General features: G+C 42.9%; 46 protein-coding genes and 2 pseudogenes (1 of these 48 running past the window's edge). 20 read left to right on the forward strand and 28 right to left on the reverse strand.

Annotated features, from left to right (window positions below; genetic code table 11):
• The first annotated feature begins 326 nt into the window (after positions 1-326).
• Positions 327-749, forward strand: a complete 423-nt coding sequence (locus AB6D93_RS14550; RefSeq protein WP_102333346.1) for a phage protein — start codon at positions 327-329, stop codon at positions 747-749.
• Positions 750-829: 80 nt separating this feature from the next.
• On the opposite strand, the gene AB6D93_RS14555 is transcribed toward AB6D93_RS14550, so the two are convergent.
• From AB6D93_RS14555 to AB6D93_RS14570, 4 genes and pseudogenes are all read right to left on the reverse strand, one after another.
• Positions 830-1,129: a hypothetical protein gene (locus AB6D93_RS14555; RefSeq protein ID WP_102333347.1), complete on the reverse strand. Its 300-nt coding sequence runs from the start codon at positions 1,127-1,129 to the stop codon at positions 830-832.
• A gap of 2 nt (positions 1,130-1,131) precedes the next feature.
• The gene (locus AB6D93_RS14560; RefSeq protein WP_324295270.1) at positions 1,132-1,767 is read right to left on the reverse strand and encodes a nucleotidyltransferase domain-containing protein; all 636 of its coding nucleotides are present in this window, start codon (positions 1,765-1,767) and stop codon (positions 1,132-1,134) included.
• 39 nt (positions 1,768-1,806) lie between these two features.
• Positions 1,807-2,216: pseudogene (locus AB6D93_RS14565) on the reverse strand (hypothetical protein).
• A pseudogene (locus AB6D93_RS14570) lies at positions 2,213-2,461 on the reverse strand (M15 family metallopeptidase); the annotation flags it as partial. The pseudogenes AB6D93_RS14570 and AB6D93_RS14565, both read right to left, overlap by 4 nt.
• A gap of 244 nt (positions 2,462-2,705) precedes the next feature.
• On the opposite strand from AB6D93_RS14570, the gene AB6D93_RS14575 reads away from it, so the two are divergent.
• Together AB6D93_RS14575 and AB6D93_RS14580 are read left to right on the forward strand one after the other, a co-directional pair.
• Positions 2,706-3,380 (forward strand): hypothetical protein, encoded by a 675-nt coding sequence (locus tag AB6D93_RS14575; RefSeq protein ID WP_102333349.1) that lies wholly within the window; start codon positions 2,706-2,708, stop codon positions 3,378-3,380.
• 449 nt (positions 3,381-3,829) lie between these two features.
• Positions 3,830-4,432, forward strand: coding sequence for a DUF2971 domain-containing protein (locus AB6D93_RS14580; RefSeq protein ID WP_102333350.1), 603 nt, complete (start codon positions 3,830-3,832; stop codon positions 4,430-4,432).
• A 100-nt stretch (positions 4,433-4,532) separates the two neighbouring features.
• On the opposite strand, the gene AB6D93_RS14585 is transcribed toward AB6D93_RS14580, so the two are convergent.
• From AB6D93_RS14585 to matP, 4 genes are all read right to left on the reverse strand, one after another.
• A complete protein-coding gene (locus tag AB6D93_RS14585; protein WP_017066879.1) occupies positions 4,533-5,753 on the reverse strand; it encodes a hypothetical protein in 1,221 nt (406 codons plus the stop codon).
• A gap of 144 nt (positions 5,754-5,897) precedes the next feature.
• Positions 5,898-6,209, reverse strand: coding sequence for a hypothetical protein (locus AB6D93_RS14590; RefSeq protein ID WP_017059671.1), 312 nt, complete (start codon positions 6,207-6,209; stop codon positions 5,898-5,900).
• Positions 6,210-6,314: 105 nt separating this feature from the next.
• The gene (locus tag AB6D93_RS14595; protein WP_017059672.1) at positions 6,315-6,623 is read right to left on the reverse strand and encodes a DUF3634 family protein; all 309 of its coding nucleotides are present in this window, start codon (positions 6,621-6,623) and stop codon (positions 6,315-6,317) included.
• 23 nt (positions 6,624-6,646) lie between these two features.
• Positions 6,647-7,102, reverse strand: a complete 456-nt coding sequence (gene matP / locus AB6D93_RS14600) for a macrodomain Ter protein MatP (protein WP_017059673.1) — start codon at positions 7,100-7,102, stop codon at positions 6,647-6,649.
• Between the two features lie 189 nt (positions 7,103-7,291).
• Here matP and AB6D93_RS14605 point away from each other — a divergent pair, with 189 nt between their 5' ends.
• Positions 7,292-8,944, forward strand: a complete 1,653-nt coding sequence (locus AB6D93_RS14605; protein ID WP_048615970.1) for a Lon protease family protein — start codon at positions 7,292-7,294, stop codon at positions 8,942-8,944.
• Between the two features lie 70 nt (positions 8,945-9,014).
• Complete coding sequence (gene fabA, locus AB6D93_RS14610) at positions 9,015-9,530, forward strand: bifunctional 3-hydroxydecanoyl-ACP dehydratase/trans-2-decenoyl-ACP isomerase (RefSeq protein ID WP_017059675.1); 516 nt, start codon at positions 9,015-9,017, stop codon at positions 9,528-9,530.
• Between the two features lie 252 nt (positions 9,531-9,782).
• On the opposite strand, the gene rmf is transcribed toward fabA, so the two are convergent.
• The 14 genes from rmf to AB6D93_RS14680 form a co-directional block, all read right to left on the reverse strand.
• Positions 9,783-9,956 carry a ribosome modulation factor gene (gene rmf, locus AB6D93_RS14615; protein WP_017059676.1) on the reverse strand — a complete coding sequence of 58 codons (174 nt, stop codon included), beginning with the start codon at positions 9,954-9,956 and terminating at the stop codon, positions 9,783-9,785.
• 161 nt (positions 9,957-10,117) lie between these two features.
• The gene (locus AB6D93_RS14620) at positions 10,118-11,887 is read right to left on the reverse strand and encodes a DUF3466 family protein (protein WP_102333351.1); all 1,770 of its coding nucleotides are present in this window, start codon (positions 11,885-11,887) and stop codon (positions 10,118-10,120) included.
• A 9-nt stretch (positions 11,888-11,896) separates the two neighbouring features.
• On the reverse strand, positions 11,897-13,813 hold the full coding sequence (locus AB6D93_RS14625) for an ABC transporter ATP-binding protein (protein WP_102333352.1): 1,917 nt from the start codon (positions 13,811-13,813) through the stop codon (positions 11,897-11,899).
• A complete protein-coding gene (locus AB6D93_RS14630) occupies positions 13,791-14,051 on the reverse strand; it encodes a glutaredoxin family protein (protein WP_019823251.1) in 261 nt (86 codons plus the stop codon). Before AB6D93_RS14630 ends, AB6D93_RS14625 begins: the two co-directional genes overlap by 23 nt.
• 25 nt (positions 14,052-14,076) lie before the next feature.
• Complete coding sequence (gene rlmKL, locus AB6D93_RS14635) at positions 14,077-16,197, reverse strand: bifunctional 23S rRNA (guanine(2069)-N(7))-methyltransferase RlmK/23S rRNA (guanine(2445)-N(2))-methyltransferase RlmL (RefSeq protein ID WP_102333353.1); 2,121 nt, start codon at positions 16,195-16,197, stop codon at positions 14,077-14,079.
• Positions 16,198-16,704: 507 nt separating this feature from the next.
• Positions 16,705-17,253, reverse strand: coding sequence for a cell division protein ZapC (locus AB6D93_RS14640; RefSeq protein WP_017063848.1), 549 nt, complete (start codon positions 17,251-17,253; stop codon positions 16,705-16,707).
• A gap of 206 nt (positions 17,254-17,459) precedes the next feature.
• Positions 17,460-18,470, reverse strand: a complete 1,011-nt coding sequence (gene pyrD / locus AB6D93_RS14645) for a quinone-dependent dihydroorotate dehydrogenase (protein WP_017063847.1) — start codon at positions 18,468-18,470, stop codon at positions 17,460-17,462.
• Positions 18,471-18,800: 330 nt separating this feature from the next.
• A complete protein-coding gene (locus AB6D93_RS14650; protein WP_017066961.1) occupies positions 18,801-23,642 on the reverse strand; it encodes an NAD-glutamate dehydrogenase in 4,842 nt (1,613 codons plus the stop codon).
• Between the two features lie 228 nt (positions 23,643-23,870).
• The gene (locus AB6D93_RS14655) at positions 23,871-24,089 is read right to left on the reverse strand and encodes a DUF2835 domain-containing protein (RefSeq protein WP_081325156.1); all 219 of its coding nucleotides are present in this window, start codon (positions 24,087-24,089) and stop codon (positions 23,871-23,873) included.
• A gap of 219 nt (positions 24,090-24,308) precedes the next feature.
• On the reverse strand, positions 24,309-26,915 hold the full coding sequence (pepN, locus tag AB6D93_RS14660; protein WP_102333354.1) for an aminopeptidase N: 2,607 nt from the start codon (positions 26,913-26,915) through the stop codon (positions 24,309-24,311).
• A gap of 218 nt (positions 26,916-27,133) precedes the next feature.
• Positions 27,134-27,817: a hypothetical protein gene (locus tag AB6D93_RS14665; RefSeq protein ID WP_017059686.1), complete on the reverse strand. Its 684-nt coding sequence runs from the start codon at positions 27,815-27,817 to the stop codon at positions 27,134-27,136.
• A gap of 322 nt (positions 27,818-28,139) precedes the next feature.
• The gene (prc, locus tag AB6D93_RS14670) at positions 28,140-30,134 is read right to left on the reverse strand and encodes a carboxy terminal-processing peptidase (RefSeq protein WP_102333355.1); all 1,995 of its coding nucleotides are present in this window, start codon (positions 30,132-30,134) and stop codon (positions 28,140-28,142) included.
• Positions 30,135-30,151: 17 nt separating this feature from the next.
• Positions 30,152-30,775, reverse strand: coding sequence for an RNA chaperone ProQ (gene proQ, locus AB6D93_RS14675; RefSeq protein WP_017057223.1), 624 nt, complete (start codon positions 30,773-30,775; stop codon positions 30,152-30,154).
• 97 nt (positions 30,776-30,872) lie between these two features.
• Positions 30,873-31,364, reverse strand: a complete 492-nt coding sequence (locus tag AB6D93_RS14680) for a GAF domain-containing protein (RefSeq protein WP_019823239.1) — start codon at positions 31,362-31,364, stop codon at positions 30,873-30,875.
• A gap of 89 nt (positions 31,365-31,453) precedes the next feature.
• Between AB6D93_RS14680 and AB6D93_RS14685 the strand changes: the two genes are divergently transcribed.
• The 4 genes from AB6D93_RS14685 (at position 31,454) to rsmF (ending at position 38,803) form a co-directional block, all read left to right on the forward strand.
• Positions 31,454-33,250, forward strand: a complete 1,797-nt coding sequence (locus AB6D93_RS14685) for an ABC transporter ATP-binding protein (RefSeq protein WP_102333356.1) — start codon at positions 31,454-31,456, stop codon at positions 33,248-33,250.
• A 54-nt stretch (positions 33,251-33,304) separates the two neighbouring features.
• Positions 33,305-34,588, forward strand: a complete 1,284-nt coding sequence (locus AB6D93_RS14690) for a paraquat-inducible protein A (protein ID WP_102333357.1) — start codon at positions 33,305-33,307, stop codon at positions 34,586-34,588.
• Positions 34,575-37,232: an MlaD family protein gene (locus tag AB6D93_RS14695; protein WP_102333358.1), complete on the forward strand. Its 2,658-nt coding sequence runs from the start codon at positions 34,575-34,577 to the stop codon at positions 37,230-37,232. The genes AB6D93_RS14690 and AB6D93_RS14695 overlap by 14 nt, the downstream gene beginning before the upstream one ends.
• Positions 37,233-37,381: 149 nt before the next feature.
• Positions 37,382-38,803 (forward strand): 16S rRNA (cytosine(1407)-C(5))-methyltransferase RsmF, encoded by a 1,422-nt coding sequence (gene rsmF, locus AB6D93_RS14700; RefSeq protein ID WP_102333359.1) that lies wholly within the window; start codon positions 37,382-37,384, stop codon positions 38,801-38,803.
• Between the two features lie 297 nt (positions 38,804-39,100).
• Here rsmF and AB6D93_RS14705 read toward each other — a convergent pair whose 3' ends face one another.
• On the reverse strand, positions 39,101-40,009 hold the full coding sequence (locus AB6D93_RS14705) for a S1 RNA-binding domain-containing protein (RefSeq protein WP_017059694.1): 909 nt from the start codon (positions 40,007-40,009) through the stop codon (positions 39,101-39,103).
• 28 nt (positions 40,010-40,037) lie between these two features.
• Between AB6D93_RS14705 and AB6D93_RS14710 the strand changes: the two genes are divergently transcribed.
• Positions 40,038-41,393: a hypothetical protein gene (locus AB6D93_RS14710; RefSeq protein WP_017063834.1), complete on the forward strand. Its 1,356-nt coding sequence runs from the start codon at positions 40,038-40,040 to the stop codon at positions 41,391-41,393.
• 108 nt (positions 41,394-41,501) lie between these two features.
• Here the strand turns inward: AB6D93_RS14710 and AB6D93_RS14715 are convergent, their stop codons facing one another.
• Together AB6D93_RS14715 and AB6D93_RS14720 are read right to left on the reverse strand one after the other, a co-directional pair.
• A complete protein-coding gene (locus AB6D93_RS14715) occupies positions 41,502-41,987 on the reverse strand; it encodes a PaaI family thioesterase (protein ID WP_017059696.1) in 486 nt (161 codons plus the stop codon).
• Positions 41,988-42,146: 159 nt separating this feature from the next.
• Positions 42,147-43,034, reverse strand: a complete 888-nt coding sequence (locus tag AB6D93_RS14720; protein WP_017066315.1) for a putative PEP-binding protein — start codon at positions 43,032-43,034, stop codon at positions 42,147-42,149.
• Between the two features lie 207 nt (positions 43,035-43,241).
• On the opposite strand from AB6D93_RS14720, the gene AB6D93_RS14725 reads away from it, so the two are divergent.
• Both AB6D93_RS14725 and AB6D93_RS14730 read left to right on the forward strand, forming a co-directional pair.
• The gene (locus tag AB6D93_RS14725; RefSeq protein WP_017059698.1) at positions 43,242-44,300 is read left to right on the forward strand and encodes a 3-deoxy-7-phosphoheptulonate synthase; all 1,059 of its coding nucleotides are present in this window, start codon (positions 43,242-43,244) and stop codon (positions 44,298-44,300) included.
• A 12-nt stretch (positions 44,301-44,312) separates the two neighbouring features.
• Positions 44,313-44,795, forward strand: a complete 483-nt coding sequence (locus AB6D93_RS14730; protein ID WP_017063832.1) for a YajQ family cyclic di-GMP-binding protein — start codon at positions 44,313-44,315, stop codon at positions 44,793-44,795.
• 187 nt (positions 44,796-44,982) lie between these two features.
• Here AB6D93_RS14730 and AB6D93_RS14735 read toward each other — a convergent pair whose 3' ends face one another.
• Positions 44,983-45,924, reverse strand: a complete 942-nt coding sequence (locus tag AB6D93_RS14735; protein WP_017059700.1) for a bifunctional precorrin-2 dehydrogenase/sirohydrochlorin ferrochelatase — start codon at positions 45,922-45,924, stop codon at positions 44,983-44,985.
• Between the two features lie 480 nt (positions 45,925-46,404).
• Between AB6D93_RS14735 and AB6D93_RS14740 the strand changes: the two genes are divergently transcribed.
• The 6 genes from AB6D93_RS14740 (at position 46,405) to AB6D93_RS14765 (ending at position 52,034) form a co-directional block, all read left to right on the forward strand.
• A complete protein-coding gene (locus AB6D93_RS14740; protein ID WP_017059701.1) occupies positions 46,405-47,433 on the forward strand; it encodes an amino acid ABC transporter substrate-binding protein in 1,029 nt (342 codons plus the stop codon).
• A 71-nt stretch (positions 47,434-47,504) separates the two neighbouring features.
• Entirely contained in the window at positions 47,505-48,710 is a 1,206-nt protein-coding gene (locus AB6D93_RS14745) for an amino acid ABC transporter permease (RefSeq protein WP_017066316.1), read from the forward strand.
• A 1-nt stretch (position 48,711) separates the two neighbouring features.
• Positions 48,712-49,809 (forward strand): amino acid ABC transporter permease, encoded by a 1,098-nt coding sequence (locus AB6D93_RS14750; protein WP_017059703.1) that lies wholly within the window; start codon positions 48,712-48,714, stop codon positions 49,807-49,809.
• A 22-nt stretch (positions 49,810-49,831) separates the two neighbouring features.
• The gene (locus AB6D93_RS14755; RefSeq protein ID WP_017059704.1) at positions 49,832-50,596 is read left to right on the forward strand and encodes an amino acid ABC transporter ATP-binding protein; all 765 of its coding nucleotides are present in this window, start codon (positions 49,832-49,834) and stop codon (positions 50,594-50,596) included.
• A 282-nt stretch (positions 50,597-50,878) separates the two neighbouring features.
• Positions 50,879-51,544, forward strand: coding sequence for a Bax inhibitor-1/YccA family protein (locus tag AB6D93_RS14760; RefSeq protein WP_017057206.1), 666 nt, complete (start codon positions 50,879-50,881; stop codon positions 51,542-51,544).
• Between the two features lie 160 nt (positions 51,545-51,704).
• Positions 51,705-52,034 carry a TusE/DsrC/DsvC family sulfur relay protein gene (locus AB6D93_RS14765; protein WP_017057205.1) on the forward strand — a complete coding sequence of 110 codons (330 nt, stop codon included), beginning with the start codon at positions 51,705-51,707 and terminating at the stop codon, positions 52,032-52,034.
• A gap of 59 nt (positions 52,035-52,093) precedes the next feature.
• On the opposite strand, the gene yccX is transcribed toward AB6D93_RS14765, so the two are convergent.
• Complete coding sequence (yccX, locus tag AB6D93_RS14770) at positions 52,094-52,381, reverse strand: acylphosphatase (RefSeq protein ID WP_017059706.1); 288 nt, start codon at positions 52,379-52,381, stop codon at positions 52,094-52,096.
• Between the two features lie 88 nt (positions 52,382-52,469).
• Here yccX and AB6D93_RS14775 point away from each other — a divergent pair, with 88 nt between their 5' ends.
• Complete coding sequence (locus AB6D93_RS14775) at positions 52,470-53,873, forward strand: methyl-accepting chemotaxis protein (protein WP_102333360.1); 1,404 nt, start codon at positions 52,470-52,472, stop codon at positions 53,871-53,873.
• Between the two features lie 129 nt (positions 53,874-54,002).
• Complete coding sequence (locus AB6D93_RS14780) at positions 54,003-55,196, forward strand: class I SAM-dependent methyltransferase (protein ID WP_017066319.1); 1,194 nt, start codon at positions 54,003-54,005, stop codon at positions 55,194-55,196.
• 85 nt (positions 55,197-55,281) lie between these two features.
• Here the strand turns inward: AB6D93_RS14780 and AB6D93_RS14785 are convergent.
• The coding region annotated (locus AB6D93_RS14785) for an Ig-like domain-containing protein (protein WP_372127223.1) crosses the window boundary (this coding region is incomplete at its 5' end): on the reverse strand, positions 55,282-57,671 show 2,390 of its 5,549 nt. 3,159 nt of the annotated region lie beyond the right edge of the window.

Consider the following 57,671-nt stretch of genomic DNA (forward strand, 5'->3'; position numbering starts at 1 on the left):
ATTTCATTCAGGCTTGCAGCAAACCTCTCAACATAATTTAGACCCATAATACGCAGTCACTGTATGTGAAATCTGAGGGGTTTCAATGCCTTAGTCCTTGCAGATTTTGCACACGGCGCCGGACTAAGTCCTTAATGTCGTTGGTTTTATGGATTTTATCTGCACGTTTATGCATGTTGAGTTCAATATTGTTGGCTATACTTTGTTTTCGTGTCTCTGATTTTTGCGCTCACGTGTTGCCGTTTCCAGAGACTTTCTACTACAAACACACTTTATAAGGAGAAAAAAAACTTTGCGCGCTTGTCTTAATTTTTGAAGGAGATCACATGCTCACGCCACACTTTGCGGATCTCGTGCACGATCACTTTGGTGATATCCACGACGCCGCGGCCTTTTTTCACGTTCAACCAATCACAGTCCAACGATGGCTCTCAGGTGAAGTCCCTGTGAACCCGATGGCCGAAAAATTGATGAACATCCACGCTCGCGGTTACTTGCCGTTAGACTATCGTTGGAATGGATTTAAGGTGCACTTTGACCGTGCTACCTTGATCACGCCTGAACGACGCGAGTTTAATCCGAAAGAATTGCTCAGTTTTGCGTATTGGCGCGACGAACATCGTCAGCTCGTTGAACGCCACGGCCGAATTGATTCCCCAAAGTTTTACCCACCTAAAGAGCATCCTTTGCCATTTCGTGGCGGTCGTCGTATGCCAGCGAAGCCTTGGGTGCCTACCAAATTCAAATAACAACAACACCCACACGTGATAAATTTCTCGCTCTCCAAGGAGTAATTCTCGACATAATGTAAAGTTGTTGACTTGCCAGCCTATGCTAAGCGCTTCATTTCTTTATTTATTTCTGTAAAAATCAGTTCAACATCTTTCGGAAGTTTTTTGTAATCTTCAGTGATTTGTTCCTGACTTTTGTTAGCTAAAAAGAACAATTTCTTAGATGCTTGCATAATCAAATCCACATGTTTAGCTTTAGGGTCGATCAAATTAGCGGAGGTCCATCTTATTATTGACTTTTCGGTAAGACTAAAAAGAGGCTCTTTATATAAATTAAAACTATTCACGATTTTTACAGCATCACGCTGAGATTCAATTCTATTTTTAAATTCACTCATGATCACTTGATTCTACTTATTAAGGACTTCATCCATGTTTCTATCTGTGGGATGACTTCAATTGCGATATCGATTTGAGATTGAGTAAGGTTTTCCCCTACTCCTCTGGTGCATAATATTCTAGCTGATTCCAATATACTAAAAGCTTCTTTGTCTATATCTAAACTTGACGCCCCTAGATTACTGCTAGAGCGCCTCGAAAAATCTGGCTGATCTGAATATCCAAGGGAATAACATGTAGCAAAATTTCTAATTGAAAGAAAAATTGTCGAAAGATCGAAGACTAAGGACATTGATGATTCACATATTGAATCACGAGCTGAGTTAAAAATGTCATAAAACTTAAGACAATCAGCCTTACCACTATCATATAGGTTAGGTTTACCTAGCTCATGAAGAAAATTGGAGCCATCTTGCGAAAATACTAACTTCGACTCCAAATGTAAGTGCCATGCAAAAGGGTTCCCTTGCTCCCACAGTTCTTGGATTCGTTCATATGAATAAATGGAATAGTCCGAAGGGTTAACATGTTCTAATTGACCTTTTGCAACCATTAACATGTCAACATCAGAACCTAAGTCAATATCTCCCCGACACACGGAACCAAAAGCATAAATGTGCACAGCTTGAGACTCCACCTGTGATCAAAGCGATGATTAACGCATCGAGGTACTCCATCACTTCGTTTTCCATCGAGATGCGTAGTATTCAAGTAGGTATCGCAGCATGGCGCGCATGCCTAGCGTATCAACACAACAGCACCGACTACAAACCAATAAGGGTTAGGGATGTTCTGCAGTGCATTGAAGCCTTGTTCGACGTATGGCGCGTAATTAGGAATGAAAGACAAGATGAGAGGCACGAAGACGACTAACAGGATAAATTCATCCTTAAATCCCCTATCTCGAATGCTGATGTCATCAAGGTTACTGGCCTGCTCTTCGCCATTTTGTAATCGACGTACCCTCGCCTGATGCTTCTCATTTTCGAGTTCATCTTTACGCTTTAACGCCTCAGCTTTGTTTTGATTGAGCTGCTTATACGTCGCTACGCCACCGGTCACAAGATTCAATAATGCGCCAATCATGGGTACACCAAACGATTCAATTCAACATGTGGACCATCTCTAAGGCTTTTCCAGTCACCGCCCCAAATGATAGAGACATCAAGCTCCCTAGCCGCTTGTTTAAAGGCTTTGCTGATGGCTTCATAATACTTAAAGTCCCATGTCACCTTGCTATTTTCATCGTAAGCCACGAAATCAATCGCATGCCCGGATTGATGGCGACTTGGACGTTTGTGGCCGTCTAATTGGCTCAAGCCTTCCTGATAGAACTAATGTTGGTTGGTGTAGAGAACCTAGGTCATAAAGAGACATTTTCAGAACACTATAAAAGCCGATTGACATAAGTCGCACAGAGCTTGACTGAGAAACACCAAATACACGGCTTTTTTGCTCATCAAGCTAATCAAAATAACTGATTGGATAGTTAAAATAACCATTTTAAATCAATGATATAAAATTATTTGCAAGTTTCATCTATACTCCGCGCCTTTATTAAACGGAGCCCTAACTTTGCAAACAAACAATTATCAAAAACAAGCGATGATCTTATTTGCACTATTAACAATTGGGTCGGCTTTCGTTAACGCTTACGGAATGAACGCGACCATAGGTGAACAGCTCATAGCCTTCATTTCGTCGCTTATCAGTTATATTGTTATTGTCTCTCTGTTCTTAAGGTTCGCTAACGTAGACGTTATTAATTCCAAATATCGAACCTTGATTGGTGCAAGTTTTGTTTGCATAACCATCTTAGAGAATGTTTATCCTATGGTAATATTCAGCAGCCATGCACTTACTAGAGAGTACTATGTCATTTTTTCCATTAAGCTAGTCGTCAATAGCTATGTAGCGAACGTGATAGTTAATGAAATCAATGTACTTGGCCAGTTTTTAAAGGCACCACTATTAGATTCCATACTAATAAAGATCAAAGCACGTTTAGACTCAAAAGCGGATGCTAGTCGAGTATATAAAAAGCTATACCCTGTATTAGAGGTGCTTCTTGAGCAAGGCTATAGTTTTGATTCACAAGAAGTGAGTAGGATTGTCAACGTGTTGGGAGAACTGCCGGCATCAGGAACAAAACGAAAGAACTTCGCCAATTTATACTTAAGAGATGAAATCACTTTGCGTAAGTTGCCTCGTGATCCTTCATACTTCGACGGCCAAGCCCTTTGGCATTAAACTTCTTAAAAAAACACGCTCGATGTTCATGTGGTGGTTGATTTATAACTCGTTGAATTTGAGGGATTGATGTTTCTGTTAATAGCTATCTAATGGCAAGGAAAGATCTGAGCTTCGCCTTTTTATACAAAACTAATCAACTTAAACCTTATTCATAACTCCGTAATGGACAACATTCACCTCACAACTTTCAAATGCTGAAACTCAAGCAGTTAAGCCAAACATAAAAGTTACGTTGTATCTTATTTTCAACAAGCGAATGTTAGATTACTGTCGCTCAGCTGCCAGATAAACCACTTAAACAGGCTACTATTTCATGTTTAAATTTTGATCTATCAAACAGTTATATGAATATATTTGGTGATTAGGCAATCAAATGCTATGCACTCAGGTATCAGCTATGAATTAAAGTGTTAACATCAGGCAATTTTGTAAACTAGGTGTTTGATATGTTGCCTAAACTTTATAAGTTCAGATCCCTCCATGATAGAAACATACAGTCGATTGCCGAGTGTTCGCTGTGGTTCGATTATGCTAAAACTTTCAATAACCCTTTTGAATCTAACCACATATTCAAGAATGAACTTCAAAACAATTTCAAGGTTATGTGTTTTTCTCAATCCAGCGACCACCCTATACTATGGTCTCAGTATGGCGACAACTTTAAAGGTATGTGCATCGAGTATGACCTCAACTGCTATAACGGTGAGGCCAACCTCAACTGTTTCGAAGTCCAATACGAAGATGAGCCAAGCATGTTCCACTCAGCATCGTTGGGGGAATTGCAAGGAGCTGAATTGGGATCTGAAATGTTCAAGGTTAAGCACTCTAATTGGTGCTACGAAAAGGAATACCGCTGGGTATTACCTGATGACGAGATGATCGGAAATAAACTCTACCTTAATAGAGAGTGCCTAAGCTCGGTGATTCTGTCAGAGCACGCTCCTGCCGACAGGAAATTGAAAGTTCTGATGACTTGCCAGCGCCTTGGTATCCCTGTTAAACACGCAATAGCAAAGCAAGAGTCGTTTACCTTCGAAGTGGTCAGTTAAGTAGAGTGTAATCCTACTGTTTAGCGCCAAAACAAGACATTCACATAAAGTTACAGCGCAACAAAAAAGAGAGCGACATTAATGAGACTCTCTCTTTTTATTACATGTTCACCGTAAGCTTTCCCAATCCTTTATCTTGCATCTGCTCAATCGTCGCGATAGACATTTGAACAGTTGAAAACCAATAAGGTCGGTGCTTAACGTTAAATAGTTCACTATTATCTAACGCCTCGAAAACAGAATATTTTCTACCTTGAGCCAAAGCTGCACCATAAACCGTTCGCTCAAGTACTGGAATGTCATTCACTTCCTCTAGAAGTGCCCTCTTGATGAACTGATTTCCAGGGCTCCAATCTATAAATTCAACGAGGTTTTTTAGTAGCTTAAGCTCTAGCTGCTCGACCATTGATTCAAGAAACTGTGTGTTTGGCATCACCTCAGTACAAGCATAATATTCGTCATGCTTGTCACTTGCTTCACGATAACCAAGCATCGTTTTTACCAATGCGTCTTCAAACGTTGAAGAAAAGTGGTTACAAATTAAAAACAAAGGCAGAACTCTCAACACACCAAGTAAAATGCCTACGTTAGGATCTTTAACCGACGTTTCTTGAAGTCGAATTCGAGTCGCATTTGACGTCACGACCAAGTGTTGCCAAACCTTAGGTGTGATGTGTTTAATGTTGCCATCATTCCACTTAATCAGCTGTTGACTCATTAACAATGGGAACAATAAACGACAATTTTCTATTCCTATTTGTCGTGCTGCAACTTTTGGATCGAGAATTACCTTAGATTTCTTTCCATATTTATCTGCAAACTCTTGATTGGAAACAAACTCGATTAAACTTGAGCTCAATGGCCTACTTTTCGCGGATATTTCATGGAGTTTGGAAAAGTTTAAAGATGGCGAATACGCAACACTAGCGAACTGATTGTAATCGGGTAAGTCTGAAAACAACGAACTTATTAAGGTACCTTGAAGCTTCTCAAGCATTAGCGCAGAAGCGGCATTGCTGACATCATCGATAACGTATCGTAAGGTTTGTTGCTTCGCGTCGACTTTTTCACGATGAGCATTGACTCTATCCTGCTCGCAGCGCAATAAAATACGTTGATTGTGAGATATGCGGTCAGATTCATCAAATATGACACTATCACAATACCTATTTTCCAAACTTAGTAACGTGTCTACTGTAGATTGTGCGAGCTTATATTCAGGTGAGATTAACCATCGATTAAAGCGAGCTTCAACATTGATTGAGACCTTCCTTGAGATCTCAACTACTTCAGGGGTATAACTTTTATTTGCTAACAACAACCGTGACTTTCCTTTGCCGTAAATGCTCTTGTATCGGCATATCCTGCCTTTATAACAAAACTAATATTAATAGAAATTAGAGATTGGTTCACGAAATTGTTTCAATAAAATTAAGGATATTTAGTTATAGTGCGTTGAGAGTGGCTAGTGTGTGATATGTAGCCGGATATACTTTTCTGGAAAGCTGTATTTGAACCTTTTCTTCGTCGGTAGGTGTTTTTTCGCCTGCTTGCAAACTTTACTATCTCCAGACGTTCTCACCTTTTTGATTCTTGCATAACCTTTAGAGTGCTTCATCTCAATCATCAGATCGCAATAACCCTCGAAATCAACATTACTCTTGTTGAGCCCTTTCATGACGGTGACTTTTATCTTTTTAGCTACAGGATTAACCAATGCATCGTCGGGAAAAGCGACTGGGGATAAAAAACATAATAGTAATACTAGATATCTCATACTGCTCTCTCTTTGTTGAGGGTGAGAACAGTATGCGGAGATTTAAGAGAAATGAAGGATTAACTTAGTATGAGGATTGACCAGCTAACGCGTAACTCTCAACGATTACGCTTTCTTTGAGCCTTTAGACTTAAAACCATTATGCGGGAACACGTTACGAATACGTTGCTGTACGTTTTTAGGAACATCTTTAGTGAACTTGAGATTGTAACCAGAACGTTTTGCATACACTTTTAGCTCGCCTTTAAAGGTATTGTTATGACCAATCTCTTGAAGGTTGTGCTTAAAGCTCGGTGGAAGATGCCCTTTAACTTGTTCGATCGCCCCGTCGCTAAATTTAATTTTCAATACCGGTCGGTCGACTGCTACTAACCAAAAAACTAATACCGCACCGATTAAGATTACGTACATCATAATGTCACCACTACTGTTGATGGTTATTTATCGTCAGAAAGGAGCTTGCTTAAGTCTTCTTTGAGGCTAGTCACCGTCTTGCTGGCCTGCTCACTACGAGACGCTTCGCTAACCAAATACTCGATGGCATCTGAGAGCGTACAACCTAGCTCGTTCGCACGTTGAGATAGCTTTTCCCATACACGGTAATCAAGGTCGATTGATTTCTTCTTTGTATGAACTTGTTCAGCATTGAAGTGGCGTTTTCGCTTAGCTCTGATCGCTTGTTTAAGCTTGTTATCGAGCTCAGGAGACATGTTGTTAGATATCCACTCAAGGACACCTGTAGGTTGGTGTTCAAGCTTCAATAAGGCTTTAACAGCAACGTCAGCTTCACTTGAATCTATGTGGCAGGTGATCGACTCGCCTTCTTTCCATTTTTTGACCAGATAGTTCCATTTCCAACCACATTCCAAGTTTTCAAGTTGCTGATATTTCATGTCTAATCTCGAGAGTTAATCCTAGTGACAGCGTAACCCAAAATAGGCTATTTAACAATTATGATCTTGAAAGAATAGACCAAGATCATACTTATATTAGCTTAGTGATTAGTAACTACAACATAGAGCTACAAGCGAGATCGGTTTTTCTATATACTCCCTACCTCATTATCATAATCAGAAACTTAAATGACTCAAGTAGATTGGCGACATGTTACGCCTCAGTACGACGAATATAGCGCTCAATTAGAGCAATTCCCTGACATCTCGCCTTTCCCGTTTTCAGATATTCAACATAGATTCAAAGATGCGTTAACCCGCTTTGTCCGTTTGTCTAACCTTTCGCGTGTTTTACTTGTAAACGCTCCAGACAATTCGATCTATCGTCAAATGATTGTTGAATCTCTAGTCACTGCTTTAGATGATCACACTCTACCGGTTATAAAAACTGAGTCTTTAAATGCTGTCTCTCTGTTTGACCAAGTTCAGTCAAAAGACGGTAAGGTTGTAGCGACAAAGCCCGGCCTACTGGCTAGAGCAAACAACGGCTATCTGATCGTTTCAGCAAACTTGATCTTGGCAAACCCTGGAAGCTGGTTACTACTTAAATCAGCACTGCTTGGTGAAGCCGTAGAACCAATCAGCAGCAATCCAGAGCACTTGAACCAATCCCCGACTTTGCCTTTGACTTACAACATTAAGTTGATTGTTGTTGGAGACAGAGCTCAACTAGGTGACCTTGATTACCTGGACAGCGATATTCAAACCGGTTTTTGCCTATTTAGCGAAATTGAACAAGATATCAAGCTCTCTGAAGAGACTTTGACTCAATATCTTGGTTACCTTAAGTGGCTTCAACAACGCTATGAATTGCCAACCATCACGCAACAAGCGTTGACGGGCATTCTTACTGCCGGAGCAAGAGAAACGGAAGATCAAAGCTATATTCCATTATGCCCTATTTGGCACAATGCATTATTGAACGAAGCTCTGATTGAAGCCGACAATGGTGAGATTGATATTCACCATATCCAACAAGCTCAACAGCACAAATATAACCGCGAATCTTACCTACCAGAACGCGCCCTTGATGATATTCGAGATGGCCAAGTCATTATCGAAACCGAGGGCGAACAAGTTGGTCAAGTTAATGGTCTGACGGTTATCGATGTTCCAGGACACCCGATCTCTTATGGTGAACCTGCACGAATTTCCTGCGTTATTCACTTTGGTGATGGGGATATTGCCGACGTTGAGCGCAAAGCCGAGTTGGGTGGTAATCTTCATGCTAAAGGTATGATGATCATGCAAGCATTTGTGAGCAGCGCACTAAACCTTGAAGATCCGTTGCCATACGCTGCTTCTGTTGTGTTTGAGCAATCGTATTGCGAAGTAGACGGCGATAGTGCTTCTCTTGCTGAGCTTTGTTCTCTGGTGAGTGCTTTGTCTGAATACCCTATCAATCAACAAATTGCGGTTACAGGTGCAGTTGACCAATTTGGACGTGTGCAAGCTGTTGGCGGGCTAAACGAGAAAATCGAAGGCTTCTACCATGTGTGTAAGCACAACGGCTTAACAGGCGAACAAGGTGTGATCCTTCCAAGATCGAACTTAAGGCATCTTGCACTAAAGCCTGACCTTATTGAAAGCATTAAGAATGAAGAATTCCATATTTGGTCTGTGTCTAATGTAGACGAAGCAATTCCTCTCATTATGAACAAACCATTTAGAGACGATGAACAAGAAAGCGTTCTGAGTAAAATCGCGGAACGTATTGAAAACTTTGAAAGACATGAGCACCCTATTGGAATCGTTGGACGCATTAAAAACTGGTTTGTCTAGTACTGATCGGACTTGTTTAGCGTACACCTGTTTACTAATATGCACCTATCAAAAATCGGAGTAATTGATAATGCAAAACAAACGTGATTCTTACACTCGCGAAGAGCTTCTAGCATCAAGCCAAGGCGAACTATGGCCACAAGGCCCTCAACTACCAGCACCGAACATGCTAATGATGGATCGCATCACTAAGATGTCTGAAACTGAAGGTGATTACGGTAAAGGTTTAGTTCTTGCTGAGCTGGATATTACTCCTGACCTATGGTTCTTCGATTGTCACTTCCCAGGTGACCCTGTAATGCCTGGTTGTCTAGGCCTTGACGCAATGTGGCAGCTGGTTGGTTTCTACCTTGGTTGGGTTGGCGGCGAAGGTAAAGGTCGTGCTCTAGGGGTTGGCGAAGTGAAATTCACTGGTCAAATTCTGCCTACAGCGAAAAAAGTAACTTACGAGATCCACATGAAGCGTGTTGTTAACCGTCGTCTAGTTATGGGCCTTGCGGATGGTCGCGTACTTGTTGATGGTAAAGAGATCTACGTTGCTAAAGATTTGAAAGTTGGCCTTTTCCAAGATACGTCAGCATTCTAATCTAATAGTTAGATTTTTAGTAAAGCAGCCCATGGCTGCTTTATTTTCGTTCCAATAAATTTAGTTATAGTGCATTAAAGTATCCCGTATTAAGCTTGAAACAGGATAAATCCACCAGCGATACGCTTATGATAGCGAAACTAGAATGCTACATAGCTCTGGGAGTCTTTGTGTTGTTCTGAAACTAACAAGGCTCCAGCCGTTGTAATCAACAGACAATGGAGCCCTGACCTTGAATTCTTTACGCCCTATCTACTTATAGAGACCTGATTGCTTGTCATCTTTGGCGTCACGCCATCCACCTAACCAATAAGACCGAGAATCCATTTGGCTATATGGGCAAGCTTCTTGCGACCGTCCATTTAAACCAGCCTTGTAGCCTTGAGATTGTGCTCGTTCTAGTCGATCACGCTTTTGTCTCTTCATAGTGCAGTCCTCATACGGGTGTTACATTTACTAACATACAATGATTACAACTTTACGGAGTTTTTGTGACTCCAACTTTAAGAATCGAACAATTTTTTACTTTTCTCAAGGCGAAAAAAAGCCCGAATTCAGAAATGTGAACTCGGGCTCAAGAGATAAAATTATTTAAATTTTCTACGGAACCCTAATAGACCAAGAACAGTCAAAGTTAACCAACCTAGACTACCACCTTGACGATCAACTTTTTCTGAGTCGGCACTACGAGTTTGAATATCATCTTTAGTCGCACCTGCAATTGGAACCAGTTTAACCGCAACAACCTCTTCTACCGCATTAGATGACGCACCGGCACAGTATGAGTTATGAGACGTTGTATCGTAGGCTTGTTCCTTATCTCCTCTACCATCTCCATCTGTATCAAGCATGCATTTAATAGCTGTCGCAGAAATCACACCGGCATCATTAATATCTGTCGCATCAATGATACGGAAATAGTTATTAGCGTCAGAGTAATCTTGCCCATCTGCGTTTGCACCGTTTGTTAGATCATCTATCCACCAAGCTTGGCCATTAAAGATGTCTACACGACGCTCATCTTTCGAGGAGTCGACATTGTATGGGTAGATAAAGCCTCTATGTCTACGCTCACTGCCATCAACCTCACGAGTGGTTTCTGCATCTATTTGACCGACAAACTCATTGAAGTTGTTAACGGCTTTAGCTTCACCACTTGAGCCACCAAAGAAGATACCACCAGACAGGTATGTTGCCGTCGGAGTCACTGCAGATGCATCCGTAACAACGAAAATCTTGTTACCTGCACTACCGCTCTCTGGTACATAACCATTACGCTTAGAATAACCCACAGCAAACAAGTTATCGTTGATGTCAGTAGCAACGGAGTTACTGTATCTCGCATCATCGTTAGATGAACCAGACTTAACCTCTGCACCGCTGATAAACTTGTTATCCCAGGTTACTGTCGATAAATCGACATCGTTCGTAAAATCAATCTGGCTACTAACAAAAATGTTCGCATTCATATCACGCAAATCACCATTTCCGTTAACTGTATTATAACCAACGCCATAGAAATGATTGTTTACTTCTGTTATCCCTCTCATGCTGCCCTGTGAAAAATACTGATCTTCTCTAGCAGAAACACTATTTCCCCAATCAAGTTTCTTAGTGTAAGAGGCGTCCCAAATGGCAGCTTTAGAAGCAAACGCCTTATCTGGTTTAGAAGTATCTGTCGGCTCAAACTCCTCAGATACGCTACCTATATTATAAACAGTACCGTTGCTTGCAGTTAGCGCTTTCCATGCTCGAGTTTCTGAAGTGCCAGTAGGCGCAGCTGTCGTCGTAAACAACGCATTATTACGGATACCACCTTCAGATTTAACGCCAACAGGTTTAGCATCGTCATCTAAAGAATTGATTACCGTATTGCGAGTTTCAAAAGTATCCCCACCTTCAACAAACGCTTTCGCATTTACGTGAGTAAGGTCATTTCTTTCCTTACTCCAAGTGTCATTCCAACGGTTTTCAGCCCAACTTTCACATGTAGAATATCTCAGCTCTCGATAACAATAGTTTTCGAAATCATCACGCTCTTGAATGTACTGAAATGGTGCATCCATTGCGAATGGTACTTCTTCACGATAACTTACCGCTTCAAGCGTATCGCGAGTCTCACCAGCAAGTTTAAATGCACTATCGGTACAGTTGGTTGCAGCTGAATCGAAGCAACCTAACGCAAGCTCATTCGTTCCGTCTGTCGCAACACCAGGTTGAATCGCCACACCATAGATTTCAGAGGCACCTGTAATTGAAGGAGTGACTTCAACGACCTTGTAAAGCGCTGCGTTAGCATGAGTTGCCGCCAAAACTAGGGCTGCAACTGTAGTTAATTTAAATTTAGTACAAGTCATTATTACTTCTTAACTTTCCTGTTGTAGTGCCTCGAGCTCTTCCCAGCGCTCAAAAGCAACTTCAAGCTCCTGCTCTGCTGCAGATAGCTTATCTAATACTGGTTGTGTCTGCTCTACAGATTTCGAAAAGAAGCTTGGATCGTTGACTTCTTCCTGAAGAGTTTCAATTTGAGTTTCCAATTCTTCTAAACGCATTGGTAGCGCTTCTAGTTCTCGTTGTAGCTTATACGATAACTTCTTAGGTTTAGCCTTAACTGGCGCAGTTTTGGGAGTTTCCTCAACTACTTTCTCAGGCTTTGATGGCTTTTCAACCTGTCGGTACTCTAATGCTTGCTTTCTTTGCTGTTGAGCATCGTGATAGCCACCAACAAATTCTTCAATCACACCGTTACCTTCGAAGATCCAACTTGTCATAACCGTGTTATCAACAAACTGACGATCGTGGCTTACTAAAAGAAGCGTACCCTGATAGTTGGCAAGCAAATCTTCTAAAAGTTCCAAAGTTTCGATATCTAGATCGTTGGTTGGCTCATCGAGAATCAGCAAGTTGTTCGATTTGAGGAAAATACGAGCTAATAACAGACGGTTTTTCTCACCACCAGACAGCGCTTTAACAGGAGTACGAGCACGTTTAGGCGAGAATAAGAAATCTTGTAAGTAGCTAAGCGCATGACGCTCACGACCGCCTACTGTGACTTCTTGCTTACCATCCGCTAGGTTATCAATTACAGACTTCTCAGGGTCAAGGATCTCGCGGTATTGGTCAAAGTACGCCACTTCAAGTTTCGTACCGCAATGCAGACGACCTGAATCAGGTTTTAACTGGTCAAGTAGCAACTTAAGAACGGTACTCTTACCACAACCATTCGGGCCGATAAGAGCGATACGATCACCACGCATGATGTTGAAGCTGAAGTCCTTAACAATTTCTTTGCCTTCAAAGCCAAAGTTAAGATTCTCAGCTTCAAATACAATCTTGCCTGAACGCTGGCCATCGTCGATTTGGATAATCGCTTTGCCCTGCACTTCACGACGGTTCAAACGTTCTTCACGTAGCTTCTTAAGCGCACGTACGCGACCTTCGTTACGAGTTCTACGAGCTTTAATGCCCTGACGAATCCATACTTCTTCTTGAGCAAGCTTCTTATCGAATTCAGCGTTTTGCATCTCTTCGACACGTAACGCTTCTTCTTTATCTAATAGGTAGTTTTCGTAATCGCCAGGGAACGAGCTCAACTTACCACGGTCAAGATCAACAATGCGTGTTGCCATCGATTTAATGAACGCACGGTCATGCGAGATAAAGATGATTGAACCACGGAAGTCTTTGAGGAAGCCTTCTAACCATTCGATTGTCGCAACATCCAAGTGGTTGGTCGGTTCGTCGAGTAGAAGCACGTCTGGGTCACATACAAGCGCACGAGCAAGCGCCGCTTTACGCTGCCAACCACCAGATAAATCAGTCAGTTTTGTTTCAGCCGTGAGTTTAAGCGCAGCCATTACGTTACTTACGCGATCTTCAAAGCGCCAGGCGTTCGCATGATCCAGTTGCTCTTGAACGCGAGTAAGGCGGTTTAGGTTCTTTTCACTCGGGTCAGTACCGATGAGATCCAGAAGATCATGGTAGATCTTCAGCTGTTCGCCGATTTCCGCTAAACCACCAGCAACGTAATCATAAACGGTGCCTTCTTCATTACGCGGTGGATCTTGCTCAAGGCGAGATACAACCACATCTTGTGTGATTTGCATCTTGCCGTCGTCCATAATGATGTTCCCAGACAGGATTTTCATCAATGTCGACTTACCAGCGCCATTGCGCCCTACTAAACATACACGTTCGTTTTCTTGCAGCACGAAGTCCGCACGATCTAATAATGGGTGATCACCAAACGCTAATTGCCCATTATGAATTGTAAGTAATGCCATTCTTCTTTAACCAATCATTAAGTTCTAACAAGCCAAATGGCCAGTTAAGCTCTGAGCTTTGAGAAAGGTCAGAGCTTTCAAATTTGAGCACCGGAATAGTGACCCCGTAACGGGAAAAGAGCTCATCATCAAATGCAATGTCAACAACGTTGACGTGATGGCTAATGTTTAACTGTTCCGTGAGTTGGAATGCCATCTCACATAGATGGCACCCTTCTGTACTGTAGAGAGTCAGCACTATATATCCTTATACGATCTCTTAACTACTTATGTGTAATCAACCAGCAGTTATGAATGTGCTTATTGCGAGAGAAGTCCAATGGAAGTGTCTTCGCTGAGATATTCTGAGCCTTAAGACCTAACTCATCTAGAGCTTCCAAGTCCATTTTGAAGTGACGCTTGTTGTTAGAGAACACAATCGTGCCTTCTTCACGAAGAAGACGTTTAAGGTTTTCCATCAGCTGAATGTGATCACGTTGAACATCGAAAGATTGATCCATACGCTTTGAGTTAGAGAACGTAGGTGGATCAATAAAGATCAGATCATAAGAACCCTGCTCTTTAGCTAGCCATTGTAGACAGTCAGCTTGAACAAACTGATGTTGACGACCAACACGACCGTTAAGCTCCATGTTCTCTTTCGCCCACTCTAGGTAGGTATTAGACATATCAACAGTAGTTGTAGAACGAGCACCACCCACAGCAGCATGAACAGATGCACTTCCTGTATAAGCAAACAAGTTTAGGAAATCCTTACCTGCGGCCATCTCACCGATACGACGACGAGTGATCTTATGATCTAGGAACAACCCGGTATCTAGGTAATCATGAAGATTAACAATCAGCTTAACGCCATACTCGTTTACTTCTAAGTTCGATGAGTCTTGAGCCAATTTCTGGTATTGAGAACGGCCTTTCTGTTTCTGACGAACTTTAAGCACAACGTTGTTTGCTTCTACGCCTGTTACTTGAATAGAAGCACGGATGATATTGGTTAAGCGACGTTTTGCCTTCTCTTCCGGTACATCTTTAGGCGCTGCGTATTCTTGAATCACAAGATGACCTGGGTATACATCAATCGCTACATTGTATTCTGGTAAGTCCGCATCGTAGATACGGTAACAATCTAATTGCTCTTTCTTAGCCCACTTGCCAATTTTACCGATGTTCTTTTTAAGACGGTTTGCGAAGTCAGGAGCAATTAACTGTTCTTGCTCGCCCGTTGGACGTTCTGACATCGGACGATCTGAAATTGAGTAGTTCTTTTGGTGACACGGTAACGCACCGTTATTCAATTTGAACTGTTTGTCTGCACGCATGCGTAAGCAGCTTAGTAGCTCGTCTGAGCTAGAGAAGATAGATGCGTTACAGCCACCAAATTCAGCTTTGAGCTGTGCACCGAATGCTGTGTAAAGTGCAATAAGACCCGGCTCGGTACCAAGACGCTCACCGTAAGGCGGGTTAGAAACAATCACACCATCAGTAAACTCTGTAGGACGCTTAAGCTTTGCAGCATCGCCTACTTCGAATTCAATCAACTCTTCAACACCGGCACGACGAGCATTGTCACGCGCAGTTTTGATCATACGTTCATCATTGTCGTAGCCATAGAACTTACATTCCACTTTCTTAACACCACGACGACCTAGAACGTTCGCTTCTGCTTTAACTTCAGCCCAAAGCTCAGGCTCGAAATCTTCTAGTGATTCAAAACACCACTTCTGACGTTTAACACCCGGTGCTAGGTTTGCAGCCATCATTGCAGCTTCAATCACTAACGTACCTGAACCACACATAGGATCTAAGAAAGGTTTCGTTGTATCCCAACCACTACGAAGAAGGATTGCAGCAGCTAGTGTTTCACGCAGCGGAGCACGACCTGATTCTGGACGGTAGCCACGTTGGTGAAGACCGCTACCCACCATATCAACACCAAGAATCGCTTTATCACGGTGTAAACGAACGTGGATACGAATGTCTGGGTTCTCTTTGCTAATAGAAGGACGAGGTAAAGACTTCTTCTCAAAGCAATCAACAACGGCATCTTTTACTTTCATCGCACCGTATTGGCTATTACGGATTTCGTTGTTCGTACCATTGAAGTCAACAACAAAACGCTTAGAGCTATGGAATTGATTTACCCAGTTAACCGCAGTGGTTGATAGGTACAAATCCATGTCGTCCATACAAGTGAATTCAGAAAGGACACGTACAAATCGAGAAGCCAAACGGCTCCACAAACAACAACGATAAATTTGCTCATTGGTCGCTTTGAATTTAACACCTGCTTGAACAGGTTTTGCGTTTGTAATCCCTAGTTGGGTTAGTTCTTCAACTAATAAATTCTCAAGGCCGTTTGAGGTAACCGCTAGATATTGATTCATAGTGTTCTTTTATTGATAAAAATGAGTTCGATTATACCTGAATTTGTAACTAGAGCATCACACTAAACACGTCTTTTCATTGAATCTTTCGACTAACTGGCTAGCAAATGCACAGTCTTGAAGCGATCGCTTACCCACATCCCCTTAGAACATAAGACCTATCAAACCAACTTCATTTCTGACCACTTATTAACCAAAGTAGCAATGTGAATTTATATTCACCTCAAAACTGGTATATACCAAAGGAGATTTATGGATGAAATTTAGCTACAAAAGACCAAAAACAGGGAATAAAGACGGTAGATTTACTCTTCTGGCGATGAAAACGGGCAGAAATTAAGGTGAAAAAATAGTCGTAAGTTCACTATTTAAATGGTTAAGCCGTGATGTATTTATCAGGATGAGGTTTTTTAGGCACAAAAAAATCGGCTAATGAGCCGATTCTGAGGAAGGTTTATACGTTTGTGTGCTGCGATGCGTGGTTGAAATGATGTGCTAGATTAGAGGTTAACCTACCATCGCTATGTGTGTCTGATGAAGGATAGCGTTCGCGTCTACCATTCTATCGTGCATCACCTTGATTGAGTCTCCAAATCGCAGTCCTTTTGAAGGCGTTAACAGGAACTCTTCTAGGTCAACAAATGCACATAGGCTCGCACACTCTCCCACTTCTAATACAATGAAATACCCTAAGCTATGCTCGTTATTCATTTGTACAATATCCCCTTCTTGAGGATATTCATGGCCAGTACCTTGTGAGTCGAAGAACCAACTCTTAGGCTGTACAGGCTTATGGAAACGCTTTGCTGCCACACAATAGAGTGCTAATTCAGCTTGACGAGGCTCAGACAGTTCTAAGCCAGAAATTTGTTCTTTGAAGGTTTGGTATGAAGATGCGTCATCAACGGTGAATTCATTATCTCGAAACGCGCAGTCCACCAGCTTATTGCGGACCAGATTCGTTTTGAAAATCATATCCTCTCCGAGGTTTAGCATTAATGAACATTGCTGCTCATCGTAATACCAACTCCATGTATCGCTAGGTTTAAGCATCATTTCGTCTCACACTGTTGAACCATTCCATTAGGTAAAACGCAAAATTACCTTCAATTACAGTAATTTTACTGAGCAATAGGCAAAAAAAAAGAGGAAATGAATTCCTCTTTCTTGTCGCTTTTCTCTACAACTCAGTGAGTTACAGTGTCTCTTTTATTAAGACGATGCCAGATTGTCGCTTTTCAGAAATAAAAGCGTCTTGCCGTTTAAAGATTTTTAACGATGTCACCTACAAGGCCTGGACCTTTGTAAATGAAACCAGAGTAAACTTGTACAAGCTTAGCGCCTGCCATCATTTTCTCTTTTGCAGCAACATACGAGTCAACACCACCTACTCCAATGATCGGCAGTTTGTCACCCAGCTCTTCGTGAAGTTTACGAACTACTTCAGTACTACGAGATTGAACAGGACGTCCACTTAGGCCACCCGCTTCATCACAATGTTTCATACCTTCAACGATTGAACGATCCAATGTTGTGTTTGTTGCGATCACACCATCGATCTTATTTTTGATCAATGATTCACAAATTTGGCGAATTTCGTCGTCGCTTAGATCCGGAGCAATCTTAAGAGCAAGAGGAACATATTTACCATGCTTCTCTTCCAGTTCAGATTGTTTCGTTTTAAGTTCAGACAATAGATCGTCTAGAGCTTCGCCGTATTGTAGAGAACGAAGTCCTGGAGTGTTTGGTGAAGAGATGTTCACAGCAATGTAACCAGCGTATTGATATACCTTCTCCATACAGATCAAGTAATCTTCAGCGCCCTTTTCAATTGGTGTGTCTTTATTCTTACCAATGTTAATGCCTAAGATGCCATCGTAGTTCGACTTCTTAACATTCTCAACAAGGTTGTCGACGCCTAGGTTGTTAAAACCCATGCGGTTGATGATACCTTCAGCTTCAACAAGACGGAATAAACGAGGTTTGTCGTTACCCGCTTGCGGACGTGGAGTCACTGTTCCTACTTCTACGAAACCAAAACCCATTGCGCCAAATGCATCAATACATTCGCCGTTTTTATCTAGGCCAGCAGCAAGGCCAACTGGGTTTTTAAAAGTAAGACCCATGCACTCTACAGGTCGGTGAGGTAATTGTTGGCGATACAAAAGATCAATAGGTGTGCCTGTGAAGCGCTTGAAATTTTGAATTGCAAGATCATGTGCCTTTTCGGCATCAAGTTGGAAAAAGCCAGTTCTGGCTAGACGGTAAAGCATTGTGCCTCCGATAGAAAAAAGCCCCGTGTAAACGGGGCGCTATTATTTACTTATTTACCCAACTATTCAATCTATTACTGTCTGTAAGGGTAAGATAATCAAGTTTGCTAACGAATGAGGTTCATTATTAAGCAAACGTTATCGTTTCTTCAAGTTATTAAGCCATTTCTAATCTCAACCTTAGTACAGCCATCAGGTCACTTAACAACAAACAACGTTTGCGTCGAAGTTTGTTCTTCAAAAGTCGTTAGGCCTATTGTTTCCACTTTACCGAAACGAAAAAGGCAGACCTTTTGGCCTGCCCTTATACTTTTTCGTCTTATCTAGTAACTAGTCTTTTGACATGCAGTTTAGATTCAACAGCATCAATTCACGCAGTGCTACTGAGAACTTAGCAAACTCATGAACAGAACCTACTTTGAATTCGTTTAGGATGCTTTCCCAACGATGTAGAGAAACAGAGTTACTTTCCATCCAGTCATCAAGCGCTTTAATCACATCGATATCTGAAGCACAACCACAGTTAAGTACTTGACCAGTTAACTGGCGTTGCTGCCAATCCAGATCTTCTCTGAATGCTGCACGCGCCAGTGCTTGCCAGTTGTTGTCTATAGCTTGGCCATTGATTTGCTTCAAGAACCAGTGCAGTGACAAACGGTCGCCTAGGTTGAAGTAAAGCTTAGACGCTTGCTGTACTGTTTTACCTGTTTCACGAGCCACTGTAGATATATCCAGTGCTGAGTACAGGCTAGACAAACGAGCCACTGAATTAGCCAGCTCAGCGTTTACACCTTGGTCAATCCATACTTGAGCCATTGCTTGATGCTCTTCTACTTCTGAAGCCACTAGGTTTTCATCCAGCTTCTCAGTAATTGCGACGACATCACCTTGGTAAAGCTCAATCAATGCATTCACTGACTGTTTACCGGTACGGTTTCTTAGCAACCAGCGTGCTAGACGACGAAGCGTACGACGTACATGGTAAAGCAATTCGTATTGAGCTTCAGAACTTGAGATGTTGTCCAGTTCACGGATGCTCTTCAATACCTTACCCAGGCCGTAGATTTCACGTGATGCCGCGTAAGCATTCGCAATATCAACAATGTTCGCGCCCGTCTCTTCTTGCAAGCGAGTCACGAAGTTACAGCCCATCTCGTTAACCATTTGGTTAGCAAGCGCAGTCGCAATGATCTCTGCACGAAGTGGATGGTTATCCATGTGCTGAGAGTAGTTACGGCGTAACTCTGTTGGGAAGTATTGCATCAGTTGTTGAGCATGGAACTCATCATTCGCAATGTCATCACTCACAAGATCTTCTTTTAGAACCATTTTACCGTAAGCGATCAATACTGATAGCTCTGGTCTTGTTAGTGCTTGGCCCTGCTTCTCACGTTCTAGCAGCGTTTCGTCATCTGGGATGTATTCCAAACCACGGTCTAAGTACCCGGCTTTTTCCATTGTGTGGATAAAGCGGATTTGCTCTTTCACTAAGCCTACACCTTGATGCTCAGTAACAGAGATAGACTCAGCTTGGCAGTAAGCGTCGTCTAGTACGATTTCACCTACTTCATCTTCCATAGATTCAAGAACTTGGTTACGTTGCTTAACGGTAAGATCACCATTAGACACCAAGCCATTCAAGAAGATCTTAATGTTAACTTCGTTATCCGAGCAATCTACACCACCAACGTTATCGACAAAGTCAGTATTAACTCGACCGCCCGTTAGAGCGTATTCAATACGACCCAATTGAGTCATACCCAAGTTACCGCCTTCACCAACAACCTTAGCTTTCAGGTCACGGCCATCGATACGTAGCACGTCATTTGCACGGTCACCCACATCGGTATGAGTCTCACTAGAAGACTTAACGTAAGTACCAATACCGCCGTTCCAAAGTAGATCAACTTTCATAGACAAGATCGCTTTGATCAAGTCGTTTGGTGCCATTGATGCTTTCTTGGTACCCAGCATTTTCTGAATTTCAGGTGTCAAAGAGATAGACTTCGCTCGGCGAGAGAAGATGCCACCACCTTGAGAAATCAGGTCTTTATTGTAATCTTCCCAACTTGAACGAGGCAGATTAAACAGACGGTCACGCTCTACCCAGCTTGATGCTGATTCTGGATTCGGGTCAATGAAGATGTGCATGTGGTTAAACGCAGCTTGCAAGCGAATGTGCTTAGATAGCAGCATACCGTTACCAAATACGTCACCCGCCATATCACCCACACCAATGGCAGTGAAGTCTGTGCTTTGACAGTTAATACCCATTTCGCGGAAGTGACGTTTAACCGATTCCCAGCCACCTTTCGCCGTGATACCCATGGCTTTGTGGTCGTAACCGTTAGAGCCACCCGATGCAAACGCATCACCTAGCCAGAAGTTGTACTCTTCAGCTACTGAGTTCGCTAGATCTGAGAATGTCGCGGTGCCTTTATCGGCTGCAACAACCAAGTATGGGTCATCTTCATCGTGACGAACAACGCTCTTAGGTGGGATAACCTCACCTTCAATGATGTTGTCTGAAACGTCTAGCAATGCACGGATGAAGCGCTTGTAACAACGTTGACCTTCAGCAAAGATCTCGTCTCGGCCAGACATCATGTGTTGACGCTTACAAACGAAACCACCTTTAGCACCAACCGGTACGATAACCGTGTTCTTAACTTGTTGCGCTTTAACTAGGCCTAGAATCTCAGTACGGAAGTCCTCTTGACGGTCTGACCAACGTAAACCACCGCGTGCTACTTTACCGCCACGTAAATGCACACCTTCAATGTCTGGTGCGTAAACGAAGATCTCAAACGCAGGAACCGGCGCAGGGATATCTGGAATCTCGCTTGGTCTCATTTTCAGAGCCAACCAAGGTTTAGACTGCTTATTCTCGTCTACTTGGTAGTAGTTAGTACGAAGCGTTGCAGTGATCATTTCCATGTAGCGACGAATGATACGATCATCATCCAAGCTTTCTACATGATCCAACTGTTCAGTGATCTTCTTAATAAGATCTTGTTGGCCTTTTACGCTGCCCTTCAGTTTCGGGTCAAAACGCTTGCCGAATAGGCTCACTAGCCCTTTCGCTAATTCTGGGTAATGAGACAATGTGTCTTCAATGTATTGTTGGCTGAATGGGAAACCAACTTGACGCATGTAACGAGCATAAGCACGTAAGATTGAGATTTCACGGCCAGAAAGACCAGCGCCAAGTACTAAGCGGTTGAAACCATCGCTGTCTAACTCACCCGCCCAGATTGCCGCAAAGGCTTGTTGGAAAAGATCGCGAGCTTCACGAAGATCAATGGTCTTATCGCTCTTGTGCAGCATAGAGAAATCAAGGATCCAATAGGTCACACCGTTGGTTTTACGCACTTCATATGGAGATTCACCGATAACGCGTAGGCCAAAGTTTTCAAGCATTGGCATAACATCAGAAAGGTGAATTGGCTCATCGCTGTGGTAGAACAACTTCAAACGAACGGCTTTTGAATCTGCCGCTTCTTCTTGAGGACGGTAGAAAAGCATACCCAGTTTGTTGTCTTCACTTAGCGCTTCTAAACGTTCAATGTCGGCAACAGCAGAACCTGGCATCATGTCTTCTTTGTACGAACGTGGGAATGCACGCATGTACTCTTTCGACAATGGAAGACCTTTGCTTTCACCGAAGTTTGCAATGATAGATTCAGACAGACGGTCATCCCACGTAGACGATACTTCCATTAAATTTTGCTCAATTGTTTTCACGTCCACATCCATGTTGTTGTTATCAACACGAACAATATAGTGCGTTCTTGCTAGCGGGCTTTCAGAGAAGTACGTTGTAAATTCAACCTCTTCTTCACAACCAAAGTACTGTTTCAAGATGCGCTGTGTTTGGCGACGAAGCTCAGTGTTGTAACGATCTTTTGTTACGTAAACCATGCAGCTAAAGAAACGACCAAACGGGTCTTTGCGAACAAACAAACGCAGGAGATCGCGATCTTGCATTTGTACTACGCCCGTACCGACTTCTAGTAGCTCTTCTTCTCGAGCTTGCAGCAGTTCATCACGTGGGTAGTTTTCAAGAATGTTGTGCAGCGCTTTGTAAGAGTATGAACCTTCACGGTAACCACTCGCATCCAAAATACGTTCTACTTTCTCGCGAACAAGAGGAATCGTTTCAACGGTTTGGTTATAAACGGCAGATGTGTAAAGACCAGTAAAGCGGTGCTCACCAATGACCTTACCGTTCTTATCGAACTTCTTAATACCAATGTAATCGTTGTAAGCTGGGCGGTGAATGCGTGAAGCCGTGTTGCCCTTGGTTACGATAAGCACATAAGGCTTTTTCGCTTCAAGACGTGCCGAATCAGAAAACTCAGATAGCTTAACGTTACGTACACGATCTGAGTTCGCAAACAAACCAAGACCTTGCTCCTTGGTCGGTTGCAGTTCAGTGTCGCCGTTAACTGAAACTAGGTCATATTCCTTATAACCCATGAATGTAAAGTTGTGTTGGCCTAACCAACGAAGAAACGCCAACGTTTCATCAAAGCGCTGGCCGTCTACTGGAATGCTCTCTTTTTGCTGTTCAACTTGATTGGTCACTTCTTCAAGTCTTTCAACCATTTTCAACCAATCGTTCACGACTAAGCTAGTGTCGGTAAAGATATCCAGCAACTCCGTTTTAAGTGCTGTCATTTCAGCTTTACTACTCAGACGGTCAACTTCGATATGGAAAAGCGATTGGAATGCACCTTCGTTATTGCTTACACCGACAACACTGCCCTTATCTGAGCGAGAGATTTGTGTTGGGTTATGAAGCATAAGGTGAGAAGAAAGGTCTAGGCGAGTCAATGCCATTTTTACGGAATCAACAAGGAATGGACTGTCTGGAACGACTATCTCAACGATAGTATGAGTAGACTGCCAACCTTGACGACTTACCGTCGGGTTGAATACGCGTACAGAGATTTCGTCGGCTTTCTTTTCATTGATGTGATGCCATAAGCTAACTACAGCACCATATAAATCGGATTCGTTTCTCTGAGTTAGATCGTCGTGAGAAACGTTACTAAACAAGTGTTGAGCAAGTTGAGTTACGAGAGGTCGATGAGCAAGGTCAAGTTTGTCTTGAATCAGCTTGTAAACTTTTTCAAGTAAAACTGGAACCACAGTTTCACGTGCGGTCATAGTCACACTCCACAATTAGAATTATATTTTATTATTAGGGGGATCACTTAATCTGGTGTTTGAAACGTGCCGTTGAGCGCTTTTCTACTAACGAGTTAAGCAAAGGTAATGCATTCATTTATTGTAAAAGCATTATTGAAAAATAGTTAATTGTTTTGGAGGTGGTAAGAGCTGAAATGTTTGATTATGTGATTAAGATTCCTTTTAACTCACTAGGCACGCCAAGGTTTACAGAGCTTCTAACTTAATAAACTTATTTTTTTGGTCAGTTGTCAGCCTAAACTGCCCTCTAACCCCTATTTGTGTAAGAAATGGTCTGAACCGAGTTGCAGGTAACTGTAAGCGTAAACCTGTTGTTGTTATCACTTGAACTTTACTTGCCGTACCAGAATAGCTGGCCAAAAACTGCTGATATGAGATGTTAAGTTGGAAAATATAGCGATTCATACGATACCTGTATAAATATACAGTGCTAGTGTTTTTTGGCACTTTTAGATGTCTGACGGTGAAACTGAACTTGAAGCTGCTCTAGCTTATCGAAAATTCGATGAACCAGAAACAAAAAATCAGTGGCAGATATTCTCTACCACTGATGACCTTTCGTTGTAGCAAACAGTTTATTAGTAAACCGCTTATTAGCAAACAGTTACCTGAATGCGCGCTGACTTAAGCCTCTAGTGCTTTCGTCACTTTCTCAAACAAGTCTTTTGCTAGGTTGTCCATGTTCTTTAACGTCTCTAGTTCTTTTTTGATCAGAGCTTGGCGTTCATCGTCGTACTTACGGAATTTAAGAAGTGGATCAATCAGACGTGAAGCCACTTGCGGGTTGCTGCTGTTCAGTTCACGTAAGATCTCGCCTGCAAATGCATAGCCTTGACCAGACTTGTCGTGGAATTGAACCGGGTTCATGTTTAAGAATGAACCGACCAAGTTACGGGTACGGTTCGGGTTCTTCAAACTGAACGCCTGGTGCGACATCGACGCTTTGATCACTTCAAGTGCGTTTGAACTTGGGTTTGTACCTTGCAATGCAAACCACTTATCCATAACAAGACCATCGTGTTTCCACTTGTCACTGTAATCCACCATCAAGGTTTCACGACATGGTAGTTGTGCACTGTTTGCCGCGCCCATTGCTGCCATCGTATCTGTCATGTTGTTTGCTTGCTGGTACATCGCAACAACCAAGTCATTACCCTGCTCTGTATGTGCTAAGTAACTTAGGCAAACTTTACGTAGAGTACGCTTACCAATCGAATCGTGATCGACCGTGTATTCTGTTAGTGCGTGGCTGTGATAAACCGCCGCTAACTCGTCTTCAAGTTCTGCAGCTAGTGTGACTTTCATTGAGTTAAGAACCGATGCGACCGCATCAATATCAACGCGCTCGTACCAACCCGATACTTCATTGTGGCTTGGTAGAGAAAGCATTTCTGCAATAAACGCAGGCTCTAGTGAATCACTCAGCAGTACGCCACGGAATGCATCAACAACAGAATCAGAAAGCTCAAACGCTTGACCCTGCTGAACTTTCTCCACGTTACTGCGGATGTACTTCGCTAATAGCATTTGACCCGCATCCCAACGAGAGAATTCATTGCGAGCATTCACCATCAAGAAGATCAGTTCTTCATCTGAGTAGTCATATTCCAATTTCACTGGCGCAGAAAATTCACGAAGTAATGATGGGATCGGTTGCTCAGAAACGTTTTCAAACACGAACGTTTGCTCTGCTTCTTTCACATCTAATACATTATGAACTGGCTTACCGTTACATTGTAACTCAACAACTTCACCCGCAGCTGTGTACAGCTCGATATCAAGAGGAATATGCAGAGCCTGCTTTTCCGTTTGCTCATGAGTTGGCGCTGTTACTTGGCGAGTTGTTAACGTGTACTGTTTCTTCTCTGCGTCGTACTTACTTTCAACAGACAGCGTCGGCGTACCAGACTGGCTGTACCATAAGCGGAACTGAGATAAGTCAACGCCCGACGCATCTTCCATTGCCGCGACGAAGTCTTCACATGTTGCAGCCGTACCATCGTGACGTTCGAAGTACAGCTTCATGCCTTTTTGGAAACCATCTTCGCCCAACAATGTGTGGATCATACGGATCACTTCACTGCCCTTTTCGTACACTGTCAAAGTATAGAAGTTATTCATTTCTATCACTTTTTCTGGACGAATTGGATGAGACATTGGGCTAGCATCTTCTGCAAATTGTGGACCGCGAATGATACGTACATTGTTAATACGGTTTACTGCGCGAGAACCAAGATCAGATGAGAATTCTTGGTCACGGAATACCGTTAAGCCTTCTTTCAGACTTAACTGGAACCAATCGCGACACGTCACTCGGTTACCTGTCCAGTTGTGGAAATATTCATGGCCGATTACTGCTTCAATACCTAGGTAATCTGTATCCGTTGCAGTTTGGTCGTTTGCTAGAACGAACTTCGAATTGAATACGTTCAAGCCTTTGTTTTCCATCGCACCCATGTTGAAGAAATCAACGGCTACGATCATGTAGATGTCTAAGTCGTATTCAAGATTGAAACGTTCTTCGTCCCACTTCATTGAGTTAATCAAAGAAACCATCGCGTGGCTCGCACGGTCTAGATTGCCTTTATCAACAAAGATTTCTAGGTCAACTTTACGACCCGATTGTGTAGTGTATGCGTCACGAAGTACATCAAAGTCACCCGCTACTAAAGCAAACAAGTACGCTGGTTTTGGATGTGGGTCTTGCCACTTCACCCAATGACGACCGTTTTCAGCTTCACCTTCATCTACACGGTTACCATTACTTAATAAGAATGGGTTCTCTGCTTTGTCTGCAATTACCGTTGTAGTGAATTTCGCCAACACATCTGGGCGATCCATGTAGTAAGTGATACGGCGGAAACCTTCAGCTTCACATTGAGTACAGAACGCGCCACCCGACTTGTACAAGCCTTCAAGTGCACTGTTCCCTTCAGGGTTAACTTCGGTAACGATGGTTAGAGTAAATTCTTTTGGAAGGTCATTCAGCGTAAGTTGAGTTTCAGACTGCTCGTACTGAGTCCATTCGTTGCCTTCAACCAAAACAGAAACCAACTTCAAGCCTTCACCATCAAGTACTAATGTCGTGCTGTCTTTCTCCTGCTTAACACTAGAAACAGCCGTAACAATGGATGCTGAATCGTACAAATCGAAAGTAAGATCGATTTCAGAAATCGTGTGAGATGGTGATTGATAATCTTTACGATACTTGGCTTGAGGTGTATGTGCCATGACGGGTTCCTTTTGATCGTTATACGTAATTATTTTTTAACTGTATATATCTAAAGGTTGAGCGCCAATAAAACAAGGGGAATATTAAAAAAAGGAGGCATTGTAAGAAAATGCCTCCATGTTTTGCTATTTTATCAATCAAATCAGACAGGAACGCCTAAGAAATGAACTGTGCACAATATTATCAACGAGTACGCCGTTACTGCTAAAACTCACGATTATCGAATGCGATTGAGTACCGCAAACATATCTCCCTCTTCACCTTGCAGCGTTAACACATCGCTGTTCAGTGTATATCGAGTGCCGTGTTCACCGTTCTCATAAAGTAACACTAGTTGATCGCCTTCTGTGTAATACACCCCGCGACGAATGACTTCACCACCTTCTTCATCTGATACTCGGAACATGAATATAAAGTCCGGCTGAAGGACTAAATCCATTTTTTGAATGTTACTCGCACGTAGATCGCTTCCAGACAGTTGGGCACTGGACCAGATTCCCGCCAATGCATTTGGCAAGGCCTTGGTGAACATAACACCGTTAAGATTCAGCATGTTGTGATTACTGCTGTACGCGTAAACCTGAGGTTCTGAGGTATTCAAACCCAAAATAATCGTGTCTTCATTGGCGTTATACAAACCTTCCCAATGATCGACACTGTAGTCTTTCTTTTGGATATCGATAGTGAATGAGTAGTTTGAATCAAGAGTGAGCTTGATCGCTCTAAAGTTTTCAGTGCCTTGCTCAGGATCAGGATTCATCAAATACCAATCACCAAGCAGCAAAGGAAGGTCAAAATGAGATAGATTACTATCACTTTTTGATTGTTGGCTACTCGAAGCGACCTCGCTCCCAAAAGCCACAAAACTTAAACAAGATAAAAATAGTAGAATCCATTTCATAAGCGTCCCCTCGTTTTCTTTAAGCTTAGGCACGTAATGAATAGAAAGCGAAAAAATATGATCTAAGTCACTAAATTTTAAGTGCGAAGTAACTTAAATGTCATTATCACTCGAAAAATAATACTTAAGTTTAGTTATTTTTACAGTGTACTTCACAGCCGAAAATCAAATAACAGTGGTTCTGCAGCAAGTTAAAAAGCGAGGAAGCATGCCGTTAACATGACATTATTCGAGGCAAGAACACAGATACAAAAAAAGCGAGCCTAAGCTCGCTTTTCAAATAGTACGTCTTTAAACAATCACCTTATAACAGGTATTTTGTTTATTTCTTGATCATATCCAGCATGATAGCAACTGATTCATCAAGATAAGCATCCGGGGCTTCGTAGTCTTTTGGAATATCATCCAACGTTTTAAATGCCTCTAACTTAGCGGCTTTTTGACGTTGGTTAATACGCTCTAGACGAAGCGCATCCGCATCATCACTCTCTTGTTGACGAACCTTTTCATTCAGAGAAAGGTCATTGTCGTCTTTATCTGCCTTATATTTTTCAATATCTTGCGCGATAAAGCCAAATTCCATGTCTGTTGCGATACGAGCTTCGTGTTTAGCCGTCAACGCTGCGATCTGCTCATCGTTACGCTGTAACACTGAGTACTTCGCTTTGTCGATGCTGTCCCAAGGAAGAGCGTTGTCTTCAACACTTTCACCAGTATCTGCAGGATCAATTGGCGTTGGGTAAGCAATATCAGGTACTACACCCTTGTTTTGCGTACTACCACCATTGATTCGGTAGAATTTTTGGATTGTGTATTGAACGTAGCCTAACTCTTTATCGAACAAATCATAAATATGATTCAAAGAGCGATGCTGTTGCACCGTACCTTTACCGAAAGAGTTTTCACCCAAGATAATTGCACGGCCATAATCTTGCATCGCTGCTGCAAAGATTTCAGACGCTGAAGCACTGTAGCGATTCACCAATACCGTTAACGGGCCTTGGTAACTGATTTGACCATCAGTATCGCTGTTCACTTTGACACGACCGTAGCTATCACGAACCTGAACAACAGGTCCTTCTTTGATAAACAAACCAGAGAGTTCAGTTGCTTCAGTCAGTGCACCACCACCGTTGTTTCGGAGGTCAACAATAATACCTTCAACACCTTGCTCTTTAAGCTCGGTGATCAGTTTATCGGTATCTTTAGAAAGGCCAACGTAGAAACTTGGTACTTCTAATACACCAATTTTCTTGCCGTCTTTCTCGATCACTTCTGATTTAACAGCGCGGTCTTCTAAACGAATCTTATCGCGAACAATTGTGACAACGTGACTTTTTGCATCTTTACCATCTGGCAAGATCTGTAGCTTAACTTTGGTCCCTTTAGGGCCTTTAATAAGTTGTACTACATCGTCTAAACGCCAGCCGATAACATCAACAATTTCTTCGCCATCTTGACCAACACCAACAATGCGGTCTCCATCACTCAATTGTTTGCTGTTTGACGCAGGGCCACCAGCAACTAAAGAGCGAATAACGGTGTAGTCGTCTGTCATCTGAAGCACAGCACCAATACCTTCTAGAGATAGGTTCATCTCAGATTGGAATTGTTCTGCATTTCTTGGAGAAAGGTAACTTGTGTGAGGATCAACTTCACGCGCAAATGCGTTCATGTAGATCTGGAAAGCATCTTCATTATGCGATTGCGTAATACGCTTCATCGCATTGTTGTAACGCTTTTCCAAAACTTCTTGAATCTCTGGCCACTCTTTACCAGTAAGTTTTAGATTCAACGCATCATATTTAACGCGTTTTCTCCAAAGCTCATTCACTTCAGCGATATCTTTTGGCCACTCAGCTTCACTACGATTGAGCTCAATACTTTCATCGGTATCAAACTTAATCTCTGTATCTAGCAAAGACAATGCATATTGAAAACGTTCAAAACGCTTCTGCATAGACAAATTATAAACATCGAATGCAATCTGGTTATTGCCTGCTTTCAGTTGATCATCAATTTGTATAGATGACGCAGCGAAAGAGTCAATATCAGCTTGAGTGAAGATATTACGATTATAATCCAGCATCTCTAAGTAACGATTAAAGATAGCTTGAGAGAAATCATCGTTGAGATTGAAGTGTTTATAGTGAGAACGAGTAAATCGAGAAGTAACACGTTTACTAGCAGTTTCGTGTTGGACCTCAGGAGCGAGTAGAGGTAAATCGTCCTGATCTAATTTGGCTTCAAGAGCCTGAGCTGAAGCTGCTAGCCAAAAGCTAGCAGCAATCAGTGTCAATTTTGAACGGCATTTCATGCGTAGGAGTATCTCCTTTAAGCGCGCAAGTGCTCCGCTTTAACAACCATTTGTAGGCCGTTTGCTAACTGAACACGCACATCTTCCTTATTGATTTCAACAATGGTCGCAGCCATGTTTCCTTTACCCATGTTCACATTTACTTCTTTGCCAGCGATGAATTCGTCAGCGTTCAAAGCGCGTGTTTCTACAGGCTTTTCTACTTTTGGTGCTTTAGGCGCTTGACGACGAGGCTGTTGAGCTTTCTTCGCCTTAGGTTTCGCTTTGCCTTCTTCACGAGCTTTTTGTGCTTGTTCTTTACGACGAGCCTGAACTTTCGCTTTGCTTTCAGCAAGTGTAGCTTTAGCGTGTTCAACGTGCTCTTCTTCTAGTGTGCCACACGCGTTGCCGTCTAGGTCAACACGTTCTGCGCCAGCTTTTACGCCGTGCAGGTAACGCCATGATGATGTGTACTGTCTTAACGCTGCACGAAGCTGAGTCTTACTTACTTTTTCGTCTTCATTTAGACGTTCAGCAAGATCTTGAAAAATACCAATTTTAAGTGGCTTCGCTTCACCTTCTAGAGTAAAGCATTTAGGGAAACATTCAGCAATATATGCGATAACTTCTTTGCTGTTTTTTAACTTTTCAGTGTTTTCCATGTGGGTTCCTGGTTTTTGCGGTTTTCCGCGAGCATTAAGAAAATATTTTTACGTATTATAGAGAGATGCTTGGGAAAAACCACAGTAAGAGAATAATTTATGCCTTGTTCGCGTGCGAATTAAGCAGCTTTTCCACTTCTGCCATGAAAAATGTCAATCCGTCCTCGTCAATTTGAGAAAAACGACCAACATTTGGGCTATCAATATCAAGAACGCCCGCGATTTTTCCGCCAATCGAGAACGGAATAACGATTTCTGAGTTACTTGCAGCGTCACAAGCGATGTGACCTTCGAACTCATGAACATCATGAATGCGCTGAACTGTATTCGTCGCAACCGCAGTTCCACACACTCCACGCCCTACCGGAATTCGCACACAAGCAGGTTGACCTTGGAAAGGACCCAGTACAAGTTCGTCTTTTTCCTTAGCTTGATCCTGCTTCATTAAATAGAAACCCGCCCAATTCAATTCATCCAATTCCATGAATAATAAAGAACTGATATTAGCAAGATTAGCAGTTAGATCGGTTTCTGATTCAATTAATGCAACGGCTTGTTTGGTTAAGCGTTGGTAATGTTCTATTTTCATATTAACTTCCAATTAAATTGAGACTTCCATTATCAAGAGAACGCAGTAGAATGCGGTCATCAAACTAAATAGGACTTATTCTCATTACAATGAACAATTCAGAAGACACTATTAGCCGTTCTTGGTTAATAACTCAAGTAAAAAAACACAAGTCCAAATTACTGTTTGCTAACATTATTGCCATACTTGCAACTCTCATCAGTGTCCCTATCCCGTTGCTCATGCCATTAATGGTTGATGAAGTATTACTTGATAAGCCTGCTTCTGGCTTAGAGATGATGAACCACCTACTTCCATCTTCATTACAAACACCGACTGGCTATATAGCACTAACTTTGTTGTTAGTGATTATCATGCGCTCCGTTAGCCAAGCGTTGAACATTCTGCAAGGGCGTCAGTTTACGCTTGTGTCCAAAACAATTACCTATCAAATGCGCAGCAAGATGATAGATAAGCTTGGTCGCATCAGTATTAGACAATACGAAACCAAAGGCAGCGGCGGTATCAACGCCCACCTAATAACAGACATAGAGACAATAGATAAGTTCATTGGCTCGACTCTTTCTAAATTTATCATCAGCTTCCTGACCGTGTTCGGTACAGCGATCGTGCTGTTGTGGCTAGAGTGGCGTTTAGGGTTGTTCATTTTACTGGTCAATCCTGTTGTGATTTATTTCTCCCGTAAACTAGGCAGCAGGGTCAAACACCTTAAGAAATACGAAAACCAATCTTTTGAGCGCTTTCAAAACCGTTTGGTGGAAACCTTAGATGGCATTTACCAACTGCGCGCGGCGAATAAAGAGCGTATCTTTCTCGATGAGCTTAAGGTTCAAGCAAACCAAGTAAGAATCGACGCCGACAAATACGCTTGGCAATCTGAAGCTGCTGGCCGTGTTTCGTTTCTACTCTTCTTATTAGGTTTCGAGCTTTTCCGTGCCGTCGCGATGCTAATGGTGTTATTCAGTGACTTAACCATTGGTCAGATTTTCGCGGTATTTGGCTACTTGTGGTTCATGTTAGGCCCAGTTCAAGAGCTACTAGGGATTCAATTCTCTTGGTATAGCGCGAAAGCGGCACTGCAACGCATCAACGATCTTCTTCAGTTAGAAGAAGAGAAGCGCCCTATCAGTAAAGTGAACCCATTTACTGAAGATCAAGAAGTGACAGTCGACATCGAAGACGTTACATTCTCTTACACATTAGAAAACACTGTTTTAAATAGGCTATCGCTGCACATCCCTGCAGGTAAAAAAGTCGCTTTGGTCGGTGCGAGTGGAGGGGGTAAATCTACGTTAATCCAGTTGCTGATTGGGGTTTACCAAGCAGACTCAGGTTGCATTCGCTATAACGGTGAAACAACCGATGACATCAGCTTTGATGTAATACGCAATCAAATTGCCGTTGTTTTACAACAACCTATACTCTTTAACGATACATTAAGGCATAATCTGACCCTTGGTGCTGAATACGACGAAATGTCGTTGTGGCGTGCGCTTGAAGTCGCTCAAATGCAAGATGTCATCAAGCAACTGAGCAATGGCTTAGATACACAAATTGGTAGGAATGGCGTTCGACTGTCTGGTGGTCAACGACAACGCTTAGCAATAGCTCGTATGGTGCTGAGCAATCCTAAGTTTGTTATTCTTGATGAAGCGACATCTGCACTCGATACAGCAACAGAGTCAGCACTGCATAAAGCGTTGAGCGAGTTTTTGAAAGATCGCACAACTTTGATAGTGGCTCATCGATTATCAGCGGTGAAACAAGCCGATCTAATCTATGTTTTAGAAGATGGACAAGTCACACAGACGGGAACACATGGTGAATTGGTTGAACAACAAGGACTCTATCAAACACTCTACGGCAGTGTGCAATCGCACGCCTGATGTTTGCGGCTCTGAGTCTTTAAGTCGGGTTGCTAACCTAACTTACGTTTCAACTTGGGAGGTCGCGTGACCTCCCCATCCGTAACCAACCCTTTATCAACAAAACACCAATGCGACAGCAGTTCAGTGCGTCTTTGCCAGGGCTGCGAACTTCCCGTAGATAAAATGGACATCCCTTTAGGGAAATCAGCTTACTGCCCAAGATGCGGAACTCAGCTTTATAGAGGCGGTACCCCTAGGCTCTCTGGAAACCTAGCAATCGCAATTACCTGCTTATTGCTGTTTATCCCATCGCACTTTTTTGAATTCATCAGTATTCGCCTGATTGGCGTCATGATACCCGCGACGTTACCATCGGGTGTTTTTACCTTAATGGGCGAAGGCTTTCCTCTACTTGGTTTGCTGATCCTGTTCTGCAGTTCGATCGCTCCGTTGCTCGTGTGCACCTCGGTACTCATCACTCATGCATCACTGCGTCTTAAGATCTTTACACCCTTTCGTTATGCATTAGCCATTATTCAGACTCTCAAACATTGGATGATGTTGGATGTGTTTCTGGTAAGTTTGGCGGTCTCATGTTTCAAACTGCAAGATTACTCTGACATTTTCGTCGGCCCTGGTTTGATTGGCCTGATTCTTCTGCAGCTTTTCAGCGTATTACTAGTAAGCCGTATCAGTGTACGTCGCTACTGGGAAGCTTGGGCAAAAGAATCCGAATACTCTTTTGCTGAGAGTAAGAACGTACACTGTCACAACTGTCACCTATCTCAGCCTGACGGTCATACTTGTGTGCGTTGTCACCATGACTTATATCACCGCAAGCCCTACTCTATACAGAAAACTTGGGCTCTGCTATTTGCCGCATCCGTGGCTATTGTGCCAGCCAACGTCATTCCGATTTCTATCCTTATCACCAACGGACAAAGGCTAGAAGACACAATAATTTCCGGTGTCGCGTCGCTAATAAATAGCGATATGTATGGCATTGCAGCGATCATTTTCATTGCCAGTATCGTCGTTCCCGTCGCGAAAATACTGGGCCTCGCGTACATCTTAATCTGTATCAAGATGAAGCGTACGATTTACCACAGACAACGTATGACCATCTATTTCATCGTGAAATGGGTGGGAAAATGGTCGGTTATGGATCTATTCGTTATTTCGATCATGATGACCTTGGTCGACCGCGGACAAATTTTAAACTTTACACCAGGTTATGGTGCAGTCGCTTTTGGCGTCGTGGTTGTTCTCACGATGCTAGCAGCGGAAAGCTTAGATCCTAGGCTAATTTGGGATAACTACACCTCTAAAGATGAGTCAGTGAATGAACAACGATAACCAATCACAAACGTCATATTCACCAGAAGTAAGGAAAAACAAAGGCATCTCACCTTTGTGGATTCTGCCGATATTAACCGTCGCCTTAGCCGGTTGGTTGGTCATGAAATCGATACACGATGCTGGACAACGTGTGCAGATATACTTCTCAGATGCCGCAGGTTTAGTCGCAGGTCGAACAACGATTCGTTACCAAGGCTTAGAGGTGGGTATGGTGCGTGACATCACTTTATCCAAAGATCTATCGAGCATCTATGTCGATGCTGACATCTACCCAGAAGCGAAGAAGCTACTCTCAAAAGGCACACGGTTTTGGCTAGTAAAACCAACCGCTAGTTTGTCGGGTATCTCAGGATTGGACGCGCTTGTTTCAGGTAACTATATTGCTATCCACCCGAGCGAAACCAAACAAGACCCAGAAACCGTTTTCCAAGCGTTAGAATCCTCCCCTTCTGATTTACTGGCTTCTGAAGGTTTGAATATTTCACTGACGACCAAAGATCTGGGTGGCGTATCTGTTGGTTCTCAAATCGTTTACCGTAAAATCCCAATTGGTGAGGTTTACAACTACCAGTTAAACGACAACGCGAAATCCGTTACGATTCAAGCGTCGATTAAAGATGAATACAGCCATATCATTACCGACCAAAGCCGTTTTTGGAATGTAAGTGGCTTAGGTGCCAGTATTGGATTTTCAGGTGTTGACGTGCGCTTAGAAAGCCTCAGTGCGCTACTTGGCGGTTCAATTGCGGTCGACTCTCCGGGAGAAGGTCAGCCTGTCGAGATGAACACCAAATTCAAACTTTACCCAGATTTGAAAACAGCAGGTCGTGGTATCTCTATCAAGATCGCTGTTCCCGATGATAACAAGATCAGTGCAACGGGCGCTCCGATCATGTATCGCGGCATTGAAATCGGTCAAATCACCGACTTATCTTTAAGCGAAGGACGTGAAAACGTGGTCGCATCCGCTGCTATCCAGCCTGCATTCAGTGACTTTTTAAATAGCGGCAGTAAATTCGTTCTAGAAGAAGCTGAACTATCGCTTACTGGCATGAAAAACATTGCAAACTTAGTGACAGGTAACTTTTTAACCTTGGTACCGGGCAAAGGTGAAAAAGCCCGTCGATTTACTGCGATCCGTAAGAACGAATTCAGTCAGGAACAAGAGAAATCCGTTGCGATTCGCTTAACCTCAAACAATTCGTTCGGACTGGATGTCGGTACACAACTGCTCTACAAAGGTATTGCTGTTGGCTCTATCATCCAAGTGGGCTTAGTCGATGGTGTTGGTACGGGCTCTGATAAGCACGAAGTGTTCATGGATGCACTTATCGATAATGAGTATGCGCACCTTATCAAAAGCCACAACCGTTTCTTTGTGACAGGTAGTGCGACTGCAGAGCTAACCGAATCAGGCTTGAGTGTTACGGTCCCACCAGCAAAACAGCTTCTTACCGGCTCGATTAGCTTTGCGAGTGAAGGTAAATCTGAAGCTCGAACGGACTACCAACTTTTCCAAAGTAAGTCGTTAGCAGAAATTGCTAAGTTTAATCAGTCTGGTTCAAAGACACTTTCTTTGTTTGCCAGTGAGTTACCTTCAATTTCTAAAGGCAGTCCACTCCTCTACCGCAACCTACAAGTGGGTAGTATTTCTGATTTTCAGCTTGCCGACGGTGGCGTAAGAATCAAAGTCACAATCGAAAATCGTTACACACACTTACTCAACAAGCACACTGTTTTCTGGAACCGATCAGGCGTTGAGGTTGATGCGTCGCTATCGGGTATCAGCATTAAAGCGGCACCAGTTAAAACCCTTATCCAAGGCGGTATTGCTTTTGACTCTCTGCCGGGAATCGACAACAAACTTGGTGACGTGTGGAAGCTTTACAAAGATTCAAAATCTGCTCGAAAATTTGGCCGCGCGATTACTATCACCTCTTCTGGCGATCAAGAAGTCAACAAGGGCATGGCGATCAAATATCAAGGTGTCACTGTTGGTGAGGTTACTTTGGTGATTCCGAACTTCAACAAGGGCGGTATTGAGATTACTGCGCGTATTTTACCTGAGTACGTCGACAAGATTGCCGTGACGAACAGTCACTTCTGGTTGGCAGAACCTGAGATTGGCCTTAATGGCATCAAAAACGTCTCTGCGCTGCTCTCTAAACACATCAACGTAGACCCGGGCAAAGGTGAAAGAAACACGAAATTTGAGCTTAGCAAAGGACCTGTGCAGCCTGAAGGCAAGATATTCCAACTGCAAAGCGAAACGCGCGGCTCAGTATCTGAAGGTACACCTATCCTATTCCGTGAACTAGAAATTGGCAGTGTTATAGATGTTCAGCTGGGCGAGTTTGCTGATCGCATCATATCTACGATTCAAATAGAACCTGACTACGCGTATCTAATCCGCGCAAACACCGTGTTCTGGAACGTGTCGGGCGTCGATGTCTCTATCGGCCTGTCAGGCGCAAACATCAAAGCCGGAACGGTAGACAGCTTGTTAAGAGGTGGTATTACATTCTCAACGCCACCGACAAATGAACTTCAACCAGTAGCAAGCGAAGATCAGTCTTTCTACCTCTATCCTCAAGCCGAAGATGAGTGGAAATCATGGAGAACCGCAATTCCTCGTCCATAGAGTGAACTCTCTGACGTTTCTGGAAGATTAATTCTTCATCAAAATGCAGCCATTAGGCTGCATTTTTGTTGTTTGCTGCAAATATGGTTTAGAACGGCCTCATTTTGCTTTAAACTCCCCGCATTAATGCAATAAATCGAGATACTCTTTTGCACGCTAACGTATATATTCCTGAAGAATTCCTAACGCACATCGAAGCAATCATGCCTAGTCATCTAGATATGGCTTCTTTTGTTGCGTCATGCCAAAAACCACTTCGTAAAAGTATTCGAATCAACACATTGAAAATCAGTGTTGAAGACTTCCTAGTACGAGCAAAAGAGAAAGGCTGGGAACTGGAACCTGTACCTTGGTGTGAAACGGGCTTTTGGATTACAGCGGACGAAAGTGAAGCGCCACTAGGTAATACGGCAGAACACATGTCTGGTCTTTTCTACATCCAAGAAGCCAGCTCGATGATGCCACCCTCGGCACTTTTCCAAGGCGAAGCTGATTACCAAGCGGTGCTAGACACTGCGGCTGCACCCGGCTCTAAAACAACGCAAATCGCTGCGCTAATGAATAATCGCGGTGTATTGGTTGCCAATGAGTATGCAGCAAGCCGTGTGAAAGTCCTTCACGCTAACATCGAACGTTGTGGCGTTCGTAATGCCGCTCTAAGTAACTTTGACGGTCGAGTTTTTGGTGGTTGGTTACCAGAACAGTTTGATGCTGTGTTGCTAGACGCACCCTGCTCTGGCGAAGGTACCATTCGTAAAGACGCCGATGCGATGAAGAACTGGACGTATCAATCTGTGGTCAATATTGCCGACACGCAAAAAGATCTGATTGAAAGTGCATTCCATGCTCTTAAACCTAATGGTGTTTTGGTTTACTCAACGTGTACGCTTAGCACCGAAGAGAACCAACAAGTGTGTCATCACTTAAAAGAAACCTTTGGTGATGCGGTTGAATTTGAATCTCTTGAATCACTATTCGACAACGCAAAAGCAACCACGACAGAGGAAGGCTTTCTACACATCTTCCCTCAAGTTTATGACTCAGAAGGTTTCTTTGTTGCACGTATCCGTAAATTAGCGTCTGTTACTCCACCAGAAGTTAAAAAACGTATGGGTAAATTCCCATTTGAAAAAGCATCAAAGAAAACTCAGCAAGAAGTCGCTGAACAACTAATGAGTACTCTCGATATCGAATTGCCAAGCGATACTCAGGTTTGGATTCGCGACAAAGACGTTTGGCTATTCCCAGAAGCGCTAGAGCCTATGATCGGTGAGTTCCGTTTTTCTCGCATGGGAATCAAGATCGCCGAAACCCATAAAAAAGGTTACCGCTGGCAGCACCAAGTGGCGACAACGCTTGCAACAGGTAATGAAGCTAATGTTGTCGAGCTAAGCATTGAAGATGCTCGTGAATGGTTCATGGGACGCGATGTTCGCCCTGAAGGCTTGTCTGGCAAAGGTGAAGTACTAGTGAAGTACAACGGTGCAATCATCGGCCTTGGTAAATGGGTTGGCAACCGAGTGAAGAACGGTTTACCACGCGAGTTAGTGCGCGATAAGAACCTATTCTAAAGCTTTCTCCCTGTATACAGCTAGATAAACAAAAGCCCAAACAACGTTAATTGTTTGGGCTTTTTCTATTCTATCGGCCATGTAACTCAGTGTGCGAGCGCTTGTAAATCAACAACTAATTACATAAATATCAATTCAAGCCACTATTTCCAAAAAGAAAAATCGCACTTTAGGGAATCTAAACTAGACTTCAATCTAATAGTCAAAAGATTAAAACGATTAGCGTAGGCTCTTCGGAGCCCTTTCCCCTAAGCCCAAACAGGAAGGTTTGGGCTTTTTTTTGACCGAGAGGATCGCTTATTTAACTAAGCTAATACCTTCTTTGTCGATAGTGATCTTGCCAGATTTGTACAAACCACCAATTGTCTTCTTGAACGTACCTTTGCTGGTTCTGAATGCAGAGAAAATAACTTCAGGAGAAGACTTATCATTCAAAGGCAGGTAACCGCCTTTCTTCTCAAGCAGATCAAGAACCTTAGTGCTTAGGTCATCCATCTTAGCGACACCAACTTTCTGAAGAGACAAATCAATCTTACCGTCTTCTTCACGAACGTTTTTAATGTAGCCTTTTAGTGTTTTACCAATGAACAGCTTACCGATGATGTCAGATGGGAAAATCATACCCCAGTGTTCACCGTTCACGATCGCTTTGTAACCCAATTGGCTGCGCTCAGCGATAATGAGATCAACTTGCTCATTTTGCTTATAAGTCGCAGGCGTGTTGTCTAACCATTTGTTGAACTTCGTTGTACCAACGATACGGCTCGATGCTTTATCGATATACACATATACTAAGATTGACTGACCTTCGTTTAAACGGCCACGCTGCTCGCTGAAAGGAACAAGAAGGTCTTTACCTTTCACGCCCCAGCTCATGAATGCACCAGTGCTGTTAACACCTTCAACCGTCATCAAACCAAACTGGCCTACTTGAGCTATTGGTTTTTCAGTCGTTGCAGCGATCTGGTTGTCAGAATCTATGTATAAGAAAACATCTAGCTTTTGACCAATTTCAACACCTTCAGGAGTAAATCGTTTCGGCAGCAACACGGTTCCATAGTCGCTCGCGTCAAGGAATACACCGAAGTCTGCTTGTTTTACTACTTCTAAGTTGTTTATTTGACCAATATTAATCATCAAGGTTGTCTCTACTTTAAATTTGGCGGAGATTATACGTGATCTCTGATATGCTTTCGCTAGTTTCATTCATATTTTTACATTCTAGGAGACATCGTTGATCACCGTTGATAAACAAGATGCGATAACACTTAAAATTAACCATGCCATGGCTAAGACCAAAAAGCTCGACATGGACGTTTATCTATTCATTCCCGGTGAACTTGGACTGACTCCTGAAGTGCTTTCTGAAAGTGCCTTTTTCTACAGCTCAATCACTCAAAAACGTGCCTACTATAGTGACAAAACACTTTTACCTTTGGTACACAGTCGCTTGGCAAAACGTGGACGCTTATCTACAACACAGTATCGTGTCAGTTTGAGTCTGTTTGCCTACCAATATGTTATCGCGTTAGATAAAGCAGTCAGCAGCTTAAATAAAACTGATAGTGACGACGTAACGGCTGATGAAGTAGATGAAGTCATTGAATTGGCTTTAGATATCTTGAAGAAGCTACGCCGAAGCATCCCTTACGAAGAAAATCTCAAGCGCTACTACGCTAATATCGATAACTACCTATCTTGGTATACCGAGCAAAAGTTCCTATCGCTAGTTTCACACATGCCACGAGGTAGTGAGTATTCAACGATTAAAGAACGACTCTTAACGCTTTGTGATAAAGAGACCGCGCACCGTAAACTGAACCGCTACAACTCAGCAAGAGTTCGAGAGGACGTTACCCGCTTGAGTAACAAGATGCGTTTGCTGCGTCGTTTGATTGAACACCCTATCGTGCTTAAAGAAAAGACAACGTCGATGGGTAAGAACGTTAAGCGTGCCGTGAAAGGCATCGCGACCGGTTTGGTGATGGTTGTCGTGACCACTACTGTGATCTTGGCTCGTGACTTTCTTGGTGAGATTACCGCCTCTTTCATCGTGGCAATGTCTTTCATTTACGCACTGCGTGAGATCTTTAAAGATGACTTGAGAGACATCCTTTGGCGCTGGCTGCGTAAAGGCAAGCCAAAATGGAAGCGTCGTTACTATGATCCAACGACCAACAAGTCAGTAGGCCATAAACTGGAATGGTTGGACTACGCAAATTTTTCTAAGCTTGCAGATCGCATTCAGTCGATCCGTAAAAAGCGTGTGGTACAACGTGAAGAGCAAATCTTGCATTACCGCTCTCATACTGAGATGTCGACATCGACCTTTATGAGTGGTTATGAGGAGACTCGTGAAACGTTATCGATCAGCCTAAGAGCGCTGACACGGTTGATGGATAAAGGCTCAAACAAGATCTACCGCTTGAATGAAGGACAAGTGAGCCGCGAATCAGTAGAAAAGCGTCATCTTCTCAACCTGATCATTAAAGAGAACAACCATGATAACGAACCAACCTACTACCGTTGGAAGATCGTTATGAACCGTTCAAAAATAGTTGATATTGAGCAGATCACTCAAGAGTCATAGAGCCGTTATAAAGTTCTCTATAACGGTATGTGGAAACCATTCACATACCGTTGTTTTATCTCTTCAACGTTACCCATGACTTCTAAACCAAAATCTATTATTTAATCGCTATTTTCTTGAAGGGACTTTCTTAATTGAAAGCGTAAGCGTGAACTCCGCCATCGGCTCGTCACCATGTAAAGATGGGCAAGTCGCGATAATGGTTACGGGTTGATTGACCCGTTCTCCGGTCGACATGGTTTCTGCCAGCATAGTGTTGATCAGCTCACCGTCGTTACAAGTGAAATGCACATCACCTTCAGGGCGCTTCAAAAAGTTACCCGTCACCTCTTTAAAAGCCAACGAGATCTTTTCACCTTGCTGCTGAGATTTGCTCATCGCAAGAAACCCACCCGCGACATCCGCACCTACAGCCAAAACGCCAAAGTACATACTGTTAAGGTGATTCTTAGTACGCCTTCTAAGCGGGATTTTCACTTCAACATGTTGGTTGTCCAACGCGAGTAGTTTTGGTCGGCACAACCAGATAAGTGGGACTTTGAAAAAGCCAAACATGCTTAAGTAGAAATTTGCTTTTTGTAGAGGGGTCAACATTCGAATTACCTAGCCAAGTTAGTCATCAGACCAGTTAATCGACTAGCGATAAGAATGTCAAAAAAATGTTACAAAAAAGAGATATCATCGCACAATGATATCTCTTTCATTCTCAAAGCATTAGCGCCTTAAGTCGGCTTATCAGGCAAGCTAATCGATTTACGCAGTCACGACCGTTTCTACGCATTCAAGATCAGCTATGTAACCTTGTAGACGTGGGTAATCCACTAAGCCTTGAGTTACTAGCAGCACTGGCTTCTTCGCGTTCAGGGTTGCTTTAACAATCATATCCAACAAGGTAATAACCGCTTCGTTTTGTGGATCAAAAGCGTGCTGCTGAGCTTCATTGTGTTTGTCTACGCCTAAAGTGAAAGACGCTAAGCTATCAACGTTTACCACTACACCATCGAAGTAATGCAGTAAACGTTCGCTCAGTAGCACTGCAGACGGCACATCACACGAGAACAGTACTTTCAAACCGTTAAGGCCGCGTGGTAGCCCTTGCTCGGCAAGCAGGTCAATAATCTTAGCGGCATCGCTTAACGCACGAACGTAAGGCACAACTACTTCAACGTTGATGCCCTGCTCACGTAATGCCTTAATAACCTGACATTCTAAAGCGAAAGCCTTGCTGTATTCTGGTGTCGCGTAACGAGCAACGCCACGAACACCTAGTGCAGGGTTAATCTCTTCTGCTTCACAGTTCCCGCCAAGCAGCGAACGGAATCCATAGCTGTCTGCACTGCTTAATGCGATACGAACAGAAGTGTGATTTGGCTGAACGGCAGCTTGAATGGCAATCACTAAGGTCGAAACAAAATGCTCATCGACTGTTTTATCGCCAAGGATCGCTTCTAAAGACGTTTTTTCAATATCAGTCAAAGTATCTAAGTGACTCTCGATACTTGGGTGGTAGAAGACACGATCCATCACTAATTCTGATAATGAAACGTATAAGTGGTTAGAATTATTATTATCGTTGTAAGAAGGCAGCACATCACCTAAGACGAGTTCTGGGTGCAAAGTGCTTTGATTTTCTTGAGTCATTGCTGCTCCAGCATTTTTATGTTGTGTTCAAACGAAAATACCGATAGCTGCCTGTTAATACAAGTGAAAATCCCTTATTTGACGCTGGCCTGCTGATAAAAATAAGAATATTAGCAATAACTGAGATAACTTTGACTCAATAGAGTTTATTCCTCTGTTCAATTCCGTTATCTTAACCACTTCGCAATAGAATAAAAAAGCTATCACATGCCATTAAAAACTGATGAGTTGAGAACCCAAGCTCTGGGTCCTATGCCAACTCCTGCCGAACTAGGCAATGCACACCCTATTACTGACGACGTTGCTGAGCGCATTAAAAATTCTCGCCGCCAAATCGAAGATATCCTAACTGGTCGTGATAACCGCCTATTAGTTATCGTAGGCCCTTGCTCTGTTCACGATACAGATGCGGCACTTGATTACGCTGAGCGCCTAAGCAAAATTCAAGACCAGTACAAAGATGAACTGTTCGTTGTAATGAGAACCTACTTCGAGAAGCCTCGTACTGTTGTAGGTTGGAAGGGTTTGATTACAGATCCTAACCTTGATGGTTCATACGCACTTGAAACAGGCTTGAACAAAGCTCGTAAGCTTCTGCTAGATATCAACAAGCTTGGCCTAGCTACCGCGACTGAATTCCTTGATATGATCACAGGTCAGTACATTGCAGACCTTATCACTTGGGGTGCGATTGGCGCTCGTACAACTGAATCTCAGATTCACCGTGAAATGGCTTCTGCACTGTCTTGCCCTGTTGGCTTCAAGAACGCGACCAACGGCAACATCAAGATTGCTATCGATGCAATTCGTGCAGCACATGCTTCACACTACTTCTACTCTCCAGATAAGAACGGCCGCATGACGGTTTACCGTACTTCTGGCAACCCATACGGTCACGTTATTCTACGTGGTGGTGATAAAGGCCCTAACTTCGACGCTGAATCTGTAGATACTGCATGTAAGCAACTGGCTGAATTCGATCTACCTCAACGTTTGGTTGTAGACTTTAGCCACGCTAACTGTCAGAAGCAACACCGTAAGCAGTTAGAAGTTGCACAAGACATTTGTGAGCAAATTAAATCTAACAAGAACCAAATTGCAGGCATTATGGCAGAGAGCTTCATTATTGAAGGCAACCAGCCAATGACAGACATTAACAACCTAGAATATGGCAAGTCGATTACTGACCCATGCCTAAGCTGGGAAGATACTGCAACAATGCTAGACATGCTTGCAACAGCAATTAAAGATAGAAACTTAGCTTAAGGAAACAACACAATGCCATCATTTGACATTATCTCTGAAGTAGAAGCAGTAGAACTGCGTAACGCAGTAGACAACGCAAACCGTGAACTATCGACTCGTTTCGATTTCCGCGGCGTTGACGCAAGCTTTGATTACAAAGATGAATCAGTAAAATTGACTGCTCAAGACGATTTTCAACTGAAGCAAATGCGCGATATCCTTCGCAGCAACCTAACGAAGCGTAATGTTGATCCTAACGCGATGGAAGCGAAAGCGGCAGACCAAACAGGTCGCACTTGGCACCAAACGGTTATCTTTAAGCAAGGCATTGAAACTGATGTCGCTAAGAAGATCGTTAAGCTAATCAAAGACAACAAAGTTAAAGTTCAAGCTTCTATCCAAGGCGACAAAGTTCGTGTTACTGGTAAGAAGCGTGATGACCTACAAGCTGTTATGGCTCTAGTTCGCGGCGGTGAACTTGGTCAACCTTTCCAGTTTGACAACTTCCGCGACTAATTTTTGAGTTTGAGTGACCGCCTATTTGGGTTGCTCATTCATCAGCACAATGTCGTGTTTGAAATAGCAAAAAGCCACTTCTTTTGAAGTGGCTTTTTATTTATCTGGTCCAGCTTTAGTTTTATTCCGAGCCTCTAGCCGATTTCAAACAACCAGAAAGCTCTCATTTCAACTAGAAGCAATTACCTCAACTGAGTACTTGGGCTGCTGACAATTTTAGGTCTTTGCCGACCAACAGATTAAACTCTACGCTTGCTGGTGGAATAAACACACACACTCGTAATTTCTCTGCTCTTGCTTGCTCAAGCTTTGTTGATAGCTCTCCGCTGTTGGCGTAGCTCTCTCTTTCTGCATCTCGGCGGCACAGGTCGATAAATTCAAATGGACAATCGCTCGGTGAAAGTACGAGCTCTGCCTCCTGCATCAAACGTAAAGCCTTCATAGACAACAGCTCGACATCTTGCTCGAATTCAATCCAAGTGACCTGCCCTTCGCTATCAATGCCTTCGGTTAGCGCTTGCTGGTAGTAAGACTCTAACTGCTCTCTGTCATTCACCTGCTCGATAAAGCTGGATGACAAGAAACGCTCCCAAAATTTACGACGCTCGTCGACGGTTGGGAATGACTCTTTGATTGAATTGCGTTTTGATGCACCGAAGTCTGCTATCAAACCTATGTTTTGTGGCAATACCGTTTCGAGTTTTTCTCTGATATTTCTTACTAAAACAGGTGATGCCCCGCCACTAGAGATGGCAATTTGGATTCTGCCGCGATTTATCATCGAAGGTGTGATGAAGTCGCAGTAAGGAAGATCGTCAACCACATTGACTAAAATGCCCAGTTTTTTCGCATCATTATACACTTGGTGATTCAAGCTTGGGTTGTCTGTTGTGGCCCAAACCTGCAAGTAATTTTTCGATATGATCTGTGACGAGTAAAAGTTTTGAACCCAGTGAAGCTTGTTCTCGTCCACAAGCTGCTTTAAGTAAGGCGCTACCTTGGGAGACACCAAAGTCACATCCGCTCCCGCTCGTAGTAAGCTATCGACTTTACGGCAAGCAACCTCACCCCCACCAACCACTAAGATTGGCTTATTTTCTACATCCAAAAACATTGGGAAATAACGCATGTTCTTCCTTGAGACTACTTCAATAACTATTCAGCCATGCTACCAAATTTGGAGCATATTCATAACTATCGAAGTGTAATAAAAATATTTATTGACCAAATTTCAACATTTCTTAAGTTTAATATTTCATCATTGTGATGTTTATTCAGAATATTTATCTAGTCGATTATCAATATAAAAATCTAAATCTCGTTGCACCAACAGTGTGAACCGTTGCACTATTTACATTCACTTAACATTTGGTCATTCTAATTGTGTTCGGATTTGTGATTTCATTCAAAATTCTTTTTAAATTATACATTTGTGAAACTACGGATCCTTTCCTAACCTTATAAACAGTTGTTTAAATCGCACACAGTTTCATTTGCAAAATGCAACTCGTTTAATTTGAACAACAAGGTCATAGAAAACGCAACACATAAGAGAAACTCAAACGAGCACGAGTATCAGGTGTCACCTGGTTAACAAGGAAGGATACAAATGACAAATAAACTAACACTTCTTGCTTCAGTAGTAGCTGCATCAACTGCGATGATGGCAACATCGGCATCAGCGGCAGAAAGCACTCTGGACAAAGTCACATCTCAAGGTTTTCTAACTTGTGGTGTAAGTACCGGTCTTCCAGGGTTCTCTAACCCTAACTCAAAAGGTGAATGGGAAGGAATTGATGTTGAGTATTGTCAAGCTCTTGCAGCGGCTGTACTCGGTGACAAGACTAAAGTTAAGTATGTACCTCTAACAGCAAAAGAGCGTTTTACTGCGCTTCAATCTGGCGAAATCGACGTACTATCTCGTAACACAACATGGACATTACATCGTGACACTGCTCTAGGTCTGAACTTCGTAGGCGTTAACTACTACGATGGTCAAGGCTTCATGGTTAAGAAAGAACTTGGCCTAACAAGTGCTCAAGAACTTGATGGCGCTTCTGTATGTGTTCAATCAGGTACAACAACTGAACTTAACCTAGCCGATTACTTCCGTAACAGTGGCATGTCTTACAAGCCAGTGGTATTCGATACGGCAGCACAAACATCGAAAGGTTTCGACGCAGGTCGTTGTGACGTACTAACAACTGACCAATCTGGTCTATACGCACTTCGCCTAAACCTAGCTGATCCTAAATCTGCAGAAGTACTTCCTGAAATCATCTCTAAAGAGCCTCTAGGCCCTGTTGTTCGTCAAGATGATGATCAATGGTTTAACGTTGCTAAGTGGACACTTTCAGCAATGATTAACGCGGAAGAATACGGCATCTCTTCTAAAAATGCAGACGAAATGCTTAAGTCAAAAGATCCAAACATCAAACGTATTCTTGGTGTAGACGGTCCTAAAGGTAAAGGCCTTGGCATTCGCGACGACTGGGGTTACCAAGTAATTAAGCAAGTTGGTAACTACGGTGAGAGTTTTGAGCGTACTGTTGGTACAGGTTCTCCACTTCAAATCTCTCGTGGTGTAAATGCATTATGGAATGCGGGCGGCTTTATGTACGCTCCACCAATCCGTTAATAAATTTTCAAGCATCAATTAGGGCGGAGTTTTCCGCCCTATTTATTAAATGGATTTGAGGTTATAGTAGTATGAAACCTAATGAAACTATTTCTCCAGCTCAGGCAAAGCCACAGCCCAAAAGTGCCAACTTATTTTACAACCCCACTTTTCGCTCCATCATTTTCCAAATTATCGCCGTCGGGGCGCTTTGTGCTTTCTTTTACACGATTGTAAATAATGCACTCACAAACTTAGATTCCCGTGGTATCACCACTGGTTTTGATTTTCTCTCCCAAGAAGCTGGTTTTGGTATCGGCTTAACACTGATTGAATACGACGAGACCTTCTCATACGGTCGTACATTCTTTATCGGTCTTCTCAATACCGCTTTGGTTTCAGTACTCGGCATCATGCTAGCGACAGTGCTGGGCTTTAGTATGGGTATCGCTAGGCTCTCTTCAAACTGGCTAGTTAGCCGATTTGCAGCTGTCTACATTGAGATATTCCGAAATATCCCTCTGCTATTACAAATCTTTTTCTGGTATTTCGCCGTTCTACAAGCCTTGCCTTCTGCTCGTCAAAGTATGAGTCTAGGTGAAGCAATTTTCTTGAACGTACGCGGGTTGTACTTCCCTGCTCCAGTCTTTGAGCAAGGCAGTAGCATTGTCATCGCATCATTGATTGTCGGTATTATCGCTACGTTTATTATCAACATCTGGGCTAAGAACAGACAGAAACTGACCGGCCAACAAACACCGATGTTGCGAATTGCAGCTGCGTTGATTTTAGGCTTACCGTTGATAACTTACTTTGTTATGGGCATGCCTATCTCTGCAGATTACCCTGTGTTGAAAGGGTTTAACTTCAAGGGTGGTGTTACGATAATCCCTGAGCTTGCTGCATTGATGCTCGCTTTAAGTATCTATACAGCAGCGTTCATTGCTGAGATTGTTCGTTCAGGTATTAACGCGGTAAACCATGGGCAAACTGAGGCTGCGATGTCTCTAGGCATCCCACGTTCTAGAACTCTAAAGCTTGTCATTATTCCACAAGCATTAAGAATCATTATCCCACCACTAACCAGTCAGTATCTAAACCTGACCAAAAACTCATCACTTGCGATGGCCATTGGTTATCCTGATCTTGTCTCTGTATTTGCAGGAACAACACTTAACCAAACTGGACAAGCTATCGAAGTAATCGCGATGACAATGGGCGTCTACCTAACCTTGAGCCTATTAACGTCCGCTCTAATGAACATATACAACCGCAAAGTAGCGTTGGTGGAGAGATAAGATGAGTACACATCAATTTCAACCTGATCTTCCGCCTCCAGCGAATACCGTTGGGCCAGTCGGTTGGTTAAGAAAAAATCTATTTAATGGACCTATTAACAGCGTCGTCACTGTGATTCTTGCTTACTTTGCTTTCACCCTATTATGGGCAATAGCGGATTGGGCATTCATCAGTGCCGACTGGATAGGAACCACACGCGATGCCTGTACTAGCGAAGGCGCTTGTTGGGTTTTTATCAGCGTTCGTTGGGACCAATTCATGTATGGCTTCTACCCAGAAGCTGAACTGTGGCGACCTCGCCTCTTCTACGCAACGTTGGCCATTTTTGTAGCCTTACTGGCTTATGAAAAAACACCTAAACGTACGTGGATTTGGTTGTTCTTCGTCAACATCTACCCATTTATCATTGCCGGCTTGCTATACGGTGGCGTCTTTGGGTTAGAAGTTGTTGATACCCATAAATGGGGCGGCCTATTGGTTACACTGGTCATCGCACTTGTTGGTATTGTAGTGTCACTCCCTATTGGTGTTGCACTTGCTCTTGGGCGTCGCTCAGAGATGCCGATCATTCGCAGTATGTGTACCGTATACATCGAAATTTGGCGTGGCGTACCGCTCATTACAGTTCTATTCATGGCTTCAGTAATGCTGCCACTCTTTTTATCAGAAGGGACAGAAACCGATAAGCTCATTCGAGCACTTGTAGGGGTAGTTCTATTCAGTGCAGCCTACATGGCCGAAGTAATTCGAGGTGGTCTACAAGCAATACCAAAAGGCCAATACGAAGCAGCTGATGCTCTGGGGTTAAGCTACTGGAAAAAGACTGGGCTTATCATTCTACCTCAAGCTCTTAAAATCACGATTCCTTCAATTGTGAACACCTTCATTGGTTTGTTTAAAGATACCAGTCTTGTTTTGATTATTGGTATGTTTGATGTACTAGGAATTGGCCAAGCCGCGAATACCGACCCTGAATGGCTTGGGTATTCAACAGAAAGTTATGTATTTGTCGCGTTAGTGTTCTGGGTGTTTTGTTTTGGCATGTCGAGATATTCGATATGGCTAGAAAACAGACTTCACACCGGTCACAAACGATAATTAACAAGATCAAGGACGTATTATGACGCAGCAGACAGAAAACAACTCTCAAGGTCTTATGATCGAGTTGAAAGACATGAACAAGTGGTACGGTGAATTCCACGTACTTAAGAACATCAATTTAGAAGTTAAAAAAGGCGAGAAAATCGTTATCTGTGGCCCTTCAGGCTCTGGTAAATCAACGATGATCCGCTGCATCAACCGATTAGAAGAGCACCAAAAAGGTCATATCTTCGTTTCAGGTAATGAATTAACGGAAGACCTAAAGAACATCGAAGCCGTGCGTAGAGATGTCGGCATGTGTTTCCAACACTTCAATCTGTTTCCACATCTGACGGTATTAGAGAACTGTACTCTGGCTCCAATCTGGGTCAAAAAGATGCCAAAAGAAGAAGCCGAAGCGATTGCAATGAAGTACCTAGAGCGCGTAAAAATCCCTGAGCAAGCGGACAAGTTCCCAGGTCAGCTTTCAGGTGGTCAACAGCAGCGTGTAGCTATCGCTCGCTCTTTGTGTATGAACCCTCAAGTGATGCTGTTTGATGAGCCAACGTCGGCGCTCGATCCAGAAATGGTTCGTGAGGTGTTAGACGTAATGGTTGAGCTTGCAGAAGAAGGCATGACGATGCTTTGTGTAACGCACGAGATGGGCTTTGCTAAAGAGGTCGCGGATCGCGTTATCTTCATGGATGCCGGTGAAATCATAGAAGAGAACAACCCTGTCGATTTCTTTGAAAACCCACAATCAGACAGAACGCAGAACTTCTTAAGCCAAATCTTACACCACTAATGTGTTATGATGCATAAACTACAGAGGCGGCTTAGGTCGCCTCTTTGTTTTCAGTGTTATAATTAGTTTTTCAAGATTATAAACAGCGATTCAGTGCGATTAAAATTGAACAACGAACCTTAACTGCACTTTAAGAAATACTTTGTTACACCTTCAGAAACACTTAACCGACTATTTTGATTATTATTTTACGTATACAAGAGGAATGAGAGACTTGATTTTTCGAACTTTCACCCCCATAAATGTACTAATAACTATTAAAGTCACCTTACGAGGAAGATTATGAACAGCCCTATGTTTTCACGCACAGCATCTCAAGAAAGTGCTCTGCAAACCAATAAAGTGTTGCGTAACACCTACGCATTACTGTCTATGACACTACTTTGGTCTGCTGTTGTAGCAGGCGTATCCATGGCGATGAACCTTCCTCGCCCGGGTCTTATTATCATGCTAGTTGGCTTCTACGGCCTACTTTTCCTAACAGAAAAGAACCGTGACAACAGCATGGGTCTAGTCTTCACATTCCTATTTACAGGTTTCTTAGGCTACACCATCGGTCCAATCTTAAACATGTACGTTGGCGCAGGCATGGGTGATGTCATCCTAACTGCACTTGGCGGTACAGCACTGGCGTTTATGGGCGCATCAGCTTACGCACTAACAACTAAGCGTGACCTGTCGTTCCTTAATGGCATGCTATTAGCTGGTTTCGTAGTACTACTTGTAGGTATGGTTGCAAACATCTTCCTACAAATGCCTCTACTATCATTGGCAATGAGCGGTATGTTCATCCTGTTCTCGACTGGTGTTATCTTGCTTACAACGCAAAACATCATTCGTGGCGGTGAAACAAACTACATCTCTGCAACGATCAGCTTGTACGTATCGATCTACAACATCTTCATCAGCCTACTAAGCATCCTAGGCATCATGGGCAGCGACGACTAATCGTTCCCATCATTGAAGAATATCTAGCCCAAGAGCCTACCTCTTGGGCTTTTTTGTATCTATAAGTACGATATTTCATTGGATAGCTACAATTTCTGTTGAGAAAGACAAACTTGGTCATGTACCCTATCCGCATAGTTAATTGGATTCTGGATTAAACATGTTTGAATATAACGGCAAGCAAATCGAAACCGACGCTCAAGGCTATCTATTGGATTACACGCAATGGGAAGAAGGCATGATTGAAATTCTTGCTCAAGACGAGGCGATTGAACTTACAGATGCACACTTAGAAGTCGTACATTTTGTAAGGAGCTTTTACGAAGAGTTCAACACCTCACCAGCGGTTCGCATGCTCGTTAAAGCAATGGAAAAAGCTCACGGCCCAGAAAAAGGCAATAGTAAGTACCTTTTCAAGTTATTCAAAAAAGGCCCTGCAAAACAAGCGACCAAGCTCGCCGGTTTACCTAAACCAGCAAAGTGCTTGTAAAACCTAACCCGCTTTAGGTCATTAAGTTACGTTCAATATAAAATACTGTAGTGCTACAACTACAGTATTTTAAACGCCCCTATGCGTACGTCTTGGCGCTCACTATCTTTAACTTGATGCATCACAACGTTGTCTACTGTTGCGCTCGAAGGGCCAATATAGAGCCAAGCATGTAACTTCTCAATTTGCTGACTCTCTCCGACAACTAACACTTCAACTCGACCATCATTTAAGTTCTTTGCATAACCTGAGAGACCCATAGCTTGCGCCTGCCTACTGGTGTGGTAACGGAACCCAACACATTGAACTACGCCTGACACGACAAAAATATATTGTGAACTTTCCATAACGTTGCCTCATAAATTATATGAATGATATAGTCGAGTTTCTATTCATTCACCGCTTATTGGTGGACTTACTTCGAGTATAACGATTATGAAAGAAATCCCATTTCGTTGGATTGACAAATATCTCATTCACCTAAAAATCCAAGAAAAGTTCTATCTACTCTTCTTATTGCCTCTTCTCGCCCTGGTTATATTAACTCTCGTTTTAGATAGTGCCGCGGACTCTTTACTTGCTCACCTTTATCAAGAAGAAATGCTCTTGATGAAAGGGCTTATCGAAGCGGGTCAACTCACTAAAGATCAAGTAGCTCAGCTTGTCAGCAGCTCTGAAACCATCTCTTTAGGCTACGGTGCTGGTTCTGTTTCAGTGATGAATGGAGCGTTCAGCCTAGTTGCTAACCATGACCAAAACCTTTGGTCTGCTCTATCGACGACTCAGGTTTCTATCATCGCTGTAACCCTAACGCTTATCGCACTAGGTGTTTACTACATCATGACTTTCATTGGCGGCGCGATGTTCTCTATGAACAAAGCTTTGAACACCCTAGCGAATGGCGACTTAACTTGCCGTATGAACTACTTCTTAGTTCGTGACGAGTTTAGTGAAATCGCGATTACAATCGATAAAGTCGCTGAACGTGAACAAAACATGGTTCTATCAATCCAAGAGTCTGTCGCTCTCATGCAGCAAATCAGCTCGGACTTGAACCAGTCAACACAACAAAGTTCAGACATCTCAGGTAACCAACAGGAACACCTGAATAGCTTGGCAAGTGCAACGGAACAAATGGCGGCTACCATTCGCGAAGTAGCTACCCTTGCTCATGAGTCTAGTTCACAAACGATGGACGCTCGCGGCGTTGCTCAGAGCGGTCAAGTCAAGGTTTCAAATACACTGGAGTCTATCTCTAACCTATCTCAAGAGATCCAATCCGCTTCACAAGCAGTAGAAGAGCTTGATGCCAACGCGGCGCAGATCGATGAGGTGGTCGCAACCATCAATGGCATTTCAGAGCAGACCAATCTACTCGCATTGAACGCGGCTATCGAAGCCGCTCGTGCCGGCGAGCAGGGTCGTGGATTCGCTGTTGTTGCCGATGAAGTTCGTGCCCTTGCAGGTCGTACTCAACAAGCAACTGTTGAAATCCAAAGCATGATTGAATCATTACAACGTAACAGCCAATCACTAACCAAACTGATGGAAATAACGGTAAACAACGCTAATGAAGGCCAGACACTGATGTCAGAAGTGAATGTCGAGATCGGCTCTTTAGCAGAAAAGAATCAATCTATCTCAGACAGTAGTACTCAGATTGCTACAGCCGCGGAAGAGCAAGGTGTTGTTGCAGATAACATAGCTCAAAGTGTTGAGGAGATTCGTCATCAGTCAGACAGTATCTGCGAGATGATCAGTAAGAGTAATTCCAATGTTGACCAACTTCGTAAACAAAGTGATACGATGGAAGGTTTGCTGACAGGTCTCAAAGCTTAATACTTATATCTAGCCAGTATGTGTTGATTAATCATTACTAGGGCTGCTTGTGCAGCCCTTTCTTATTTGCTTTTCAACTGTACTTCCTCGACAATACCCCTCCTTCAAATTCAACAAACAGAGTAAATTATGACTCCTTCAATTCATCTAGCTAAAGGCCGTGACAAATCACTACGCCGTAAACACCCATGGGTATTTTCACGCGGTATCGATAAAGTCGAAGGCGAGCCAAAATCAGGTGAAACTGTAGACGTATACACTCAAAATGGTCAGTGGCTTGCAAAAGCGGCTTACTCACCGGAATCTCAAATTCGAGCTCGTGTTTGGACATTTGAAAAAGAAGAAATCAATAAAGCATTCTTCGTAAAACGAATTCAAGACGCGCAATCTTTGCGTGAAGATATCATTGAACGTGATGGTCTAACTGGCTACCGCCTTACTGCAGCAGAGTCTGATGGCCTTCCCGGTATCACAATCGACAAATATCAAGATTTCCTCGTATGCCAATTACTTAGCGCCGGAGCTGAGTTTAATAAGAACATACTTGTTGAAGCTTTAATTGAATGTTTCCCTGACTGCAATATTTATGAGCGTTCTGACGTAGCAGTCCGTAAAAAAGAAGGCTTAGAACAAGTTGTTGGCGTACTTCACGGTGAAGAACCACCTAAATCAGTGGTCATTGAAGAAAACGGTGTGAAAATCAGCGTAAACATTATCGAAGGCCATAAAACGGGCTTCTATATGGACCAACGTGATAGCCGTAAAGAATCGATGAAATACGTTAAAGGCAAAGATGTCCTTAACTGTTTCTCGTACACAGGTGGTTTTGGTCTGTATGCCCTTAAAGGTGATGCTAAGCGTGTAATCAATGCAGACGTTTCTCAATTAGCTCTTGATACAGCTAAGTTCAACGCTGAGCTGAATGAGTTCGACATCTCGAAAAAGCGTGCAGTATTCCTAAACGCAGACGTATTCAAACTACTTCGCGAATACCGAGACCAAGGCACGAAGTTCGACGTAGTGATCATGGATCCACCAAAGTTTGTTTCAAGCAAGAATAACCTAACTTCAGGCGCTAACGGCTACAAAGACGTTAACATGCTTGCGATGCAAATCCTGAAACCAGGTGGCACTCTACTCACCTACTCTTGCTCTGGCTTAATGGGTACTGATTTGTTCCAAAAAATCATTGCTGATGCAGCATTAGATGCAGGCCGCACTGTTAAATTCGTAGAACGCTTCGAGCAAGCAGCCGACCACCTAACAGACACTGCCTACCCAGAAGGTTTCTACCTGAAAGGTTTTGCTTGTAAGGTTCTTTAATCCTTGAGCTTTTGACTCTATTATTTTATATGACGAAACAGACATATTAAAAAAGGGCCTTTCGGCCCTTTTTGTTATTCATGAATTAAGAGTTTGGTAGGTTAGTCATTAGTGAATTTACTAAATTCGTCAATTCATCACCGGAATAAACACCAGAAGAATCGACGTCAAAACCACTAAGATTACTTGCTTGGCCCTGCAATACTATAGTTTGAGAACCTTGATCATTAGTAATGGTTAACTCTAGGTCTTGGTTGTTATCGCTAATCTTAGCTGACAAATGTTCAAGAACATCATCCATTGTATTTTCATCATGAAGGAGTTCAGACAAATCAATACGGTCACTGCCCACTTCAAAGTCAGTAATAACGTCTCGATAGTTGTTCAAAGGTTCATCAACCCACTTGAAGATATCATCACCGTCGCCACCAGTTAGAATGTCATCACCTAAGCCACCGATTAAGATATCGCTACCGTCGCCACCGAGTAAGATATCATCCCCCGCAGCCCCTAGTAGTACATCATTACCAGCATGACCTAAGATAATGTCATCTTGTTCAGTACCCTGGAACTGATCATCACCTGTCGATGCGTTAAACGAAGAAGTAGGTGCAACATTCACCTCACCGCTAGGGCTTAGATTTAATGTAATAAGTTGCTGTGACTGAGCGCCTTGACTGTCTTCTACAGTTACAAGGATTTCAAATGCAACCGCTTTACCGGTGTCACTTGCTGTGCTGTCACTTGATGGTTGGAAATAGTATGAACCATCTTGTGCAACTCGAAATTCTCCGTAACCAATATCAACAACCAGTTCATTCCCAACACTGTCTTTGGTAAATGTTAGACCTGTTGGCAGGTTAATGGTGTTTCCATCAGTATCGACTTTCTGAATCACTGACGCTTTGCTCTCATCAATCATTACTGCTACTGCATCTAGGCCAGATAGAGATAGCAACAACGAACCAGCAATACCGATTGTTGGACGAAGTTTTGGTAATTCCGTTGTGATTAGAGAGTCTGGTATATAAACAACTTTACCATTGTTACCAGCGACTTCTTTAAGACCACTCTCAGGCACATTATCTGAGCTACCGACTCCAACGGCAGTCACATCTTTATCGGCAATAAAGCTGTCCCAATCGCTGTTGGTATCACTGTCCCAATCGCCATTGTCTCGACCGTCACTTAAGAAGTAAACAACGTCATTGGTATCGTCAGATGACAAATTTGAAACTGGGTTAGTATTGTAACCAGCGATTGCTGCCTCTACGCCATCTTCATAATCCGTTCCGCCTTGCGCATCGAAGATACCGTTATAATTTCTCTCATCTACTTTTTCTTGAGCGGTGGTAAGAATAGCTATAGCTTCAGCTACTGTCTTCCAACCAGTATTCGTCGCTCCAGAATCAAAGTCTATTAACTGTACCAGAACATCTTCACTGCCTTCTTGATCAGCCACGTTTTGCAAGAGATTAATTGACGCTTGCAATACGTACTCAATTCTCATATCGCTTAGACCACTCGGAGTACTTGCCATACTTCCAGAAGAATCAATAATCAGAGTAATGACTGTTGTTGGTACGCTCCCGCCTTGATCTGCCATGATATCGTTAGTTTCAGCAACATTAACACTAGTACTCGCTGTTGAAACATTTTCATTCACATCTACAGCAACGACTTCAACATCAACATCTAACTGTTCACCTGAACTATCTCTTACTGCAAGATTGTCATAGCTAATATGCTGTGTAGTGTCACCTTCAATATCAATGACCCAGACAGATTCATCACCAATGGTTACGAAACCACCAAGAACATTACCAGTATCTTTATCAATAATTTCTGCAGAATCTGGTAACCCGGAAATTCTAACTTCGTCTAGGTACTCACTTCCGTCTGTATCTGCTACCGAAGCTGTTACTGTAAAGCCAACATCTTGAAGCACATTGAATGTTCCGTCTTCATTAAGTTCAACAATAGCATCTGCAAAAATTAAACGTTCAATTTGATACAGTTTATCACCAGTACTACCCCATTCAGGAGTATCACGGTTCAAACTATCCACGATAGTCCAATCATGTTGTGTCGTCGTGTCACCAACAAAAGTTAAATTGTATTCAGAAAAATCACCTTCATATACTGCAGTATCAATAGCACTTTCAGCATCCAATGAACCAGTACCACCAGAAAGATGATCATCACCATCACGGCCAACAAAAATATCAGAACCTGTACCTCCTGGGTTTGTATTAGCATCTCCAATCAAACTATCACCAGAGCTTACATCAGAACCAACGATTAAATCATTTCCTACAGTCCCCGTTGTTTGACCATACTGATTCATTACAGTATGACCAAGTTCAGCATAATCACTTTCAGTAAAACTGGTGTTAGCATCAGCATTAACAAGCTTAGTATGCAATGCATCACTAATCACAACATTTGAAGTATCACCAAATACCGCAGTAACAT

Origin of the sequence: Vibrio sp. 10N.247.310.23 (assembly GCF_041467155.1) — a bacterium.
Taxonomy (GTDB): Bacteria; Pseudomonadota; Gammaproteobacteria; order Enterobacterales; family Vibrionaceae; genus Vibrio; species Vibrio crassostreae_C.

Coding starts and splice junctions, on each gene's coding strand:
- AB6D93_RS14550 (WP_102333346.1), top strand. CDS start 327: ATGCTCACGCCACACTTTGCGGATCTCGTGCACGATCACTTTGGTGAT.
- AB6D93_RS14555 (WP_102333347.1), bottom strand. CDS start 1,129: ATGAGTGAATTTAAAAATAGAATTGAATCTCAGCGTGATGCTGTAAAA.
- AB6D93_RS14580 (WP_102333350.1), top strand. CDS start 3,830: ATGTTGCCTAAACTTTATAAGTTCAGATCCCTCCATGATAGAAACATA.
- AB6D93_RS14590 (WP_017059671.1), bottom strand. CDS start 6,209: ATGAGATATCTAGTATTACTATTATGTTTTTTATCCCCAGTCGCTTTT.
- AB6D93_RS14595 (WP_017059672.1), bottom strand. CDS start 6,623: ATGATGTACGTAATCTTAATCGGTGCGGTATTAGTTTTTTGGTTAGTA.
- matP (WP_017059673.1), bottom strand. CDS start 7,102: ATGAAATATCAGCAACTTGAAAACTTGGAATGTGGTTGGAAATGGAAC.
- AB6D93_RS14605 (WP_048615970.1), top strand. CDS start 7,292: ATGACTCAAGTAGATTGGCGACATGTTACGCCTCAGTACGACGAATAT.
- fabA (WP_017059675.1), top strand. CDS start 9,015: ATGCAAAACAAACGTGATTCTTACACTCGCGAAGAGCTTCTAGCATCA.
- rmf (WP_017059676.1), bottom strand. CDS start 9,956: ATGAAGAGACAAAAGCGTGATCGACTAGAACGAGCACAATCTCAAGGC.
- AB6D93_RS14620 (WP_102333351.1), bottom strand. CDS start 11,887: ATGACTTGTACTAAATTTAAATTAACTACAGTTGCAGCCCTAGTTTTG.
- AB6D93_RS14625 (WP_102333352.1), bottom strand. CDS start 13,813: ATGGCATTACTTACAATTCATAATGGGCAATTAGCGTTTGGTGATCAC.
- rlmKL (WP_102333353.1), bottom strand. CDS start 16,197: ATGAATCAATATCTAGCGGTTACCTCAAACGGCCTTGAGAATTTATTA.
- AB6D93_RS14640 (WP_017063848.1), bottom strand. CDS start 17,253: ATGATGCTTAAACCTAGCGATACATGGAGTTGGTATTACGATGAGCAG.
- pyrD (WP_017063847.1), bottom strand. CDS start 18,470: ATGCTTTACCGTCTAGCCAGAACTGGCTTTTTCCAACTTGATGCCGAA.
- AB6D93_RS14650 (WP_017066961.1), bottom strand. CDS start 23,642: ATGACCGCACGTGAAACTGTGGTTCCAGTTTTACTTGAAAAAGTTTAC.
- AB6D93_RS14655 (WP_081325156.1), bottom strand. CDS start 24,089: ATGAATCGCTATATTTTCCAACTTAACATCTCATATCAGCAGTTTTTG.
- pepN (WP_102333354.1), bottom strand. CDS start 26,915: ATGGCACATACACCTCAAGCCAAGTATCGTAAAGATTATCAATCACCA.
- AB6D93_RS14665 (WP_017059686.1), bottom strand. CDS start 27,817: ATGAAATGGATTCTACTATTTTTATCTTGTTTAAGTTTTGTGGCTTTT.
- prc (WP_102333355.1), bottom strand. CDS start 30,134: ATGAAATGCCGTTCAAAATTGACACTGATTGCTGCTAGCTTTTGGCTA.
- proQ (WP_017057223.1), bottom strand. CDS start 30,775: ATGGAAAACACTGAAAAGTTAAAAAACAGCAAAGAAGTTATCGCATAT.
- AB6D93_RS14680 (WP_019823239.1), bottom strand. CDS start 31,364: ATGAAAATAGAACATTACCAACGCTTAACCAAACAAGCCGTTGCATTA.
- AB6D93_RS14685 (WP_102333356.1), top strand. CDS start 31,454: ATGAACAATTCAGAAGACACTATTAGCCGTTCTTGGTTAATAACTCAA.
- AB6D93_RS14695 (WP_102333358.1), top strand. CDS start 34,575: ATGAACAACGATAACCAATCACAAACGTCATATTCACCAGAAGTAAGG.
- AB6D93_RS14705 (WP_017059694.1), bottom strand. CDS start 40,009: ATGAAACTAGCGAAAGCATATCAGAGATCACGTATAATCTCCGCCAAA.
- AB6D93_RS14715 (WP_017059696.1), bottom strand. CDS start 41,987: ATGTTGACCCCTCTACAAAAAGCAAATTTCTACTTAAGCATGTTTGGC.
- AB6D93_RS14720 (WP_017066315.1), bottom strand. CDS start 43,034: ATGACTCAAGAAAATCAAAGCACTTTGCACCCAGAACTCGTCTTAGGT.
- AB6D93_RS14725 (WP_017059698.1), top strand. CDS start 43,242: ATGCCATTAAAAACTGATGAGTTGAGAACCCAAGCTCTGGGTCCTATG.
- AB6D93_RS14730 (WP_017063832.1), top strand. CDS start 44,313: ATGCCATCATTTGACATTATCTCTGAAGTAGAAGCAGTAGAACTGCGT.
- AB6D93_RS14735 (WP_017059700.1), bottom strand. CDS start 45,924: ATGCGTTATTTCCCAATGTTTTTGGATGTAGAAAATAAGCCAATCTTA.
- AB6D93_RS14740 (WP_017059701.1), top strand. CDS start 46,405: ATGACAAATAAACTAACACTTCTTGCTTCAGTAGTAGCTGCATCAACT.
- AB6D93_RS14745 (WP_017066316.1), top strand. CDS start 47,505: ATGAAACCTAATGAAACTATTTCTCCAGCTCAGGCAAAGCCACAGCCC.
- AB6D93_RS14750 (WP_017059703.1), top strand. CDS start 48,712: ATGAGTACACATCAATTTCAACCTGATCTTCCGCCTCCAGCGAATACC.
- AB6D93_RS14755 (WP_017059704.1), top strand. CDS start 49,832: ATGACGCAGCAGACAGAAAACAACTCTCAAGGTCTTATGATCGAGTTG.
- AB6D93_RS14760 (WP_017057206.1), top strand. CDS start 50,879: ATGAACAGCCCTATGTTTTCACGCACAGCATCTCAAGAAAGTGCTCTG.
- AB6D93_RS14765 (WP_017057205.1), top strand. CDS start 51,705: ATGTTTGAATATAACGGCAAGCAAATCGAAACCGACGCTCAAGGCTAT.
- yccX (WP_017059706.1), bottom strand. CDS start 52,381: ATGGAAAGTTCACAATATATTTTTGTCGTGTCAGGCGTAGTTCAATGT.
- AB6D93_RS14775 (WP_102333360.1), top strand. CDS start 52,470: ATGAAAGAAATCCCATTTCGTTGGATTGACAAATATCTCATTCACCTA.
- AB6D93_RS14780 (WP_017066319.1), top strand. CDS start 54,003: ATGACTCCTTCAATTCATCTAGCTAAAGGCCGTGACAAATCACTACGC.